The organism is Neisseria sp. S1, assembly GCF_048060015.1.
GTDB lineage: Bacteria > Pseudomonadota > Gammaproteobacteria > Burkholderiales > Neisseriaceae > Neisseria > Neisseria arctica.
The window spans coordinates 1-57,496 of the sequence record NZ_JBLUPI010000013.1; the positions used below are offsets into that span (position 1 = coordinate 1).

The 57,496-nt window shown below is 46.7% G+C and carries 52 protein-coding genes, 3 tRNA genes and 1 other RNA gene; 25 read left to right on the plus strand and 31 right to left on the minus strand.

The genetic code is table 11. The features are described 5' to 3' along the window. Positions 1-121: 121 nt before the first annotated feature. Positions 122-206, minus strand: a tRNA-Leu gene (locus ACEPPX_RS09645). Between the two features lie 204 nt (positions 207-410). Between ACEPPX_RS09645 and ACEPPX_RS09650 the strand changes: the two genes are divergently transcribed. The 4 genes from ACEPPX_RS09650 to ACEPPX_RS09665 all read left to right on the plus strand — a co-directional run bounded on the left by ACEPPX_RS09650 (position 411) and on the right by ACEPPX_RS09665 (position 1,982). Beyond that, positions 411-1,082 carry a hypothetical protein gene (locus ACEPPX_RS09650; RefSeq protein ID WP_416623843.1) on the plus strand — a complete coding sequence of 224 codons (672 nt, stop codon included), beginning with the start codon at positions 411-413 and terminating at the stop codon, positions 1,080-1,082. Further along, positions 1,075-1,671 (plus strand): GTP cyclohydrolase II, encoded by a 597-nt coding sequence (gene ribA / locus ACEPPX_RS09655; protein WP_416623844.1) that lies wholly within the window; start codon positions 1,075-1,077, stop codon positions 1,669-1,671. The genes ACEPPX_RS09650 and ribA overlap by 8 nt, the downstream gene beginning before the upstream one ends. A gap of 145 nt (positions 1,672-1,816) precedes the next feature. Beyond that, positions 1,817-1,892 (plus strand) — tRNA-Val (locus ACEPPX_RS09660). 13 nt (positions 1,893-1,905) lie between these two features. After that, positions 1,906-1,982, plus strand: a tRNA-Asp gene (locus ACEPPX_RS09665). Between the two features lie 495 nt (positions 1,983-2,477). Here ACEPPX_RS09665 and ACEPPX_RS09670 read toward each other — a convergent pair. From ACEPPX_RS09670 to ACEPPX_RS09685, 4 genes are all read right to left on the minus strand, one after another. Continuing rightward, complete coding sequence (locus ACEPPX_RS09670; protein WP_416623845.1) at positions 2,478-4,241, minus strand: L-lactate permease; 1,764 nt, start codon at positions 4,239-4,241, stop codon at positions 2,478-2,480. A gap of 247 nt (positions 4,242-4,488) precedes the next feature. Then, entirely contained in the window at positions 4,489-5,934 is a 1,446-nt protein-coding gene (locus ACEPPX_RS09675; protein WP_416623846.1) for a LutB/LldF family L-lactate oxidation iron-sulfur protein, read from the minus strand. Further along, a complete protein-coding gene (locus tag ACEPPX_RS09680; RefSeq protein ID WP_047760611.1) occupies positions 5,931-6,635 on the minus strand; it encodes a LutC/YkgG family protein in 705 nt (234 codons plus the stop codon). Before ACEPPX_RS09680 ends, ACEPPX_RS09675 begins: the two co-directional genes overlap by 4 nt. Next, positions 6,632-7,396, minus strand: coding sequence for a (Fe-S)-binding protein (locus ACEPPX_RS09685; protein WP_416623847.1), 765 nt, complete (start codon positions 7,394-7,396; stop codon positions 6,632-6,634). The genes ACEPPX_RS09680 and ACEPPX_RS09685 overlap by 4 nt, the downstream gene beginning before the upstream one ends. A gap of 227 nt (positions 7,397-7,623) precedes the next feature. Here ACEPPX_RS09685 and ACEPPX_RS09690 point away from each other — a divergent pair, with 227 nt between their 5' ends. Together ACEPPX_RS09690 and ACEPPX_RS09695 are read left to right on the plus strand one after the other, a co-directional pair. Further along, positions 7,624-8,433 carry a FadR/GntR family transcriptional regulator gene (locus tag ACEPPX_RS09690; RefSeq protein WP_047760643.1) on the plus strand — a complete coding sequence of 270 codons (810 nt, stop codon included), beginning with the start codon at positions 7,624-7,626 and terminating at the stop codon, positions 8,431-8,433. 399 nt (positions 8,434-8,832) lie between these two features. Beyond that, positions 8,833-10,236, plus strand: coding sequence for a DEAD/DEAH box helicase (locus tag ACEPPX_RS09695; RefSeq protein ID WP_416623848.1), 1,404 nt, complete (start codon positions 8,833-8,835; stop codon positions 10,234-10,236). A gap of 203 nt (positions 10,237-10,439) precedes the next feature. Here the strand turns inward: ACEPPX_RS09695 and leuB are convergent, their stop codons facing one another. The 9 genes from leuB to ACEPPX_RS09740 all read right to left on the minus strand — a co-directional run bounded on the left by leuB (position 10,440) and on the right by ACEPPX_RS09740 (position 19,050). Further along, positions 10,440-11,510 carry a 3-isopropylmalate dehydrogenase gene (gene leuB / locus ACEPPX_RS09700; RefSeq protein ID WP_416623849.1) on the minus strand — a complete coding sequence of 357 codons (1,071 nt, stop codon included), beginning with the start codon at positions 11,508-11,510 and terminating at the stop codon, positions 10,440-10,442. 58 nt (positions 11,511-11,568) lie between these two features. Further along, positions 11,569-12,030, minus strand: coding sequence for a YhcH/YjgK/YiaL family protein (locus ACEPPX_RS09705; RefSeq protein WP_416623889.1), 462 nt, complete (start codon positions 12,028-12,030; stop codon positions 11,569-11,571). Between the two features lie 53 nt (positions 12,031-12,083). Then, a complete protein-coding gene (gene leuD, locus ACEPPX_RS09710) occupies positions 12,084-12,725 on the minus strand; it encodes a 3-isopropylmalate dehydratase small subunit (protein WP_416623890.1) in 642 nt (213 codons plus the stop codon). Between the two features lie 55 nt (positions 12,726-12,780). Next, on the minus strand, positions 12,781-12,921 hold the full coding sequence (locus tag ACEPPX_RS09715) for an entericidin A/B family lipoprotein (RefSeq protein WP_416623850.1): 141 nt from the start codon (positions 12,919-12,921) through the stop codon (positions 12,781-12,783). A 30-nt stretch (positions 12,922-12,951) separates the two neighbouring features. Next, a complete protein-coding gene (locus tag ACEPPX_RS09720) occupies positions 12,952-13,074 on the minus strand; it encodes an entericidin A/B family lipoprotein (protein WP_416623851.1) in 123 nt (40 codons plus the stop codon). Between the two features lie 124 nt (positions 13,075-13,198). Beyond that, positions 13,199-14,605, minus strand: a complete 1,407-nt coding sequence (gene leuC, locus ACEPPX_RS09725) for a 3-isopropylmalate dehydratase large subunit (RefSeq protein WP_416623852.1) — start codon at positions 14,603-14,605, stop codon at positions 13,199-13,201. A 171-nt stretch (positions 14,606-14,776) separates the two neighbouring features. After that, the gene (locus tag ACEPPX_RS09730; protein WP_416623853.1) at positions 14,777-16,450 is read right to left on the minus strand and encodes an AMP-binding protein; all 1,674 of its coding nucleotides are present in this window, start codon (positions 16,448-16,450) and stop codon (positions 14,777-14,779) included. Positions 16,451-16,793: 343 nt separating this feature from the next. Beyond that, complete coding sequence (locus tag ACEPPX_RS09735) at positions 16,794-17,003, minus strand: (2Fe-2S)-binding protein (RefSeq protein WP_416623854.1); 210 nt, start codon at positions 17,001-17,003, stop codon at positions 16,794-16,796. A gap of 262 nt (positions 17,004-17,265) precedes the next feature. After that, a complete protein-coding gene (locus ACEPPX_RS09740; RefSeq protein ID WP_416623855.1) occupies positions 17,266-19,050 on the minus strand; it encodes an assimilatory sulfite reductase (NADPH) flavoprotein subunit in 1,785 nt (594 codons plus the stop codon). A gap of 466 nt (positions 19,051-19,516) precedes the next feature. On the opposite strand from ACEPPX_RS09740, the gene putP reads away from it, so the two are divergent. Further along, the gene (gene putP / locus ACEPPX_RS09745; protein ID WP_416623856.1) at positions 19,517-21,010 is read left to right on the plus strand and encodes a sodium/proline symporter PutP; all 1,494 of its coding nucleotides are present in this window, start codon (positions 19,517-19,519) and stop codon (positions 21,008-21,010) included. Between the two features lie 160 nt (positions 21,011-21,170). Here the strand turns inward: putP and ACEPPX_RS09750 are convergent, their stop codons facing one another. Then, positions 21,171-22,190: a hypothetical protein gene (locus ACEPPX_RS09750; RefSeq protein ID WP_416623857.1), complete on the minus strand. Its 1,020-nt coding sequence runs from the start codon at positions 22,188-22,190 to the stop codon at positions 21,171-21,173. Positions 22,191-22,442: 252 nt separating this feature from the next. Here ACEPPX_RS09750 and ahr point away from each other — a divergent pair, with 252 nt between their 5' ends. Beyond that, positions 22,443-23,474, plus strand: coding sequence for an NADPH-dependent aldehyde reductase Ahr (gene ahr, locus ACEPPX_RS09755; protein ID WP_416623858.1), 1,032 nt, complete (start codon positions 22,443-22,445; stop codon positions 23,472-23,474). 40 nt (positions 23,475-23,514) lie between these two features. Here ahr and ACEPPX_RS09760 read toward each other — a convergent pair whose 3' ends face one another. From ACEPPX_RS09760 to ACEPPX_RS09775, 4 genes are all read right to left on the minus strand, one after another. After that, complete coding sequence (locus ACEPPX_RS09760) at positions 23,515-24,027, minus strand: acyltransferase (protein ID WP_416623859.1); 513 nt, start codon at positions 24,025-24,027, stop codon at positions 23,515-23,517. Between the two features lie 374 nt (positions 24,028-24,401). After that, positions 24,402-25,388: a lipoyl synthase gene (gene lipA, locus ACEPPX_RS09765; RefSeq protein ID WP_047760598.1), complete on the minus strand. Its 987-nt coding sequence runs from the start codon at positions 25,386-25,388 to the stop codon at positions 24,402-24,404. Between the two features lie 16 nt (positions 25,389-25,404). After that, positions 25,405-26,007 carry a lipoyl(octanoyl) transferase LipB gene (lipB, locus tag ACEPPX_RS09770; protein WP_416623860.1) on the minus strand — a complete coding sequence of 201 codons (603 nt, stop codon included), beginning with the start codon at positions 26,005-26,007 and terminating at the stop codon, positions 25,405-25,407. 1 nt (position 26,008) lies between these two features. After that, complete coding sequence (locus ACEPPX_RS09775) at positions 26,009-26,278, minus strand: YbeD family protein (RefSeq protein WP_047760596.1); 270 nt, start codon at positions 26,276-26,278, stop codon at positions 26,009-26,011. A gap of 277 nt (positions 26,279-26,555) precedes the next feature. Between ACEPPX_RS09775 and lon the strand changes: the two genes are divergently transcribed. Further along, positions 26,556-29,015: an endopeptidase La gene (lon, locus tag ACEPPX_RS09780; protein ID WP_416623861.1), complete on the plus strand. Its 2,460-nt coding sequence runs from the start codon at positions 26,556-26,558 to the stop codon at positions 29,013-29,015. 191 nt (positions 29,016-29,206) lie between these two features. After that, positions 29,207-29,476 carry an HU family DNA-binding protein gene (locus tag ACEPPX_RS09785; RefSeq protein WP_047760594.1) on the plus strand — a complete coding sequence of 90 codons (270 nt, stop codon included), beginning with the start codon at positions 29,207-29,209 and terminating at the stop codon, positions 29,474-29,476. Between the two features lie 299 nt (positions 29,477-29,775). Here the strand turns inward: ACEPPX_RS09785 and ACEPPX_RS09790 are convergent, their stop codons facing one another. Next, entirely contained in the window at positions 29,776-30,357 is a 582-nt protein-coding gene (locus tag ACEPPX_RS09790; RefSeq protein WP_047760593.1) for a superoxide dismutase, read from the minus strand. Positions 30,358-30,540: 183 nt separating this feature from the next. On the opposite strand from ACEPPX_RS09790, the gene dnaB reads away from it, so the two are divergent. The 7 genes from dnaB (at position 30,541) to radA (ending at position 36,866) form a co-directional block, all read left to right on the plus strand. Further along, complete coding sequence (gene dnaB / locus ACEPPX_RS09795; RefSeq protein WP_416623862.1) at positions 30,541-31,950, plus strand: replicative DNA helicase; 1,410 nt, start codon at positions 30,541-30,543, stop codon at positions 31,948-31,950. A 157-nt stretch (positions 31,951-32,107) separates the two neighbouring features. Beyond that, entirely contained in the window at positions 32,108-32,734 is a 627-nt protein-coding gene (locus ACEPPX_RS09800) for a GspH/FimT family pseudopilin (RefSeq protein ID WP_416623864.1), read from the plus strand. Beyond that, positions 32,731-33,273 carry a type IV pilus modification protein PilV gene (gene pilV / locus ACEPPX_RS09805; protein WP_416623865.1) on the plus strand — a complete coding sequence of 181 codons (543 nt, stop codon included), beginning with the start codon at positions 32,731-32,733 and terminating at the stop codon, positions 33,271-33,273. Before ACEPPX_RS09800 ends, pilV begins: the two co-directional genes overlap by 4 nt. Before the next feature lie 2 nt (positions 33,274-33,275). Beyond that, a complete protein-coding gene (locus tag ACEPPX_RS09810) occupies positions 33,276-34,301 on the plus strand; it encodes a PilW family protein (protein ID WP_416623891.1) in 1,026 nt (341 codons plus the stop codon). Then, a complete protein-coding gene (locus ACEPPX_RS09815) occupies positions 34,283-34,849 on the plus strand; it encodes a pilus assembly PilX family protein (protein ID WP_416623866.1) in 567 nt (188 codons plus the stop codon). Before ACEPPX_RS09810 ends, ACEPPX_RS09815 begins: the two co-directional genes overlap by 19 nt. 14 nt (positions 34,850-34,863) lie before the next feature. Further along, positions 34,864-35,301, plus strand: a complete 438-nt coding sequence (locus tag ACEPPX_RS09820; RefSeq protein ID WP_416623867.1) for a type IV pilin protein — start codon at positions 34,864-34,866, stop codon at positions 35,299-35,301. A 182-nt stretch (positions 35,302-35,483) separates the two neighbouring features. Next, positions 35,484-36,866 (plus strand): DNA repair protein RadA, encoded by a 1,383-nt coding sequence (gene radA, locus ACEPPX_RS09825; protein ID WP_416623892.1) that lies wholly within the window; start codon positions 35,484-35,486, stop codon positions 36,864-36,866. A 444-nt stretch (positions 36,867-37,310) separates the two neighbouring features. Here the strand turns inward: radA and ACEPPX_RS09830 are convergent, their stop codons facing one another. After that, on the minus strand, positions 37,311-38,663 hold the full coding sequence (locus ACEPPX_RS09830) for a DEAD/DEAH box helicase (protein WP_047760588.1): 1,353 nt from the start codon (positions 38,661-38,663) through the stop codon (positions 37,311-37,313). A gap of 59 nt (positions 38,664-38,722) precedes the next feature. On the opposite strand from ACEPPX_RS09830, the gene ACEPPX_RS09835 reads away from it, so the two are divergent. The 3 genes from ACEPPX_RS09835 (at position 38,723) to ACEPPX_RS09845 (ending at position 40,161) form a co-directional block, all read left to right on the plus strand. After that, on the plus strand, positions 38,723-38,887 hold the full coding sequence (locus tag ACEPPX_RS09835; RefSeq protein WP_161796048.1) for a hypothetical protein: 165 nt from the start codon (positions 38,723-38,725) through the stop codon (positions 38,885-38,887). Between the two features lie 86 nt (positions 38,888-38,973). Further along, positions 38,974-39,918, plus strand: coding sequence for a class I SAM-dependent methyltransferase (locus ACEPPX_RS09840; RefSeq protein WP_416623868.1), 945 nt, complete (start codon positions 38,974-38,976; stop codon positions 39,916-39,918). A 24-nt stretch (positions 39,919-39,942) separates the two neighbouring features. After that, positions 39,943-40,161, plus strand: coding sequence for a methionine-binding protein (locus ACEPPX_RS09845; RefSeq protein WP_416623869.1), 219 nt, complete (start codon positions 39,943-39,945; stop codon positions 40,159-40,161). 65 nt (positions 40,162-40,226) lie between these two features. Here the strand turns inward: ACEPPX_RS09845 and clpB are convergent, their stop codons facing one another. The 3 genes from clpB to ACEPPX_RS09860 form a co-directional block, all read right to left on the minus strand. Beyond that, a complete protein-coding gene (gene clpB / locus ACEPPX_RS09850; RefSeq protein WP_416623870.1) occupies positions 40,227-42,809 on the minus strand; it encodes an ATP-dependent chaperone ClpB in 2,583 nt (860 codons plus the stop codon). A 203-nt stretch (positions 42,810-43,012) separates the two neighbouring features. Beyond that, positions 43,013-43,534 carry a cytochrome b/b6 domain-containing protein gene (locus ACEPPX_RS09855; protein WP_047760584.1) on the minus strand — a complete coding sequence of 174 codons (522 nt, stop codon included), beginning with the start codon at positions 43,532-43,534 and terminating at the stop codon, positions 43,013-43,015. A 238-nt stretch (positions 43,535-43,772) separates the two neighbouring features. Next, a complete protein-coding gene (locus ACEPPX_RS09860; protein ID WP_416623871.1) occupies positions 43,773-44,039 on the minus strand; it encodes a PepSY domain-containing protein in 267 nt (88 codons plus the stop codon). Positions 44,040-44,295: 256 nt separating this feature from the next. Here ACEPPX_RS09860 and ACEPPX_RS09865 point away from each other — a divergent pair, with 256 nt between their 5' ends. The 4 genes from ACEPPX_RS09865 to ttcA all read left to right on the plus strand — a co-directional run bounded on the left by ACEPPX_RS09865 (position 44,296) and on the right by ttcA (position 48,126). Then, positions 44,296-45,906 carry a phosphoethanolamine transferase gene (locus ACEPPX_RS09865; RefSeq protein WP_416623872.1) on the plus strand — a complete coding sequence of 537 codons (1,611 nt, stop codon included), beginning with the start codon at positions 44,296-44,298 and terminating at the stop codon, positions 45,904-45,906. Positions 45,907-46,071: 165 nt separating this feature from the next. Further along, entirely contained in the window at positions 46,072-46,566 is a 495-nt protein-coding gene (locus ACEPPX_RS09870) for a YbhB/YbcL family Raf kinase inhibitor-like protein (RefSeq protein WP_416623873.1), read from the plus strand. A gap of 189 nt (positions 46,567-46,755) precedes the next feature. Beyond that, complete coding sequence (locus ACEPPX_RS09875; protein ID WP_416623893.1) at positions 46,756-47,007, plus strand: glutaredoxin family protein; 252 nt, start codon at positions 46,756-46,758, stop codon at positions 47,005-47,007. A gap of 177 nt (positions 47,008-47,184) precedes the next feature. Further along, the gene (ttcA, locus tag ACEPPX_RS09880; protein ID WP_416623874.1) at positions 47,185-48,126 is read left to right on the plus strand and encodes a tRNA 2-thiocytidine(32) synthetase TtcA; all 942 of its coding nucleotides are present in this window, start codon (positions 47,185-47,187) and stop codon (positions 48,124-48,126) included. 218 nt (positions 48,127-48,344) lie between these two features. On the opposite strand, the gene ACEPPX_RS09885 is transcribed toward ttcA, so the two are convergent. From ACEPPX_RS09885 to ACEPPX_RS09915, 7 genes are all read right to left on the minus strand, one after another. Beyond that, positions 48,345-49,004, minus strand: coding sequence for a YczE/YyaS/YitT family protein (locus tag ACEPPX_RS09885; RefSeq protein WP_416623875.1), 660 nt, complete (start codon positions 49,002-49,004; stop codon positions 48,345-48,347). Between the two features lie 211 nt (positions 49,005-49,215). Beyond that, the gene (locus ACEPPX_RS09890) at positions 49,216-49,908 is read right to left on the minus strand and encodes a hypothetical protein (protein ID WP_416623876.1); all 693 of its coding nucleotides are present in this window, start codon (positions 49,906-49,908) and stop codon (positions 49,216-49,218) included. Beyond that, a complete protein-coding gene (locus ACEPPX_RS09895; protein ID WP_416623877.1) occupies positions 49,905-50,867 on the minus strand; it encodes an FAD:protein FMN transferase in 963 nt (320 codons plus the stop codon). The genes ACEPPX_RS09890 and ACEPPX_RS09895 overlap by 4 nt, the downstream gene beginning before the upstream one ends. Before the next feature lie 22 nt (positions 50,868-50,889). Continuing rightward, positions 50,890-51,144, minus strand: coding sequence for a hypothetical protein (locus ACEPPX_RS09900; protein ID WP_416623878.1), 255 nt, complete (start codon positions 51,142-51,144; stop codon positions 50,890-50,892). Then, the gene (locus ACEPPX_RS09905; RefSeq protein ID WP_416623879.1) at positions 51,137-51,559 is read right to left on the minus strand and encodes a PepSY domain-containing protein; all 423 of its coding nucleotides are present in this window, start codon (positions 51,557-51,559) and stop codon (positions 51,137-51,139) included. Before ACEPPX_RS09905 ends, ACEPPX_RS09900 begins: the two co-directional genes overlap by 8 nt. A 205-nt stretch (positions 51,560-51,764) precedes the next feature. Beyond that, positions 51,765-52,820: an NADP(H)-dependent aldo-keto reductase gene (locus ACEPPX_RS09910; RefSeq protein WP_416623880.1), complete on the minus strand. Its 1,056-nt coding sequence runs from the start codon at positions 52,818-52,820 to the stop codon at positions 51,765-51,767. Between the two features lie 213 nt (positions 52,821-53,033). Next, positions 53,034-56,858, minus strand: coding sequence for a DUF3683 domain-containing protein (locus tag ACEPPX_RS09915; protein ID WP_416623881.1), 3,825 nt, complete (start codon positions 56,856-56,858; stop codon positions 53,034-53,036). Positions 56,859-57,124: 266 nt separating this feature from the next. Here ACEPPX_RS09915 and ffs point away from each other — a divergent pair. After that, positions 57,125-57,221: signal recognition particle sRNA small type (gene ffs, locus ACEPPX_RS09920), an RNA gene on the plus strand. The last annotated feature ends 275 nt before the right edge of the window (positions 57,222-57,496 follow it).

Sequence of the window (57,496 nt, forward strand, 5' to 3'; positions counted from 1 at the left end):
AATCGGTGACGAGGGAATGGGTAAACCGGCTGAAAGCCTTGCCCTGATTAAATCTTGTGGACGTTATTGGATAATATAAGACGTAAAAAAAGCAACCTAAAAGGCTGCTGTTTTTTCAGTGTGGTGCGGACGGAGAGACTCGAACTCTCACACCTCTCGGCGCCAGAACCTAAATCTGGTGCGTCTACCAATTTCGCCACGTCCGCAAAGAAAGTAATAATATCAAAAATTTTTAAAGATGCAAAGGGGGGAACTTGAAAAGGTGGAAAAAATGCCCATGTAACGGGGTATTCATTTATATAATGCATACAATGGCTGTTTGATATGCCGCTTCAAATTTTGGAAACGCCTGATTGAATGAGGGCGGATTTTTAGTTAATTGGTTGTTTTAATTAAATAGAAGGATAAATATGTCGGCTTTATTAGTTCAGGATTATTTGCAAACCCAAGGTTTGCGGTTGCCGACAGATGAAGTGCGGGTAGCACTGATGACGTTGCAGGCAGTTATAAATATGGGTGAGGTTTCGGTAGACCGTAATATTTTATGGTACTGCCGAGATAATGTGGTTTTATCGGATTACGTAGCTGAAAATTCCGATAATGAAAAGCTGCTTAAACAAATTTTCATGACCCTTGATTCTGTAGGTAGCCGTTGCGAAGGTTGGCAAAGTATAGCGGTATATGCATTGATGCCGTCTGAAAACGGGCAGCCTTTTTTATTGCGCTTAGCGCAACAGGGATCGGTATTGGAACAAAAAATCGAGGTAAATGAGGAGAGCGGAAGGCGTTATTTATCTTGCCGAACGGCAGCTACCGGTTGGCTGAATGTTGTTAATGATATGCAAAAATGGCTTGAGTTGGGTGAGGTAGAAGGAGATCATCATCGTTGCTTGAGCCAGATGGTGTTGCCGGTATGTGCCGAAAGCGGCAAAGTATTGGGTGTGGTACAAGTAGATTATGCACAAAAAAATGCTTTTGATAATGCGGCGCAAACTGATTGGGTAGCATTGGCAGTTGCATTGGCCGAACCAATGCAAGCTTTGTTGGGGGAAGGTTCGGAAGGGGAGTGCGAGAATGAATAAGCCGCTTAAATTTGTCGCATCTTGCCGCCTGCCGACCGAATGGGGTGTTTTTACCATGCATGGCTTTGAAGAGAGCCCGGGCGGGCAGGAGCATGTTGCGCTGACAATGGGTGATTTTTCTGACGGAAAGCCTGTTTTGGCTCGAGTGCATTCGGAATGTTTGACTGGGGATGCTTTATTTTCGCAAAAATGCGATTGTGGTCCTCAATTACAGGCTGCAATGCAGGCAATACAAAAAGAAGGGCGGGGAGTAATAGTATATTTACGCCAAGAAGGACGGGGCATCGGTTTGATTAATAAGATCCGAGCTTATCAACTGCAAGATCAGGGCTTGGATACGGTAGAGGCAAATGTGGCGTTGGGGTTGCCTGTGGATGCACGCGATTTTACATTGGCAAAACATATGTTTGAATATTTGGGTATCAGTGAGATACGGTTGTTGACGAATAATCCCCGGAAAGTAGAAGTTTTGCAAAATGCCGGAATTCATGTGAGCGAGCATGTGCCTTTGCAAGTGGGGTTGAATTCTGAAAATCAATCTTATTTACATACTAAGGCAGAGAAGTTCGGACATTGGCTGGATGTTTAAAATAAAAGTAATATTTGCATGAAATTAATTTTTATTAATTTCAGATATTTATTTTATTTTTAATAGAAAGATAAATAAAGTGCTTGCGCGCATGTAAGAAATTTGGTTTAATTACGTTCTCGCAACGTTAAGCGAGAATAAAAAAGGGTGATTAGCTCAGTTGGTAGAGCGTCTGCCTTACAAGCAGAATGTCGGCGGTTCGACTCCGTCATCACCCACCAAGTTTTTTTATGCGGAGTGGTAGTTCAGTTGGTTAGAATACCGGCCTGTCACGCCGGGGGTCGCGGGTTCGAGCCCCGTCCACTCCGCCAATATTCGAAAAAGAGCCTGATAATATCATCAGGCTCTCTTCTCTTTATTTAGAAGAATATTTTTATAATATTAAAAGCCGTCTGAAATATATTTCAGACGGCTTTTTGTGATTTGAAGAAATGTAAATATTTTATATCTTATTTGGTTGAACTTAAATTTATTGTGCTTACTCTTTTCTTTATATCAGAAAAATCAATAATATTAAAATGCGATAAAATGAATTTCTTTATAAAATATCAGCATATTAATATCTTATGTGATGGTGCGATACGGCAAAATCGTAAGACCCTTTATAAAATAAAAAAATAACTGCCTAAAGAATATTTGTTTGATATAAAAGTGCTAAATAATCTTTATATTAAAGTAATATCAGGCCGTATCTGAATTACAGATAACCCACGACTTGGTAAGGGGGTGTTTTGAATAAGTTTGTATCAGCCTATTAAAAAAGGCCGTCTGAAATTTCAGACGGCCTTTTTGATATATAGCCTAAATTATGAAGAGGCTTTGCCTTTATTCATGCTCATAACGGTCAGGAAAAGTGCTGCAAAGACTACCGCGGCAATTGTCCAGCCCAAGCTGCCTGTTATCAGGGCTTGGCCAATCAGGCCGCCTTGAATAACGTAGTAGCACATCGGAATCAGAGTTTTACGGATGATATCACCTTCACGGTTAATCAAACCGACTACCGCAGCCGCAGCTACCACATTGTGTACGGCGATCATATTACCTGCTGCTCCACCAATCGCTTGCAATGCAACTACCAGTGCGGAAGCGTCAATGTTGGAATAAACTTCTTGGGCGGTTGAAAATTGGAAGTAGGAGAACATCATGTTGCTGACTGTATTTGAGCCTGCAATAAATGCACCCAAAGCACCAATCCAAGGAGAAACATTCGGCCATGCGTTGCTGAACCAATCTGCCGCACTTTGTGCCAACACCATCGGCATGGCGGGTAGAGCTCCGGCTGCAGTCATATCACCTGAAGCGGAGTTGATGAACACTTGTACCATCGGAACAGACAACAGCAGTGCAGGTGCTGCGGATATCATAGTTTTGCCTGAATTGCCCCAACCGCGCATGAAGTTTTTCATGCTCATACTAAAGAGAGGGATGCACAACAGAGACACTAAGATTAATACTGTACCCGGAGAGTAACCGAACTGTACTTTAGAGGTGATGGAGGTACCAAACAGATTGCTAAGAGTAATAGTGGTAAGCTCCCCGGTTAAGAATGCTTTTAACGGAGCAACTACACGGGTCAGAATCAGCACGCCGATTACGATTACATAAGGAGCAAAGGCGCGGAATACAGAGAAAGTCGGTTTATTGTCGTCTTGGCTATCTTCCAAATTGCCTACCCAGGTGCTCTCCCATTTGTTGCGTTCAGGAAATTCGAATACTTCTTTGGGTACGAACCAACCGCGCTTGGCTGCGGGTACGACAATCATCAGGCCGACAAAACCGCCTACCAATGAAGGAAACTCCGGGCCTAAGAAATGGGCAACCAAGTAGTAGGGGAAAGTAAAGGCGATACCGGCAAACAAGGCAAATTTCCAGGCAGCTAAACCTTCGCGGAAAGAGCGTTTTTCACCGAAGAATCGGGTTAACATGCTGACCAAAATCAGCGGAATGAGGAAACCCACCAAAGCATGTAGTAGGCCGACATTGGCGGTAATCTGCATCAGGTATTGTTCTACGGTAGCGGGAGCAACTGCGGCTGCAACATCTTCTTTATTGTTGATGCCGGTCCATACGCCCAGAAGCAGAGGTGTGCCTACTGCGCCGAAAGATACGGGAGTAGATTGGATAATCAATACCGACATAACGGCAGCCATTGCCGGGAAGCCCAAAGCCAGTAGCAAAGGAGCGCCTACGGCAGACGGTGTACCAAAGCCGGAAGAACCTTCTACCAGAGAACCAAATAACCAGGCAACGATGATTACCTGAACACGGCGGTCGGGTGAGATATCCATAAAGCCTTGGCGGATAGATTTGATGGCACCGCTTTCTTTAAGAGTATTCAACAGCAAAATTGCTCCGAATACGATATACAGTACGGTTAGGGCGACAATGACGCCATTTACGGTAGCCGCTGCAACGACGGCCGAATTTGTTTGCCAGACAAACAAAGCCAAAAGGGCGGTCACCAAATAGGCCGTCCCCATGGAAATTTTGACTGACAGACGCATTACCACCAATAAAACGAATACGGTGATAATGGGGAGCAATGCTAAAAATGTATGCAAAATGCTCATGGTTTTCTCCAAAATGATGATGGATTGCTTGTTAAGCCAGGTATTTTTGTTTTGTACCGCACAGTTTCCCCAAATAAGGTATTTCTAGGATATGGCGGTTATGGTTATTGTGTTATTTGGCCGGGTTGGTATTCTCCTTCTTCCAATTGTTTTCAGACGGCCTGTTTGGTTATGTAGAGGCCGTCTGAAAAACCTCTTAACTGTGTATTTTGATGACTCGCAGGTATTGCGGGTAATCATCATGTGTTTAGGTATTTTTTTGTTTTTCCGCAACCATCTGATGTAGTGTTTTGGCTGCAGGTTTGAGTGGTACGTGGTTGAGAGTCCAGCCCATTTGCTGGCTAGGAGCCAAGGCGCGGAAGGTGGTTGCCGCCCAACCAAAGGCTCGGTAGGCTTTTTTGCCGCCGAAAATACCGTTAAAGGTACGCCAGGCAATTTGTTCACCTAGGTTGTGAGAAGCGCCTTGGCCTTTAATCGGATATGTAACTTGCTCGTTAGGGGAGCGCTGCGCTTCTTCGCGCAGACGTGCCATTTGTTCTGTAATCGGAATTTTTACCGGGCAAACCTCTACACAGGCGCCGCACATCGAGCAGGCTGTCGGCAAATCGCGGGTTTTATCCAAGCCCAGTAAGTGTGGTGAAATGATTTCGCCGATAGGGCCAGGGTAGGTAGTGCCATAGGCGGCACCGCCGATGCGGCTGTATACCGGGCAATGGTTCATGCACGCGCCGCAACGGATACATTGCAAGGTTCGGCGCATTTGTTCTTCGCCGTAAGCTTGCGTACGGCCGTTATCCAGCAGTACCAGATGCATTTCCTGCGGACCGTCCAGTTCGTTGATGCGGCGGGGGCCGGTGATCATATTGAAATAGGTAGTGATAGGTTGTCCGATGGCACTGCGCGGTAATAGGCTGTATAGAGGAGGAATGTCGGACAGTTTTGCCACAACTTTCTCAATGCCGGTAATGGCAATGTGTACCGGTGGTACGGTTGTGGTTAAGCGGCCGTTACCTTCGTTCTCTACCAAACACAAAGTACCGGTTTCGGCAACGGCGAAGTTTACGCCGCTGAGGCCGACATCTGCGGTTCGGTAGATATCGCGCAAGGCTTTACGGGCAATACCGGTGAGTTCGTCTACGTCGTCGGTCAGTGCGGTAGAGAGGTGGTCGCGGAATAGCTCGCTTACTTGTTGTTTGGTTTTGTGAATGGCGGGCATCACGATGTGGGTTGGTTTTTCACCGGCCATCTGAACAATGTATTCGCCCAAATCACTTTCAATCGCACTGATGCCGTGGTCTTCCAAATAATGGTTCAGCTCGATTTCCTCGCTCACCATAGATTTGCCCTTAACCATCAGCTTACCGTTATGTTGTGTAACGATATTGTGGATGATTTGGCAGGCTTCTTCAGGCGTTTCCGCCCAATGAACCTTCACGCCCAAGCGGGTGAGGTTACTTTCCAGTTGCTCCAAAAGCTCCGGCAGACGTGAGAGTGAGCGTTGGCGGATATGCTCGCACAGACTGCGTAAGCCTTGCAGTTCGACTTCATCCGACAGAGAAGCCTTGCGACGGGTCATCAACATATCCATGGCCGTACGCAGGCTTTTGCGTAAGGGCTTGTCGGCCAGCGCGACTTGTGAATTTTGCTTGAATGTTTCCGGTTGGGGATGAATGGTGATTACAGGCTTGCTCATGCGGTTTCCTCCAGGTCCGCCGGATTAATGTGATCGGGCAGAACAGCCAAGACGACCATATCGCGCGGACCGTGCGCACCATATGCCAAAGTCAGCTGGATATCGGCGGTTTTGGAAGGGCCTGACACCAATACAACGTTGGTCGGCATGTCGCCGGCCATCTGTTCGCCTTCTACGGCTTGGTGAAAGTTGTTATACATACGGGTAGTATCGAACAAGCAAATATGTACCGGTGGTACCAAGCTTTGGCTGCGGGGTTCTTCAGGTGTGGGCCAAAGCATCAGTGTGCCGGTGTGGGCGATACCGCAACGCGAAGAGGTAAAGCCGGCATCAACACCGTTGAAAAATTCGTCTTTCCAATCTTCGATTAGTCGGTCGAATACTTTGATTTCTACTTCAGGAGCATTGCTTTGCAAGGCTTGGGCGGCGAGCTTGCCATGCTCTGTCTGCATCGGCATCAGGATATTTTTCAAACCCTTTTCTTGCGTTACTTGGCAGAAAACCTGAGTCCAATTGTTTGAGTTTACCCAGTAAATTTCGGTTTTGACTGCACGCATGGCTTTGGCCCAATGTTTGAGACGATCGGTTTCATTTGGCCATTGAGGTGTCATTTCGGCGTAATAATCGAAGGTATCAGGTTCGCGCATCGGGTAGGCATCGGCTTTGCGCAGTTTAGCTAAAATATTTTCACGTGCACTCATGATTTCCCTCCCGTACGTTCTAATAAGAAGGTTGCAATGTGCTTGGGTTTGGGCATACCGGGTTCGTCTTTGGCGATTTTTCCGCCGATATTCAACATGCAGCCGGCATCGGCGCTGATGATTTCTACTGCACCTGTTTTCTTTAAGGCGCAAACCTTATCGGCAACCATCGCACCGGAAATATCCGGATGTTTGACTGAGAAGGTACCGCCGAAGCCGCAGCACTCACTTTCGTGGTCGTGTACGACACGTTCTACGTTGGCAAGGCTGTCGACAAGCTGCCAGCCGGTGAGGTGCACGCCCATTTCGCGGCGGGCAGAACAAGAAGTGTGTACAGCCACCTTGGCAGGCTGACCTTTATCTTGCGGTTGGTAACCGATACCAACCAAAAAATTGGTGAATTCGACTACACGCGCGGCAATATCTGTAGCTTTTGCTTCGTAGGGCGTATCTTTGAACAGACCGGGCCAATGATGTTTCATCATGCCGCCGCAAGAGCCTGAAGGCACGACAATCGGCCAGTTTTCGGGAAAAAGATCAAGCTGTGATTTGGCTACATCGAACGAATCTTTAGGATGGCCTGAAGTAAAGGCCGGTTGGCCGCAGCAGGTTTGTTCCATAGGAAAATGTACACGTATACCCTGCTGTTCGAGCAGGGTAATGGCATCCATACCCGCTTCGGGCATGAAAATATCAAGCAGGCAGGTGCCGAAAAAATAAACGTCGCTCGGCATTGTGGCGGTGGGTGCCGGTGAAGCCATTTTGTGTTATCCTTCTTTGGTTAATTGGTATGACCAATTTTTTTAAGCTTTTCGACACTTTACAAAAGCTTGCAGGTTCGGTCAATTCATTTGCCATCAATTAAAATGTAAAAAATGTAATAAGATGTAGTTTATTTTGGTATTAAAAAAGCTTTATTTAGAAAAAAATTGCTGATTAAGTAAGTCGTTACCAGATTTTATTGTAGGTGGTGACAATCGTTGAGATGATGTTAATAAAAAGGAGCTATATAGTGGGAAATTCGCAAATTCGCCCGCTGTCGGTTACCGAGCAGGTAGTTGCTGTATTGGAACAGAATATTTTGGATGGTGTGTACAGCAGTGGTGCCAAGCTGCCTCCGGAGCGGAAATTGGCCGAAGAGTTTGGTGTTTCCAGGCCATCCGTACGTGCCGCATTACAAATGTTGGTCGCTCGCGGTATGGTCGTGTCGCGGCATGGGGACGGACATTATGTATCCGTACGTTTGGAAGAGGGATTGCTCAACGGCTGGCAGGAATTATTGGAACGGCATGAATATCTGCAAAATGACGTATTGGATTTCCGCCGCTCTTTAGAAGGTGTTATCGCGGGTTTGGCGGCAGAGAGGCGTACGGATACCGATTTGAACCGCTTGCAGTTTTGGTTGGATGAGCTGGAAAGTGCGTATCAAAGCGGTAATATCGAAAGACAATCGGAAGCAGACGTAAACTTTCATCAAGCCGTGGCGGAGGCCGCGCACAATATATTGTTCGCACATATTTCGGGCAGCCTGTTACATATGTTACACCGCCATACACAGCAGAATTTAGCCAATATGTTCGGTGTGGCTGATGTAAAGCCTCAGTTGATGTCGCAGCACCGTGCTATTTTTGAAGCCATTCGTGCCCAGTTGCCTCATGCGGCTGCTGCTGCTGCCCAAGGCCACTTGGATTTTGTCGGAAGCTGTCTGACACAGGAAAGAGAACAAAGCCATTGGCGGCAGCGGGCGGAAGCTTTGGCTGCGAAAGATTTGAGGGAATATAAGGGCAACGGTAAATAGTAAAGTTTTGCTATATTTGCCGGCAACAACCAGAAGATAATTTTGTTATGATATAAATTTTGCCAGGTTGTTTGGCAGATAGTAATTAAGAATGTGGGAGCAGAAAAATCATTATGTTGTTTCAGAGGGAGTACGGGAGCTTTTTATTCTTTAGTGAAAGGCTGATTTGTGGCAAGATAATGGTTTGCCGTATCAATAACGATAAAATAACAAATACGGTAAATCTTTCAGACGGCCTGCTGCTTTCATGGCGTTAAATATCCTATTCCAATCATTAGCTTGCAGTAGTGAAACGATAAATTATGCCGTCTGAAAATTTTTCTACACTTATATATTTGCCTACCGGTAAGCGTATTAAATTTATCGGCGTTGGCGTAATAAAATTAAACGGAGCAGATTTTGAACCACTTTACTACGTTGGGATTGTCCCGCGAAATTACCGACGCACTGGCCGAACAGGGCTATGAAACACCCACTCCTATTCAGGCCGCAGCCATTCCCAAAGCCTTGGCCGGACATGATTTGCTGGCTGCCGCACAAACCGGCACGGGTAAAACCGCTGCCTTTATGCTGCCGAGTTTGGAGCGTTTGAAACGCTATGCGACGGCAAGCACTTCTCCTGCGATGCATCCTGTCCGTATGCTGGTGTTGACGCCCACACGCGAGCTTGCCGACCAAATCGATCAAAATACTTCGGCTTATATTAAGAATCTGCCGTTACGCCATACTGTGTTGTTCGGCGGCGTAAATATGGATACGCAGGTAAAAGATTTACGATCCGGTTGTGAAATCGTGGTCGCTACCGTAGGCCGCCTGCTCGACCATGTTAAACAAAAGAACATCAATTTATCCAAAGTCGAAATCGTAGTGTTGGATGAAGCCGACCGTATGTTGGATATGGGCTTTATCGATGATATCCGCAGCATTATGCAAATGTTGCCCAAACAACGGCAAACCCTGCTGTTTTCGGCAACTTTTGCACCGCCTATCCGTAAGTTGGCCCAAGATTTTATGAAAAATCCGGAGCAGATCGAAGTTGCCGCGCAAAACACTACTAATGCCAATGTTGAACAGCATGTGATTGCCGTTGATACGGCCCGCAAGCGTAATTTATTGGAACGTTTGATCGTTGATTTGAACATGAATCAAGTGATCGTGTTTTGCAAAACCAAGCAAAGCGTTGATCAAGTCACACGCGATTTGGTTCGTCGGGAGTTAGCCGCCCAAGCGATTCATGGTGATAAGTCGCAGCAAACCCGTTTGGAAACGCTCAGTGCCTTTAAAGAAGGACGCTTGCGTGTGTTGGTAGCAACCGACGTTGCTGCCCGCGGTTTGGATATCGCCGAATTACCCTTTGTAATTAACTATGAGCTGCCGACACAGCCTGAAGATTATGTTCACCGTATTGGTCGTACCGGTCGGGCAGGGGCGGATGGCGTCGCTATTTCCCTGATGGATGAAAACGAGCAGAAAATGTTTGAGTCGATTAAAGAATTAATCGGTCTTGATATTGCTGTGGAGCGTATTGAGGGCTTTGAACCGCGCTGGTGGGATAATCAGGAAAACAGCAATACTGCAACGGATAGCCGCCACGAGCGGCCAGCCCGTAACCAGCCATCCGAACGTCAGTACAATCGGGAGTCGCGCCAAGCAGGGCGTGAAGAGCGCGATAATAAGCGTGAGGGCCGCAGCAGTGAGCGTGATGCGGGTGCCGCTTGCGGAAAAATTGCAGGCCGTAGCCGCCGTAGCCGCCGCGAGCAACCCAAGTGTGCTTTGCTGCAACCGAATTTCGGCATACGCTGATATTGTGTAAATATTGAATGATTTTAGGCCGTCTGAAATATGATTCAGACGGCTTTTTAACTTTTAATAATAGTATGTTTAGAAGGGATTTACTTTCTATAAAGTATGTAGCTTGCTTGCTATCAGTAAATACCTGCCAATAAAAAATGCCGTCTGAAACATATATTTTCAGATGGCATTTTTTATTATTTATTAATAGAGAATTATAAGGCGGCTAATACGGCATCACCCATTTCGGAACACGAAACCTGTTTGGTGCCGGCTTCGAAAATATCGGCGGTACGGTAGCCTTGTTCCAATACTTTTTGTACGGCTTTTTCGATTTGTTGCGCACGCGCTTCGTCATTGAGGCTGTAACGAAGCAGCATAGCCAGTGACAAAATGGTTGCCAGCGGATTGGCTTTATCTTGACCCGCGATATCGGGCGCCGAACCGTGAGAAGGTTCGTATAAACCTTTGCCGTTTTCATCCAATGAAGCAGAAGGCAGCATGCCGATAGAGCCGGTAAGCATCGAAGCTTGGTCGCTGAGGATGTCGCCGAAAATATTGCCGGTAGCGATGACATCGAATTGTTTGGGTGCGCGCACAAGTTGCATGGCAGCATTATCGACATACATATGGCTTAGGCTGACTTCCGGGTAGTCTTTGGCGACTTCTTCAAAAATTTCTTTCCACAGCTCGGTAGTTTCCAATACATTGGCTTTATCTACCGAGCAGAGTTTTTTACCCCGTTTTTGGGCTGCTTCGAAAGAAACTTTGGCAATACGGCGGATTTCGCTTTCACTGTATTTCATAGTGTTGAAACCTTCGCGTTCACCGTTTTCCAAAGTACGGATACCGCGCGGTTCGCCGAAATAAATATCACCGGTCAGTTCGCGCACAATCAAGATATCCAAACCGGCGACGACTTCTGGTTTTAGCGTAGAGGCGTTGGCCAATTCTTTATAAAGGATGGCAGGGCGGAGGTTGGCAAACAGGTTCAGATCTTTGCGGATTGCCAACAAGCCGCGCTCAGGGCGCAGCGGGCGTTCGAGTTTATCGTATTGGGGTCCCCCGACCGCGCCGAGTAATACGGCATCGGCGTGGCGGCACAGATTTTGGGTAAATTCGGGGTAGGGGTGGCCGTATTCGTCGTAAGCCGCGCCGCCGAGCGGAGCATAGCTATAAGCGGCATCCAAGCCTTGGGCGATTAATTTGTCGAGCACGCGCACGGCTTGGGCAATGATTTCAGGGCCGATACCGTCACCGGGGAGAATAGCGATTTGTTTGGTCATAAAAATTTATCCTTAATTTATATGGAGAGAATAAAAATTTTTGGAGTGCTTCGGTAATTTATTTACCAATACTTTCCGTACGAATTTTAAATACCGCCTTGCGGATATAAGGTTGGTTTCCTACTAAGGGCGCATGTGCGTCTGTCGGGAAAAACAGGGCAAATTGGCCGGGCGCGACTTCAAACCATGTATCGGGCGCATCTGTAAAAAATTCGATATCGCGCTGCTCGTTGTAACCCAAACCGTTTTTTAGACGGCTTTTGTCAATCCGGCCGTAACCTTCGCTACTACTGATGGGTATTTGGATATCGATATGATATTGATGTACCTCGGGATATGCAGCCTCTCTGCTACGCATGGGTTCGCTGCCGATAAAGATACGGATATTGGGGTTGGTGCATGGTATTTGCCCGTCGGGCAGAGAATGAAAGTTAAGAGACCGCATCAGCTCGAAAGCTTCTGCAAAATCAGGATGCAGAGAGCTATAAAATGCAGCGTTTGCAATGGTATCTAAAATCATAGTATTTGAAGAAAGGCCGTCTGAAACTGTTTTCAGACGGCCTGTAATATCAATCAAGAATGAAACAGCCAAGGTTGGGCGGCTTTGCGTTTGGCTTCGAATGCTTTGATTTCATCGGCATGTTGCAAAGTCAGGCCGATTTCGTCCAAACCGTTGAGCAGGCAGTGTTTACGGTGTTCGGTAATATCAAATGCAAATGACTCTCCGCTCGGTGTGGTAACGGTTTGTTTTTCCAAATCGATATCCAGTGCATAGCCCTCGGTGGTTTCGGTTTCCCGGAACAGTTGTTCGACAACGGCTTCATCAAGCACGATGGGCAGCAAGCCGTTTTTGTAGCAGTTGTTGAAGAAAATATCGGCAAACGAGGGAGCGATAACGGCGCGGAAGCCGTAGTCGTCCAAAGCCCAGGGGGCATGTTCGCGTGAGGAACCGCAGCCGAAATTTTTGCGGGTCAGCAATACTTGCGCGCCTTGGTAGCGTGCTTGGTTGAGAGGGAAGTCGGGGTTTAGCGGGCGCTTGCTGTTGTCCATGCCTGGCTCGCCGTGATCTAAATAACGCCATTCGTCGAATGCATTGGGACCGAAGCCGGAGCGTTTGATGGATTTTAAAAATTGTTTGGGGATGATTGCGTCTGTATCGACGTTGGCACGGTCCAGTGGGGCAACCAGTGCGGTTATGCGGGTAAATGCTTTCATGGGTGTACTTTCGGTTGGCAGCCGGGATTCGCAAGCGAATCCCGGAGGAGTGGGCTTATTGCGCGCTGTGGCGTTCGGCAGACTGCTCAAGTTCGCTGCCTGCTTTTTGCACATCAGCTCCGAAGCCGGCTACGGTATTGCAGGCACTGAGTAATACGGCTGCACCTAGGGCAAGCCAAAAAGTTTTTTTCATCATGGTGCTTTCCTTTCGGGTAGCGGTGGTCATTTAGTTAGCTACGCGTTCGATAGTGTTGCCGGCTTTTTGTACGTCTTTGCCGAAACCGGATACGGTGTTGCAGGCAGATAGCATAGCGGTGGCGGATAGGGCGATAAGAATTAGTTTTTTCATCTTTGAAACTCCTTATTAGATATCAAGTACAGCCTGAAAAGCATAGCTGTATCGGTATCATAACCGAGCGGCTACGGTGTGACAATCTTGCGGTTGCCGCTGAGGCGGGTTTGTAAATTTTGCTTTATAAACTGCGTACATCGGTAAAGTAGCCGGTAACGGCGGCGGCGGCGGCCATTGAAGGGCTGACTAAATGGGTGCGCCCGCCGTTGCCTTGGCGGCCTTCGAAGTTTCGGTTGGAGGTGGAGGCACAGCGTTCTTGCGGTTCGAGACGATCCGCATTCATAGCCAGGCACATGGAGCAACCGGGTTCGCGCCATTCGAAGCCGGCTTCGATAAAGATTTTGTCTAAGCCTTCTTTTTCGGCTTGTTCTTTAACCAAACCCGAGCCGGGTACGACCAATACGCGTTTGACGTTATCGGCTTTCAGACGGCCTTTGGCTACGGCGGCGGCTTCGCGCAAATCTTCGATACGGCTGTTGGTACATGATCCGATGAAAACAACATCAACCGGTATTTGGTTTAACGGAGTATCGGCGGTTAGTCCCATATATTGCAATGCGCGCTCCATACCGCTGCGTTTGACCGGGTCGTTTTCATCAGCAGGGTTAGGGACTTTGCCGTTGATATCCAATACCATCTCGGGAGAGGTTCCCCAGGTAACTTGTGGCTCGATATAGGCAGCATTAAATTCAAATACTTTATCGAATTGAGCGTTTTCATCTGAAACGAGGGTACGCCAATAGTCTACGGCTTGGTTCCAATCTTCACCCTTGGGTGCAAACGGTTTGCCTTCGATATAGTCGATTGTGGTTTGGTCGACTGCTATCAAGCCGGAGCGGGCTCCGGCTTCTATGGCCATATTGCACAAAGTCATACGGCCTTCCATAGAAAGATTACGGATGGCTTCTCCGCCAAATTCTATGGCATAGCCTGTACCTCCGGCCGTGCCGATTTGTCCGATGATATAAAGTGCGAGGTCTTTTGCGGTAACACCGGCTTTCAGACGGCCGTTTACTTTAATCAACATGGATTTAGATTTTTTTGCGGTAATACATTGGGTGGCCATGGTGTGTTCCACTTCCGATGTGCCGATACCGTGTGCCAATGCACCGAATGCGCCGTGGGTAGAGGTGTGGGAGTCGCCGCATACGACAGTCATGCCCGGCAGTGTTGCGCCTTGCTCGGGACCCATAACATGAACAATACCTTGGCCTTTGTCTTTAAAAGGAAAATAGGCAAGCGCACCGAATTCTTTAATGTTGTCGTCAAGCGTATCAACCTGTAGTTTGGAAATTGGATCTTTGATGCCTTCGTCCCAATGATCGGTTGGGGTATTGTGGTCGGCGGTAGAAACCACGCTGTCGACACGCCATAATTTCCGGCCTGCCATTTTCAAGCCTTCAAAGGCTTGGGGGCTGGTGACTTCGTGTACCAAGTGGCGGTCAATATATAGTAAAACGGTACCGTCTTCTTCTTCGCGGACGATATGGCTGTTCCAAAGTTTGTCGTAAAGGGTTTGTGCGCTCATGGTTTTCTTTTACCGTTGTCGTGGATATGTGGTCATGTTAGACTTTTTGGACTGAATATGCAATAGATTGCAATAGAAATTAAAAAATAAAGATATTTTTGGACATTTTGTCTTTTTTGTGTATGAAATAGCGGGCATTAAGCCCGCTGGGTTATTTGAGTATTGGTTATTTTAAGATTTAGGGGTGCTGTCCCGCAGTTCCCGCCGCAGTATCTTGCCTACGTTTGATTTGGGGAGATCATCACGGAATTCTATATCTTTCGGTACCTTATAGCCGGTTAGTTCGTGCCGTGCGTACTCTATCAGCTCTGCTTCGGTAAGCGAGGGATCTTTCTTAACGACGAAAAGTTTTAACGCTTCGCCGGTTTTCTCACTGCTGACACCGATGCAGGCAACTTCCAATACTTTGGGATGTTGGGCGATAACATCTTCGATTTCATTTGGATAGACATTAAATCCGGATACCACAATCATATCTTTTTTGCGGTCGACCAGTTTGATCCAGCCTTTTTCGTCTACCACGGCAATATCGCCCGTAGCCAAGTAGCCACGGCTGTCTAATACTTTGGCGGTTTCGTCGGGGCGGTTCCAGTAACCGTTCATGACTTGCGGGCCGCGAATCCACAATTCTCCCGCTTCCCCAATACCCAGAGCTTGGCCGTTATCATCACGGATTTCAATTTCCGTATTGGAAATGGGTAAGCCGATATTGCCGGTATGAGCAGTAATGTTCAGCGGATTAATGGCCACACCGGGGCTGGCTTCCGTGAGCCCGTAAGCTTCTACAATGGGAACGCCTGTAATGGCCTGCCATTTGTCTGCAACGGCTTTTTGCACCGCCATGCCGCCGCCTAATGCTAATTTCCAATGTGAAAAATCGAGTGATTTGAAGGCTTCTTGGTTAATCAAGGCATTGAAAAGCGTATTGACGCCGATAAATACGGTTATTTTATGTTTGTCGATTTCTTTAATTAATGCAGGTAAATCGCGCGGATTGGTAATCAATAGGTTGGCGGCGCCCATTTGCATGAAAATCATTACATTCACGGTAAGGGCGAAAATGTGGTACAGGGGAAGGGCGCTGAGTGCTACCTCTTTATCACCGTTCAAACTTTGGCTGATCCATTCTTTTGCTTGTGCCATATTGGCGCAAATATTGCCGTGTGTTAATACGGCGCCTTTGGCTACGCCGGTCGTGCCGCCCGTATATTGTAAAAAGGCGGTATCCTCAAGCGTGATATCGACCGGAATAAAAGGGTGGGCACGTCCGAGATTAATGGCTTGTTTGAAGGTAACGGAACCGGGCAGGTTGTAGTTCGGCACCATTTTTTTTACTTTGCGTACTACAAAGTTGGTCAGCCAGCCTTTAAAGCTGCCGAGCAAATCGCCGATGCTGGCGACAATAACGTTTTTTACTTGCGTACGCGGTAGAACCATTTCCAGCGTATCTGCAAAATTTTCCAATACGACAATGGTTTGGGCTCCGCTGTCGTTAAGTTGGTGTTCCAACTCGCGGGGTGTATAGAGGGGGTTGACGTTAACGACAATCATACCGGCCTGTAGTGCTCCGAATAATGCAACCGGATATTGCAATAAATTGGGCATCATAATGGCGACGCGGTCGCCTTTAGTCAGTTTGAGATGATCTTGAAGATAGGAAGCAAAATGTCCTGAAAGTTCGGCCAACTCGCCGTAAGTCAGGCTTTTTCCCATATTGATAAAAGCAGGACGGTTGGCATATTTGGTACTGCTTTTTTGAAAAGCATCAACTATCGAAGTAAATTGGCGGATATCCACTTCTTCTTTCACACCTGCTTGATAGCTTTGTAACCAGACTTTTTCCATGATGTTTTCTCCTGATGGTTATTGTTATTGGCCGGGGAGGCTTCTTATCTGCATACGCAATCCAAGCAGATAACGTTCAATATATCCGAAATCGATGATAATCGCTGAACTTATTTTGAGTAAGTGCTTTATATCATAAAAATGCCGTCTGAAAAGCAATTTTTATCTTCTCGTATTGATAAGTAATGATATTTTATTGTGTAGATATCGATTTGGCTGAATGCTTTATGCGTAAAGAGGCTAAGGTAATGGTGAAAGAAATAATATTCAAATGTGAAAAAGCATCCGTTTGATAACGGATGCTTTGAAATTTTGAAACCATATTTGATTTGTCGGCGGAGGATTAACTTTGTACGTTAATACCCGCGGTAACTGTTGTATTTTGAGCTTGGCTATTTGCCGTGTTTAAAAAAGATGAGGCCAAATCGCTGCAACATCCGCAGCAGGTAGCTACGCCAAGTTGTGCCTGCAGATCGCTGAGCGTACTTGCGCCGGCAGCAACGGTTTCTTGAATTTGGCGGTCGGTAATGGCATTGCAGATACATACGAACATGATGTGCTCCTGTTTCTGTTTTCTCTCAAATAATGATGAGAGTCAGTTTTATTTGTTTATGCAAATATAAATAAAAACTGTTCGCATTGCAAGTATTGAAAATGTAAATTATGGTGATAAAAGCAGAAAATAGGATAGTTGGATATTGTGCTTATTATTTGATTACGGATAGGTAAGAAACAATGATGATACCCTCACGCGGATTTTGATATGAGGGTATCGTATAGAGTTTAAACAGTGTGTTTATGATTGAGAATAAGATTTAATAGACATCACGCTGGTATCTTTTCTCTTCTCTCAGATTGTTCAGATACTCTTCGGCGTCATCCTGATCCATGTTCCCTTGTGTGGCGATGATATCAAGCAGGGTATTTTCTACATCGCGCGCCATATGGGAGGCATCGCCACACACATAAATGTGTGCGCCTTCTTGCAACCAACTCCATATTTCTTCGGCGGCGGTAGCTAATTTGTGCTGGACATAAACTTTTTCTGAGCCTTGCCGGCTCCATGCCAAGTCGGCGCGTGAGAGCAAACCGTTTTTTCTATACTGTAGCCATTCGCTTTGGTACAGGAAATCATCGGTAAATTTTTGATTACCGAATATCAACCAGTTTTTGCCGGTATCACCGTTTGCTTCACGTTGTTGCATAAAAGCGCGGAAAGGAGCCACTCCGGTGCCTGCGCCTATCATAATAATAGGTGTACTACCGTTTTCAGGCAGACGGAAATGTGGGTTGGGTTCCACAAAAACCCGTACAGTGTCTCCCTCTTCAAGCGTGTTACCTAGAAATCCTGATGCCGCTCCCGTATAGCTGTGTCCGTGGTGTTCGAATCGGACAACGCCGACGGTAAGATGAACTTCTTCGCCAACCTCTTCTTGGCAAGACGCAATAGAGTAGAGCCGGGGAGTTTGAGGGCGGAATAGATTGAATAGGGTTGCTGCATCCAGAGGATTGGGGTGGTCGGAAAAAACACCTACGGGTGGGGTTGCCGCCAGATAAACATCTAATGCTTCCGCATTTTCTACCGTCTGTTTTAGCACTTCATCATTGCTGAGTAAGGCATATTGGGTGACTAATGCGGGGGTGTTTTGGGTAATGTCCGCATGATGGGTGAGTGCATTGCGGATATCGGTTTCGCTACCGCTTGGAAGTTTGACGGTTTCGCTACCGTTGAGTTGATGCAATGACAATATTTCATCAACCAGCGCGCTATTATTTACCGGCCAAACACCCAAGGCATCTCCGGCTTGGTAGCGGATACCCGAGCCTGATAAGTCGATTTCGATATGTTCGACATCTTTTTCCGCTGTGCGTGCGGTAATTTTTTGACGCACCGAAAGGCTAGCGGTAAAGGGTTGTTCTTTCGTATATAACTGCGCGGGTGGGGAGGGAGTTTGTGAAGTCGAGCTTTGGGGAGCATTATTTGCGGTATTTTGCCGGCACAATTCACTTATGGTTGTACTGATTTGTTCTATCCAAGCATTGGCTTGGGTGTCATAGTCTAAATCACAGTCAACGCGTTCGGCCAAACGTTTGGCACCTAGCTTAGACAGCTGGTTGTCAAAATCCTTACCCGCTTGGCAGAAATTTGGATAGCTGGTGTCGCCCAAACCCAATACCGCAAAACTAAGTTTGCTTAAATCCGGTGCTTTTTTGCCGAAAAGGAATTTATACAGAGGTACGGCTTCTTCGGGTGGTTCGCCTTCGCCCTGGGTAGAGGTAACCAATAATAAGATATCTTCTTCAGGCAGGTTTTTGCTTTTGAAGTCGGCCGCTCCGATTAAGCGCACATCAAGCCCTGAGGTTTCGAGTTTTATCAGTAAGTCGGAGGCAACGCGGCGGGCATTGCCGGTTTGCGAGGCCGATAATATGGTGATACGGCGGGCTGGCGCCGCATCGGCAGAAAAATTTTCCGAGAAGGCTACGGTTTGCGCCACGCCTTGGCTTTGTGCCCAGCAGTAACCGGAAAGCCAAGCCAACTGAGTAGGGGAAAGGGCGGCAAGTTGCGTTGCTATTTCAGGCGGTAGAGGTAGGCTGGTCATTTATATGATTCCTTTTTATTTGTTTGTTCATACTTTAAACAGGCCGTCTGAAAAAGGGAAAGAATGGTTGGTTGTAATAAAATGCTATTTTGTTATAAGCGTGGAAAGTATATTGGCTTAGGCCGTCTGAAAAATGCGCGTAAGATGGGTAATGTGGCGTAGTTTATTGTGTCTGGAAGCTTAAAGTTAGTAACAAATATTAACGATTCTTGACTTATATGTAAGCTTAATGTTAAATAAGCAAGATTATTGCACAAAAATTACGGTCTTAAAGCAGTCGGTTGTCGGAAAATAAAAAGATATACGGATTGCAATACTGCTGCCGTTACTAAAACGGAAATGTTGCAATCCGGCATATGTTCGCTTTTTCGGTACGATACTGTATCTAAATCCGTTCTCATCGTCTGGCTTGCTATAAAAGGGCTGGTTCGATATTCAAAAAAACATATCAATATGAGGTTTACAAATGGGTAACTTTAATCCGATGTATGTCACTTTTGGCATCTATCTGATTGCTGTGTTGCTGATAGGCTTCGCTGCTTATTTCTCCACCCGCAATTTTGACGACTATATTCTCGGAGGCCGCAGTTTGGGCAGTTTCGTAACTGCGATGTCTGCCGGTGCATCCGATATGTCAGGTTGGCTTTTGATGGGCTTGCCGGGCGCGATTTATGCAACCGGTATGAGTGAGGCTTGGATTGCCATTGGTTTGACGGTTGGCGCATATTTCAACTGGCGCTTGGTAGCCGGCCGCTTGCGGGTGCATACCGAATATAATAACAATGCGTTGACGCTGCCTGATTATTTCTTTCACCGCTTCGGTGCGGAAGGCAAACTGATGAAAGTGATTTCTGCTGCCATCATTTTGTTTTTCTTTACTATTTACTGTGCTTCGGGCATTGTGGCGGGCGCTCGTTTGTTCCAAAGCCTTTTTGATATTTCATATACTCAAGCTATGTGGTTGGGCGCGGGTGCGACTATTGCTTATACATTTATCGGCGGTTTCTTGGCCGTTAGCTGGACGGATACCGTTCAAGCCACTTTGATGATTTTTGCTTTGATCTTGACGCCTATCATGGTGTATTTGGCTGTCGGCGGTGCTGCCGAAATGAGTGCGGCTATTGCTCAGGTGGCGGCGACTACCGGTAAAGAGTACGGCAGCTTGCTGGCAGGCACGACCTTGATCGGTATTATTTCAACTGCCGCTTGGGGCTTGGGTTATTTCGGCCAACCACATATCTTGGCACGTTTTATGGCGGCAGAGAATGTGAAATCATTGGTGAAAGCCCGTCGTATCGGTATGACTTGGATGATTCTGTGTTTGGCCGGCGCAGTAGCCGTGGGCTATTTCGGTATTGCTTATTTCGGCGCGCATCCGGAGCAAGTGTCAAGTATGGCCGGTAATGATGAACGTGTATTTATCGCATTGACTACCTTGCTGTTTAATCCATGGGTGGCAGGTGTGATTTTGAGCGCGATCCTGGCAGCCGTCATGTCTACTTTATCGTGCCAGTTGCTGGTGTGTTCAAGTGCCATTACCGAAGACTTTTACAAAGGCTTTTTACGCCCGAATGCTGCCCAGCAAGAATTGGTGTGGATCGGACGTCTGATGGTTTTGGCCGTAGCGGTTATTGCGATTGTGATTGCTTCGGATCCGGAAAGCCGCGTATTGGGCTTGGTAGCTTATGCTTGGGCAGGTTTTGGTGCGGCTTTTGGCCCTGTGGTGATTTTATCGGTATTCTGGAAACGGATGACGGCCAACGGTGCTTTGGCAGGTATGTTGGTAGGTGCGTTGACAGTGGTATCTTGGAAAGCTACCGGCAGCAGCCTGTATGAAATTGTTCCGGGTTTTATCGCCTGTGCGATTACCGTTGTTGTCGTATCCTTGATGGGTAAAGTACCTGCTTCGGTAGAAACTAAGTTTGAAGAGGCCGATAAGGCTTTCAAAGAAGCTAACTAGTTGAAAATGTATCATTTGAAAATGCCGTCTGAAGCTTTCAGACGGCATTTTTATTTGTGGTTTAAAAATAAAATGACTTATTCGATATTGTGATGCCGTCTGAAATGTTTCAGACGGCATATTGGAAGGTAAGATATTGCTTGAGTAGTTTGTATATATTTCAAAAATAATCTTGCCGCCGGTTGCTTTTGCCGTATGCCGCATATCGGGCACGGGCGGCTGTAAGGCGGTTGTAGGTAAGGCGTTGGGTATTTTCGTTATCGTATACAACCATTTCTCCTTGCGGTGGCGGTGGCAGCGCATCAAACCATTTCGGTAGCGTTTCCCAATAGCTGCGCGGAATATGAATAATGGAAAACATGTCCGAAGCCAGCCCTATCCCGATACTTATTTGTGTTGATGATGCCTGCAGACAATAACCCCGATCATTGAATAAGCAACAGTCTGAATCATAATGATAACGGTATAAGCCGATTTTAACGGCTTGGGGATCGGTGAATAAGGCGGCAAACATTCGTTCGAATAAGGAGGGACGATATAAGCCTTCGCTCAGCATTCCGTAAAGATTGGCCAGCCAGCGGGTGTATTCATCCATGGTAAAGCCAAACGTATGCAAAATCTTTTCTACGCGTTGGTGCGGCCTTTGTGCAATGAGTTCGACAAACTCGGCACTTATTTGAGGAAGGCGGTGTTGCAGGGCTTGGTGCCAGAGGTAAACGAAATGGTCTTCACGGTTATGAGGGTTTCGTAAAATACTCAATAGCTTTAACTTTAGTACCTGCCATAATGAAGATGGAATTTTCAGATGGCCAGAAGGGGATTGGCGTAAGTTTTGGCAAGCTTCTTCGAAGCCGCTTTCGTATCGGCTGAACCAGCTTTCCAAATTATATTGCTTTCCCCCGTTGCCATTGTCAAAGGTCAGCGTATATAAATTATTTACTTCAAGATTGGATGCGATATTCACGCTTTGTGCTTCGCCTCGGTAAGGGGAATGAAGCAGATTAACCGGCCAGCGGTAGACATTTTGGTTTTGCGGATTTACACGAGTGTTAAATGCAAACTGCCGCTGTTCGGTTTGAGCGATGAAATGATGGCCTTTAGTCAAATTAGCCACTAAAAGAGCATATGACTTTTCCGAACACTCGGAGTTTTCACAATCGCTAAGGATAAATGCCCGCATATGAAACCGTGATAAGGAAATATGAAAAGTTCATCATAAGTGCTTTGAAAGAGCAGGTAAAGAATCAGCTAGGTAAAATCCGAGTTTGTTATTATATGAATTAATTGTTTTTGTTTGATGGCAACGGATAGATATGTTCGGCGGCATTTTAATATTTTTCAGACGGCAGGGAGGACAGTTTGATTGATTTTACTTGTGATGCAGACGTAAGCATGTGAAGATCTGCATAGCTATATTATTTTGGAGAGTGAAATGATGGGTAATGAAAATATTATTCGTGCTTGGGCGGTAAAGCAGCCCGGAGCAGAACTTGAGCGTTATGATTTTGACGCAGGCCAGCTGAAAAACGACGAAGTAGAAATTAAGGTTGAATATTGCGGTATTTGTCATTCTGATTTGTCGATGATGGCTAACGATTGGGGGTTCAGCCACTATCCTTTGGTACCCGGTCATGAGGTGGTTGGAGAAATAGTGAGAATGGGAAACGCGGTAAAGGGTTTGAAAGTGGGGCAAAAAGTCGGTTTGGGGTGGACAGCAGAATCATGCCAGCACTGTGATCCCTGTATCGGTGGCCATGCTAATTTATGTTCCCATGCTGTGCCTACGGTCCTTGGCGGAATACATCAGGGCGGTTTTGCCGATAAAGTGCGTGCCCAATGGCAATGGGTGATTCCTCTGCCTGAAAATATGGATATGAGTAAGGCTGGCCCTTTACTATGCGGGGGAATTACCGTATTTGAGCCACTGTTGCAGCATGGAATCAATGCCAGTCATAAAGTTGGCGTAATCGGCGTTGGCGGTCTCGGTCATATGGCGTTAGGTTTTTTCAATGCTTGGGGCTGCGAGGTAACCGCATTTAGTTCGAATCCTGATAAATATGATGCGATTTACCGCATGGGAGCACATAAAATTCTGGACTCTCGCGATACGGAAGCATTTACCCAGGCAGCAGGCAGCTTGGATCTGATCGTTTCAACGGTTAACGTGAAATTAGACTGGAATGCTTACATGACCTTGCTGAAACCGCATGGAAAACTGCATATTGTCGGTGCTACGTTGGAGCCACTTGATATTGCCGCATTTTCATTGATCAGCGGGCAAAAAGCCGTAGCGGGGTCTCCTACCGGTTCGCCGGCACAATTGCGTACAATGATAGAGTTTGCCGCCCGTAAACAGGTAGAGCCGATTGTTGAAGAGTATCTGATGTCTCGGGTAAATGAAGCTGTTCAACATCTTGAAGCAGGCAAAGCACGTTATCGGATTGTATTAAAAAGTGATTGGTAACAATAAAGGCCGTCTGAAAAGTTTCAGACGGCCTTTATTGTTAGTCTAATAATGATTTTTTTATTATCGCAGGATTACCTGCAGCCAAAGTATAAGGAGGAACATCTTTGGTAACAACGGAGCCAGCCCCGATGACTGCTCCCTCGCCGATGGTAACTCCCCCCATAATGATGGCACGCCGGCCTATCCAGGCATTGTCTCCGATAGTGATCGGATTGGTTTCCGTGTAGCCGTCAAATATACGCCGTTCTTTATCAAACTTATGGGCATTTGAGTAAAATATGCACTCAGGCCCCATGAGGACATTTTTACCGATGGTTAATCCCCGGCAAATTTCACTGTTTACACCAATTCCCGAGTTATCACCTATCACAGTATCGGGAAATACATACGCACCTTTTTCAATATTGACATTTTTCCCCATATTCGGACAAACTTGTTTTCCTAATAGAAAGCGGATTTTTTTAGCTGTTTTCCCAAATGGTTTGCTGTAAGAGGGAGGTAACCAACTGCCTAATACCATCAATATTTTTAAACTGATTCTTCGTTTCATTAATTATTTCTCCCGAATTGATGATTTATATCATCTAAAATAAAGGTATATTGCATAATCTATCTTTAATTATTTGGATATAAATAATTATGAATATGCCAAATGTATTATAGCAAATCTGATTGCATTTTAAATACTCAGTATTTTCAAGAAAGTATGCCTATACTTGAATTGGATTCAATACCTGTTTATGTGGAAATCAGTTGATATAATATAAATATTCGGTTGTTTCCGAAAAAATTGCTGTATAGCCGTCTGAATCGGATAAGGATAAGCCTAATGAGGTATAGCCGGTGTGGGCGGTTTTTAATATTTATTAGGGGGAATAAAAAACAAGTGGTTATTTAACCACTTGTTTTTTTATTGGTGATAGGTTAATTAATGGTGGTTGTCTGCTCTTGGCTTTCTTTTAGTGCGATTTCGGCTTGTTCATCGGCATGATAGCTGGAGCGCACCATCGCACCGATAGCGGCATTCGTAAAGCCCATGGCATAAGCTTCTTGTTCAAACTCTTTGAATTGAGCAGGCGTTACATAACGTAAGACAGGCAAGTGGCCGTCTGAAGGTTGTAGATATTGCCCTACCGTAATCATTTCGATGTTGTGGGCACGCATATCACGCATAATTTCCCGTACTTCGTCATCCGTTTCACCAAGGCCGACCATAATGCCCGATTTGGTAGGAATATGTGGCATCATTTCTTTATAACGGCGTAATAATTCGAGAGAATGCTTATAATCTGAACCCGGGCGAGCCTGTTTGTATAGGCGCGGGTGAGTTTCCAAATTATGGTTTAATACATCAGGCGGAGTTTGAGCAAGAATCTCTAAGGCGATATCTAAACGCCCACGGAAATCGGGTACGAGAATTTCGATTTTGGTTTGCGGGCTCTTTTCGCGGATGGCATTGATACAATCGGCAAAATGTTGGGCGCCGCCATCACGCAGATCGTCTCGGTCAACAGAGGTAATCACGACATAGCGCAGATTCATCGCCGCAACCGATTCTGCCAAATTTTTCGGTTCGTCCGGATCTAGCGGGTTGGGGCGGCCGTGTCCTACGTCGCAAAATGGGCAGCGGCGGGTACAGATATCGCCCATAATCATAAATGTTGCGGTTCCTTTGCTGAAGCATTCGCCGATGTTAGGGCATGAGGCTTCTTCACATACGGTATGCATTTTTTGATCGCGCAGTATGTTTTTAATTTCGAAAAATTTTTTTCCGCTTGGTAATTTGGCGCGAATCCACTCGGGTTTTTTTAGTTTTTCTTCAAGAGGAACAACTTTAATCGGAATGCGCGCGGTTTTGTCGGCACCTTTCAGTTTGATGCCTTGTTTGGGATCTGTTTTGATTTCGCTCATGATGTGTCTTTCGAGATTAGGCAAGATTGGCGCTAAGGTGTTCGGTGAGTTTTGCGGCAACTTCGCTTAGAGGCGGACAGGGTGTGATGAAGTCGGCAATCTGTACCATTTCCATTCCGGCATAGCCGCAGGGATTGATGTGTGTGAAGGGGGTTAAATCCATATCTACGTTTAATGCCAAGCCGTGGTAAACCGAACCGTTTTTAATACGCAAACCTAGTGAAGCGATTTTTCTTCCATCAACATATACGCCGGGGCGGGCCGGATCGGCAGCCGCTTCGATACCGTAATCGGATAAAGTGGCGATAATACTGTTTTCTAAAGCCGAAACAATATGGCGAACACTGGTTTTGCGGCGTTTAAAATCAATCAAAGTGTAAATGACCAGTTGGCCGGGGCCGTGGTAGGTAATTTGTCCGCCTCGATCAATTTGTACAACGGGAATGTCGTCATGTATTAACAAATGCTCCGGCTTACCCGCCAAACCTTGGGTAAAAACCGGAGGGTGTTCGACTATCCACAGTTCATCCTCGGTAGCATCGGTGCGCTCCGCATTAAATGCTTTCATAGCTTCGAAGACGGGTGCGTATTCAGCTTGGCCCAGCTCTACAACTTTCATTTTATAAAACCATTTTGATCATCGGATGGCTTGTGAGGGCACGATAAATATTATCCAGCTGCTCCTGGCTAGATACATTTACTTTAGCTGTGGCACCTAAATAATTGCCTTTACTGCTTGGACGGATACTGATTTGCCCGGCTTCGGTATCCGGGGCGTGTTGACGGATGATTTCCAATACTGTTGATTCGAATTCAGGATGTTGCGCACCCATGATTTTCAAAGGGAACTGACAGGGAAATTCGATCAGTGAGGTTTGTTCTTCAGACATTGCAACTCCTTAAAAAGCGGCATACCGGTTATCTGAAACATTTTCAGACGGCATAGGCAACAAAATTTTTTTTATTCTATCGCAAAGTGCCGTCTGAATCTATGTTGCAGGGAAATCGTTAATCAAAACATTTTTACACATTTGCTACCGGTATGGGGATGATTTGTGTAAAGGTTGAACATAGATGCCGGCCATCTTCTTTTCAAGGCTTGAAAAAAGTAGTGCTGCCCCAACTTCGCAGTTAACCTAATTTGCAATGAAGCAAGAGATACCAGCAATGACAGACAAAAAATTCGAGGAATACAGTGCATTGGCAACATTGCCCTTGCGTGACGTGGTGGTTTATCCGCATATGGTGTTGCCGCTTTTCGTAGGTCGGCCAAAATCAATTGCCGCGCTGGATTTGGCGATGGCAAATGATGAGCCGGTATTTTTATTGGCGCAGCGCAACCCCAATGATGAAGAACCCAATGCTAAAGATCTGCATGAGATGGGTACGGTTGCACACGTCTTACAAGTATTAAAATTGCCTGATGGAACAGTAAAAGTATTAGTAGAAGGTATCCGACGTGCCCGTGCGCTAACCGTAGAAGATAACGGGGATCTGTTTCTGGCGCATGTGGAGGCTGTTTATGACACCGAAACGGATAATGCCGATATGGAGGCATTGCGTCGAACCTTATTAGCCCAATTTGATCAGTTTGCCAAACTGAATAAAAAAATACCTGCCGAAGTTTTGGGTACCATTCACGGCATAGAGGATAATAGCCGCTTGGTAGATACTGTGGCCGCCCACTTGCAATTGAAGCTTGACCAGCGCCAAGAAATTTTGAATACCGTAGGTGTTTCGGCGCGGATGGAATATTTGCTGGCGCAAATCGAGTCTGAGCTGGATATTATGCAGGTGGAAAAGCGTATCCGCGGGCGTGTAAAACGCCAAATGGAGAAATCGCAGCGCGAGTATTACCTTAATGAGCAAGTCAAGGCAATTCAGAAAGAGTTGGGTGAGGAAGACGAGCGTGGCGAGCTGGATGCGTTAGAGGCAAAAATTAAAGCTGCCGGTATGAGTAAAGAGGCTGAAGAGAAATGTCTGTCTGAACTCAAAAAGCTGAAAATGATGCCGCCTATGTCGGCGGAATCAACAGTTGTCCGCAACTATATTGATACTTTACTTGAGTTGCCGTGGAAGAAAAAATCACGCGTTATCAAAGATATTGCAAAAGCAGACCTGGTGCTTGACGCAGACCATTACGGTTTGGAAAAAGTAAAGGAGCGTATTCTGGAATATTTAGCAGTTCAGAAACGTGTTGATAAAATCAAAGGCCCGATTTTGTGTTTGGTAGGTCCACCGGGGGTAGGTAAAACTTCTTTGGGTGAATCTATTGCCAAAGCAACGGGACGCCAGTATGTGCGTATGGCTTTGGGTGGCGTTCGGGATGAAAGCGAAATAAGAGGTCACCGCCGCACCTATATCGGTTCGATGCCGGGTAAAATTTTACAGAACATGGCTAAAGCCGGTGTAAAAAACCCATTATTTTTATTAGATGAAATCGATAAGATGGGGAATGATTTCCGCGGTGATCCTGCTAGTGCCTTATTGGAAGTGCTTGACCCTGAGCAAAACAGTAAGTTTGCCGACCATTATGCGGAAGTTGATTACGATTTGAGCGATGTAATGTTTATTGCTACATCCAATAGCTTGAATATCCCTCCGGCATTGCTTGATAGAATGGAGATTATCCGTCTTTCAGGATATACCGAAGATGAGAAAATAAACATTGCTATGAAATATCTGGTACCTAAGCAGATGAAGCGCAATGGTGTTAAAGAGGGTGAGGCAGTCATTGATGAAACCGCTGTGCGCGATATCATCCGCTACTATACCCGCGAGGCCGGGGTGCGCTCGCTTGACCGCGAAATTGCTAAAATCTGCCGTAAAGTCGTGATGTCGGTTGCTTTGGCAGAAGATAAAAAAGCGGCAAGTAAGCCTAAGGGTAAAGGCCGAACCGGTAAAGCAGCTGTTGTAAGTGTGAATGCCGAAAACTTGCATGAATACTTGGGTGTTCGCCGTTTTGATTACGGTGTGGCCGAATCGGAAAACCGTATCGGGCAAGTAACAGGTTTGGCCTGGACGGAGGTTGGCGGAGAATTGCTGACTATCGAAGCCGTTGCTTTGCGTGGCAAGGGTAATATAGTGCGTACCGGTAAGCTCGGAGATGTGATGCAAGAGTCTATTTCCGCTGCTTGGAGCGTAGTACGCTCTCGTGCCGAAGGTTTGGGTATTGCACCTGACTTCTACGAGAAAAAAGATATGCATGTGCATGTGCCGGAAGGAGCTACTCCGAAAGACGGCCCGAGCGCGGGTATTGCGATGACATTGGCCATGGTTTCGGCTTTAACCGGCATTCCGGTTCGTGCTGATGTGGCGATGACTGGGGAAATTACCTTGCGTGGCGAAGTATTGCCCATCGGCGGCTTAAAGGAAAAACTCTTGGCTGCATTACGTGGCGGTATCAAACATGTTTTGATACCGAAAGATAATGTGAAAGATTTAGAGGAAATTCCTCAAAATGTGAAAGACGGCTTGGAAATTCATCCTGTCAAATGGATTGATGAAGTATTGGCTTTGGGCTTGGAGCGCCAACCGGCGCCTTGGAAAGATCTTGAAGATACTGTTGGTCCCGCATCGGGTACTACAGTAACGGGCAAGTCAAGTACAAAAGCCACCAAGCATTAGAATTGTAGCTGATGTGTTGTAAAAGGTATGGAGTATAGTGGATAAACGTCAATAAACCGCCATATTCCGTACCTTTGTGCTTGACACGGTGTTTTTAGGCTTGTTATAAAGTCGCCAGATGTGTAAGTTTTAACCAAATGCCCGTTATACGTGGCTTTCATTATTCTCTAAACAATAGAAAGGGACTTATCGTGAACAAGTCTGAATTAATCGAAGCGATTGCTCAAGAAGCTGATATTTCTAAAGCTGCTGCCTCTAAAGCATTGGACGGTATGATTAATGCCGTAACCGGCGCCTTGAAAAAAGGCGATACCGTAACTCTGGTCGGTTTCGGTACTTTCTATGTTGGTGAGCGTGCAGAGCGCCAAGGCCGTAACCCTAAAACCGGTGAGCCCCTGACTATTGCAGCAGCCAAAACACCTAAATTCCGTGCAGGTAAAGCATTGAAGGATGCTCTGTAATAAATATTTGTTTTAAAAGCATCCAAAGAGCAGGCTTTCGGCCTGCTTTTTTTATGGTTGTAGTTTTTCTTTTACGCAAGTCGGAGTCAGTAATTATTGTTCTGCGCGATTTGTACGGGTTACATTTGGAGTATTTGAAAGACCGAATTTTCAGGCGGCTTGAGATTGCCCGATTTGAAAAGAGGCCATTTCCCAGCCGACCTTTATAATTAATCATAAAGATTTTTTGAGATATGAGATGTACGAATATGAAAAATGCCGCCCATAATTTTAGTGGGCGGCATTGGTATTTCAATTAGTTATGAAGCAAAGCGTTTTGCTACTTCATCCCAATTTACGATTTCCCAAAAGCCTTTGAGGTAGTTCGGGCGGCTATTGCGGTAGTCGATATAATAGGCGTGTTCCCATACGTCACAAGTCAACAATGGAGTGGCATCTCCGGTTAACGGAGTGGCGGCATTGCTGGTGGAAACCAAGTCTAAAGAACCATCGGTTTTTTTGACCAACCAAGCCCAGCCGGAGCCGAAAGTACCTGCAGCACAGGCATTGAATGCTTCTTGGAAGGCTTCAAAGCTGCCCCATTTGGCATCAATTGCGGTAGCTAAGTCACCGCTAGGTTTGCCTTGGCCTTTGGGTGTAAAGCCCAGCCAGTAGAAAGTGTGGTTCCAAGTTTGGGCCGCATTGTTAAAGATGCCACCTGAAGATTTTTTAACGATTTCTTCCAAAGACAGATTTTCAAATTCGGTGCCTTTGATTTGATTGTTCAGGTTGGTGATATATGTTTGATGGTGTTTGCCGTAGTGGTATTCTAAAGTTTCTTTGGACAAGTGCGGTTCGAGAGCGTCTAAAGCGTAGGGTAGTTCGGGCAATTTGTGTTCCATGATTCACTCCTGTGGTTTGGTGTTTGTGTGTTTGCATACTTGGAAAAGCTGCCTGTTGTTAAGTGGCGGCTACCAAGTTTAGCTTGATTGATTTTACCTGCTTCGGCTTGAAAAAACCAATAAAACTTATCGTAGCTCTCTTCCAACCGTTATAATGATAAGTTGATCGATAAGGAATGCAGTATGAATGATTTAACCGATATGATGCCGTCTGATGATAGGGAAGTGAGTGTGCTTTCGTTGCCGCCGCATTCAATGGAGGCTGAACAGTCGGTATTGGGCGGTCTGTTGTTGGAAAATTCGGCATGGGATCGCATTGCTGATGTGGTCATGGGAGAAGACTTTTACCGCCACGAACACAGAGTAATTTTCCGTGCTATTGCCAATTTGATTAATGAAAGCCGTCCTGCTGATGTGATTACGGTTCAGGAGGCTTTAGAGCGTAACGATGAGTTAGAGGCGGCTGGGGGCTTTAATTATCTGATTACATTAGCTCAGAATACGCCGTCTGCAGCTAATATCCGCCGTTATGCTGAGATCGTTCGCGAGCGTTCGATTATGCGGCAATTGGCAGAGGTCGGAACGGATATTGCCCGCAGTGCTTATAACCCTCAGGGGAGGGATGCGGGGCAATTATTGGATGAAGCGGAAAATAAAGTATTCCAAATTGCGGAAAGTACAGCAAAATCCAAACAGGGTTTTTTGGATATGCCCGGGCTGCTGAAAGAGGTGGTTGAGCGCATTGATATGCTTTATTCGCGCGATAATCCTAATGAAGTAACTGGCATAGCAACGGGTTTTATCGATTTAGATAAAAAAACATCGGGTTTGCAGCCGGGGGATCTGATTATCGTTGCCGGTCGGCCCTCTATGGGTAAAACGGCTTTTTCAATCAATATCGCCGAATATGTAGCAGTGGAATTAAAGTTGCCGGTTGCCGTATTTTCCATGGAAATGGGGGGGGCACAGCTTGTAATGCGTATGTTGGGTTCGGTTGGGAGAATTGACCAGCATGTATTGAAAACCGGAGCGTTGCAAGATGAACACTGGGGGCGCTTGAACGATGCGGTCGTGAAGTTATCTGATGCTCCGATGTTTATTGATGAAACACCGGGTCTGACTGCACTTGAATTGCGTGCCCGGGCCCGCCGTTTGGCCCGTCAGTTTGGGGGTAAGCTTGGTTTGATTGTGATCGATTATCTGCAATTAATGCAAGGTTCGGGCCGCTCAGATAACCGAACTGCGGAGTTGGGAGAGATTTCACGTTCTTTGAAGGCATTAGCCAAAGAGTTGCAAGTGCCGGTGATTGCTTTGTCGCAGTTAAGTCGTGCAGTAGAGCAAAGAACCGATAAGCGTCCGATGATGTCGGATTTACGCGAATCCGGTGCGATTGAGCAAGATGCTGATTTAATTATGTTTATGTATCGTGATGAATACTATAATGCTGAAAGTCAGTTGAAAGGTTTGGCTGAGTGTATCGTCGGTAAACATCGTAACGGCCCAACGGGTAAGGTTTTTCTCACCTTTATGGGGCAGTTTACAAAATTTGATAATGCGGCTTATATTCCTGAGTCGGCAATGATGGAAGATTGATACATAAGTATAGCGAAATACCATATTTTATTAGGTGCTCTCACACTTATCGTTTAAAATGCCATCATAAAAAATTCACAAAATACTACACATTACGTAAGCCCATGCAGTTTGAAACTAACTTGGTCTTACCGAATTACGTCTATCAGGCAAATTTATGCATTTGAAACAAAAAGGTTTTACACTAATCGAATTGATGGTGGTGATTGCCGTGATGGCTATCATGGCAACCATCGCCCTTCCAAATATGAGCCAATGGCTTGCCAGCCGGAAAGTGGCATCGCAAGCCGAAAAAGTGGCTAATCTTCTCCGTTTTGCGCGTGCGGAAGCCGTGCGTTTGAACGCTCCCGTTTATATTTGCCCTGTGCAGGTAAAATCTGACGGTAATGTCGACAGTTATTGTGATGCTAATTATGCCCAGCAGGGTATTGCGGCATATGCCGAGCGTGATGGTGTTGTGGGTTATAAACGTAACTCTACTGATATTGCTCTACGTGCAGTACCATTGAATACGAGCGGTAGCTCGGCAATTTCTTTTAGTGCCGAATCTGTACCAGTTTCGGGCAATGGTGCAGCTGTTAAAATGATGGGATTTTTACCTAACGGCAACTTCGGCTATAACACCCAAAATACGAGTCCCGCCAGCTTAAGCTGGTCGGCGGGTGCCGTAGTTTTGGCTTTGAGCGATACTGCCAATGATTCGGGTTATCAATCCAAGCTGTTAGTTGATAACAGTGGACGTGTAAGTTTTTGCGAACCTGCTGGATGTAAGGAAAAGCCATGAAAGTAATGAAGGTGAAGTCATATGATATTCAACAATCCAGCCGTGGCCGTCTGAAAAATCAGCAGAGCGGTATGACGTTAATCGAAGTATTGGTGGCTATGGTCGTGCTGGCTTTAGGTATTTTGGCATTGTTGGCTACCCAGCTACGTACGGTTTCCGGCGTGGCTGAAGCTCAAAGTCAAACAGTTGCGGCACAAGCAGTGCAGAATCTGATTGAAGGTATGTTGGCTAATCCAACAGCTACGGCAGTAACAAAAAATGGCAATGAAACAGGTTGGAAAAGTTATTCTTATGCTGCTTATCATAAAACCGGTACCGCAAAGCAAACTTCAATAACAAATAAAAACGAATTTACTAAAAGCGAGTTGGCGGCAAGTCAATTGGCTGAGTTTGAGAATGCATTACTCAATGTTTCCGAGACTCCTGCACGATATACAATTGCGGCAAATGCAACCGGTGATACGGTAATTACCGTAACATGGGGTGGAGATGACCAAATAACTGAAAGCTATACTTATTCGGCACGGGTATCACAATAATGATGATAAATATAAAAAAAACAAGACACATAACGGCGGCAAGAGCACGGCAAAAAGGCTTCAGCCTGATTGAATTTTTGGTGGCCAGTATATTGAGTATGATTGTGTTAATCGCAGTCGGCTCGGGTTATTTTGCTTCACGGAAAATCAATGATGTTGCGCTTGCCAGACTTTCCGTACAGCAGGATTTGCGTAATGCTGCCAATCTAATTGTGCGGGATGCGCGTATGGCAGGTGGTTTCGGTTGCTTCAATATGTTAAATCATAAAGCAGATGCGATTAAAAACGATGGCGCTACCGATGGAAACGTAATATTTAAGTTGCAACCTACAGATGCCAGTCAAACTGCATTGATTCCGATTAAACAGGCATCTTTGGGTATTCCGGGTTTAACCGGCGATGCTTTAATTTTCCAGTATGGCATAGGTTCTGCTTCTGTTTCTGAGAATGCAGCAGGCGGCTTGCGTTTGAATATACCTGCAAATGATCCTTTACAAGGCTTAAGTAATAATACCTCAATGCCTTTGGTAGTTAGTAGTTGTAATGTACTAGATCGTCCTACAACGGTAACATTTTCCCAGAATCAATTAACTACAGATCCGGCAATATCTCCAAACCATGTGCCGGCGGAAATGGCGGTACAGCGCTATATGGTAAATGCTTATGCTATAGGTGCTATAGATACGATTGGGGAGGTGCAGCAAGGGCTTTTCCGCTATGAGTTAAATAATAGAGGAGAATGGGGTAATCCACAATTTTTAATGTCCGGTATAAGAAGTATGGCCATACGTTATGGTTATCTAGTATGCCCGAATAATGCTGCAGGTGCTGCAGCAGGCACAGCAGCAAGTGAAACCTATCAATTTTCTACCCAGCTCCGTACTGATATGGCACCTGCTTTAATCCGTATTACGTTGAATGGCGGCAGTATAGCAGCGGGTAGTGGTAATGTTGATGGAGGTAATGTAGATATTTATACAATTGATGCTGCTGTAAGGGGAGGTATGACATGCGAAGACAATATTTAAGCAATATGCCGCCGGTTAAGCAGCAGGGCTTTGCTTTGTTTATCGTTCTGATTATGATGATTGTGGTGGCCGTATTGGTCGTGGCTGCAGCCCAATCCTACAATACGGAAATGCGGATCAGTTCAAATGATGCCGATCGCAAGTTGGCGATGTCGGTTGCAGAAGCTGCCCTACGGCAAGGGGAGAGTGAAATTGCAGATTTGGAGGATCCTAGTTTTACTGCTGATTGCACAGATGGCTTATGCTCTCCTGCAAATGCGCAAGCTGCAACAGTTAGCGGTACCCGCCAAGGTACTATAACTTTGGCAGCCGGCGGTAGTGTTCCTGTTTGGAAGGCTGCATCATGTGATAAGGATACTTGCTTGGAAAGCAAAGGTAAAACGTATGGGGCAACCGGTAGCGGTGTCAGTAAGGCGGCACGTTATGTGATTGAGTTTATCAGTCATCAAAATAATGTTACGGTTTACCGTGTAACAGCCAGGGCTTGGGGTAAAAATGCCAATACGATGGTAACGGTACAATCTTATGTTGAATCATCGGGTAATTGATACGGGCAAAGATTATGAATCAAAAATTGAATACTGCCGGTATGACATTATTGGAAATTATGATTGTTATCGCTATTTTAGGTATATTGGCAACTATCGCGTATCCTTCCTATATCCGTTATGTAGAGCGTGGCGATTTGGTTAGTGCACAAGCGGATATGATGAAAATTAATGCTTTGCTAAAAACCGAGCAGGTTAAAAATCCGAAAGTAGATTTGCAAAATGTGATTACTATCAGCAATGAGTTGGATAAGAGGGTCAATGAAAAATATACGGTGGCCTTGAAATTGAAAGAAGCCGGTTGCCCGACTACTTATTGTTTGGTAAGTACGCCTAAGGACAGTAATTATACGCTTGCCGCATGGATGGACAGTTTCGGCAATAACTACAGTTGTACAACAGCTGCTGCAGCCAATGGTTTCAATACCAGTGGCGCATGTGAAAAGCGGTAGTAAAGCGATAGTAAAGCGGTAGTAAAGCGGTAGTTCGGCATCAATTATCTCCTTATAGCAAAATTAGGTGCATAAAAGCATCAAATCTATATTTGTTGATTTTCTGAATATATAAGGCCGTCTGAAAACACGGATTGCAGCACATGCTACAATCTTGCTTTTCAGACGGCCTTTTTACAATTATGGCAAAAGCACCGAAAACAATTTATCAATGCAGCGAATGTGGCGGTACAACTCCAAAGTGGCAAGGAAAATGCCCGCATTGCGGTGAGTGGAATACGTTACAGGAAAGTTTGGCAGCGCCTGAGCCGAAAAATGCCCGTTTTCAGTCTTGGGCGGCAGATGTATCTCAAGTACAGGAGCTGTCGAAAGTAACGGCAACAGAAGTGCCCCGTTGCGCAACAGGTATGGGCGAGTTGGACCGTGTATTGGGAGGAGGTTTAGTTGAAGGTGCGGTGATTTTATTGGGAGGTGATCCGGGTATCGGTAAATCAACCTTGTTATTGCAAACAGTTGCTCTGATGGCCAAAAACCGAAAAGTTTTGTATGTGTCCGGCGAGGAATCGGCACAACAAGTGGCTTTGCGCTCCCAACGTTTGGGTTTGCAGAGTGATGGTGTAAACCTTTTGGCTGAAATCCGTATGGAAGCGATTCAGGCGGCTTTGAAGCAGCATGAACCTGCGGTTGTGGTGATTGATTCGATCCAAACCATGTATTCCGATCAGATTACTTCTGCACCTGGCTCGGTTTCCCAAGTACGTGAGTGTGCGGCACAGCTGACGCGTATGGCGAAACAAATGGGGATCAGTATGATTTTGGTCGGCCATGTAACCAAAGATGGAGCAATCGCAGGCCCGCGTGTGTTGGAGCATATGGTCGATACCGTGTTGTATTTTGAAGGGGATCAGCATTCCAATTACCGCATGATACGTGCGATTAAAAACCGTTTTGGCGCGGCCAATGAATTGGGTGTATTTGCGATGACTGAAACAGGCTTAAAAGGCGTTTCCAATCCATCGGCGATTTTTTTGGCGAGCTATCGTGACGATGTGCCCGGTTCATGCGTATTGGTTACTCAAGAGGGTAGTCGTCCGTTGTTGGTAGAAATTCAGGCATTGGTAGATGATGCGCACGGTTTTACTCCCAAGCGCTTGACGGTTGGATTAGAGCAAAACCGTTTGGCGATGTTATTGGCGGTATTAAATCGCCATGCAGGGATTGCATGCTTTGATCAAGACGTATTTTTAAATGCGGTAGGTGGTGTCAAGATTAACGAACCTGCTGCGGATTTGGCGATTATTTTGGCTATGCTTTCCAGCTTTCGAAACCGTCCTCTGCCTGAGAAAATGGTGGCTTTCGGTGAAATCGGTTTGAGCGGCGAGGTGCGTCCGGTCGCACGTGGGCAAGAGCGTTTGAAAGAGGTGGAAAAATTGGGTTTTAAAAAGGCTATTGTGCCTAAGGCTAATTTACCGCGTGATATGCGGGAGTTTCCGAATTTACAGATTTTTGGTGTGAGCAGTTTACAAGAAGCGGTAGAAATTTGCCGCCATGCCGCAGATTCATAAAACATCAGTGAATATATTTGACGATATATTTCCTGCTTATTTGAAACCAGATTGATAAAAATCGGGATGATTGTTAGAGGTAGCGGTTATTCAATCAGCTTTATCCATGCCGTCTGAACATTTTCAGACGGCATTTGTTATTTTGCAGTTATTCGGAGATTTTAAAATACTCGTATAAGAGATATTGCTTGATTACATCAGGTTTGTGTTGGGCAAGGTTTGGATAAATGTTATTAGGGTTAATAGGGTTTGAATAAGTATTCTTCATTGTGGGAAGAGGGGGTTCTTTAAAAAAATGAGCTGCAATGGTAAGTTGCCGTGTTGGGTGAATGAAATTTTCTTATTAGGCAACCGTTTGGCTTGATAATTTCTCCAATAATGAAAGCCGGATAATCTTTGGGGATTATCCGGCTTTATTATATCTCGAACTTTATATTTTATGGTCTAGCCGCGTTTGGCCGGAGTACTTTTTTTAAAGCTGCCAGCAGATTTTGGCTTGCCTTTGAAGCCTTCGCTTTTTGGTTTACCTTTGAAACCCTCGGTTTTCGGTTTGCCGCCGAATTTTTTATCACCGATTTTTTTCTCCCCCCAAGAGCCGCCTTTGCCTCCCCAGCTTTTGCCTTTGGGTTTGCCGGCGCCGCCTTTGCCGCGCTTGCGGGTGGGTTCCATGCCTTCGATAGTCATTTCTGGCAGTTTTCGGTTAATGTATTTTTCGATTTTGTGCACTTTTACATATTCGTTTACTTCTGCAAAGGTAATCGCTAGGCCGGTTCGGCCTGCACGACCAGTTCGTCCGATACGGTGCACATAATCTTCGGCTTGTTTGGGTAAGTCGTAATTGATAACGTGAGTGATGGTGGGGACGTCAATTCCGCGTGCCGCAACATCAGTAGCAACTAAAATTTTAATACGACCTTTACGCAAATCCATCAGGGTACGGTTACGCCAGCCTTGCGGCATATCGCCGTGCAGGCAGTTGGCAGAAAACCCTTTTTCGTAAAGTTCGTCGGCCAATTGTTCACTCATGGCTTTGGTGGAAGTAAAAATAACGGCTTGATCGATATTGGCGTCTCGTAGAATATGGTCGAGCATGCGGTTTTTATGGTTTTTATCATCACAGTATAAAAGTTGCTCTTCGATTCTGCCTTGTTCGTCGACACGTTCGATTTCGATAACTTCAGGATTTTTAGTCAGTTTGCGCGCCAGTTTGCCAACAGCACCATCCCATGTCGCTGAGAAGAGCAGGGTTTGGCGTGATTCGGGAGTGGCTGCAACGATGGTTTCGATATCGTCGATAAAGCCCATGTCAAGCATGCGATCGGCTTCGTCAAGAATCAGCACCTCAAGGCGGTCGAAGTCGATGCGCCCGCTGCGCATATGATCCATCAGGCGACCAGGGGTAGCGACGATGATGTCGACGGGGCGGCTGAGGGCATGAATCTGTTGGCCGAACGATGAGCCGCCGACCAAAGTGACGGTTCGTAGCCATTTCATATTTTTTGCGTAAGTTTGGGCGCTTTTTTCAACTTGTGCTGCTAATTCGCGGGTAGGAGTCAGAATCAGGGCGCGCGGGCCTTTTCCGGGTTTTTCGCTGCGGCGGGTAACGCATTGCAGGGTAGGTAGCAGGAAGGCGGCGGTTTTTCCCGAGCCGGTTTGCGCCGATGCCATGATGTCTTTTTTGTTGAGAGCGGCTGGAATGGCTTGGGTTTGGATCGGAGTGGGGATGTCGTAACCGGCTGCGGTCAACGATGAAAGGATGTCTTTATTTAGAAGTAGGTCGGCAAATTTTACGGACATGATGTTCCTAAAACGGACAACAACACATTCTGCCGTTTATCAAATCGGCAGCCTGAAGCATGGGAACGGGTAACGAAAAAGGTTACTGCAAGGTTGTCGCAAGCTTTTATGCTTGTGGGTTAAACATCGGCGACAACCTGCAAATCAGAGATACGCTCAAAGGCGTGCAAGCAACTGGGCTTGGGTTGGCTGAAGACGATGGCTTCAAAGGTAATGAGGGGTGAATCATAAAGAGATATGCTATTGCGGTCAAGCACAATCGGGTTAAGTAGGGTAAAATCGCTTTTTTATCCAACTGGCCGTCTGAAAAATGAGTGACATTACCGCGTTTGTTAACCGTTTGGGCAAAAATGCCAAGCATCAGTTGAAATGGGCACGGCGCAACGATATCGAGGCTTGGCGTTTGTATGACCGTGATATTCCCCAATATCCTTTCGCCGTTGATGTTTATGGCGAGCATATACATTTGCAGGAGTATGATACGGGCTGGCTGATGCAGCCGGAGGAATATGAAGCGTGGCTGGCCGAAGTGGTGGAAGCAGTTGCCTTTGTAACCGGCTTCAGTGCTGAAAATATCCATTTGAAACGCCGTGCGAGGCAGAAAGGTACGCAGCAGTATGAGAAAACGGGCTTGGCGGGTGAGGATTTTACTGTTACCGAAAACGGACGCCGTTTTTGGGTGAATTTGGAAAAATATTTGGATACCGGCCTGTTTCTGGATCACCGTAATACACGCAGGCGGGTAGGTGAAATGGCTGCGGGCAAGCGGTTTTTAAATTTGTTTTCCTATACCGGCAGTTTTACCGTATATGCCGCTACGGGCGGTGCGGTTTCAAGTGAAACGGTTGATTTGTCGAATACTTACTTGGATTGGGCGCGGCGTAATTTCGAACTGAACGGTATGGATTTGCAAGCACATCAAATCGTGCGTGCGGATGTGTTCCAATATCTGCAGATGGCTTCTCAGGAAGGGAAACGATTCGATTTGATTGTGATGGATCCTCCCAGTTTTTCCAACAGTAAAAAGATGCTGGATATTTTGGATATCCAAAGAGACCATGGGCGTTTGATTGACGGGGCTGTTGCTTTGTTGGCTGAGGACGGCGTTTTGTTTTTCTCTAATAATCTGCGCAGTTTCGAACTGGATGCTGCGGTATCGGAAAAATATAGGGTGAAAGATATTTCGAAACAGTCTGTTCCGGAAGATTTCCGTAATAAGAAAATCCACCAATGTTGGGAAATCCGCCGCCGCTAAAAAAGGCCGTCTGAAAGGAACGATATGAAATTATGGGTATGGGCTGTATCGGCGGTAGTCTGTTTGGGCGGTTGTATGTATGCGGAAACGCCCTATGGCAGAGTGGCGGCGGTAGATTTGCCGGTACACAACCAAACCACAGTCAATAAAACCGTCACTATTAATGCGCCGCCGGGTACGACGGTGATTTATCAGGATTCCGAACCGGTAGGATATCCGATTCGTCCCCGCTACCGTTATTGATAGAGCAAATAAAAAAATGCCGTCTGAAACTTTGCAGGTTTCAGACGGCATTTTTGTAGCCAGATTTAAATCATACGGTTGAATACTAAATGACCGTTTTCGGCTTGGACACTGATGGTGCTTTCAGGCGCATAACGGCCTTCGAGCAGAGCTTTAGCCAGCGGGTTCTCAATTTCGGCCTGAATCGCGCGTTTGAGCGGACGTGCTCCGTAAACGGGATCGAAACCGGCTTCGGCAATCAGATCCAATGCGGCATCATCCACATGCAGGCTCAGATTCATGGCTGCCAAGCGTTTTTCCAAGCTGCGCAATTGGATTTTGGCAATACTGCGGATATTGGCCTGATCCAAACCGTGGAAAACGACTACTTCATCAATACGGTTGATCATTTCGGGGCGGAAATGCTCTTTCACATCTTCCATCACCGCTTCTTTTACCGCCTCATAGTCGGCGACGCCCATTTGCTGGATGTGTTGGCTGCCGATGTTGGAGGTCATCACAATCACCGTATTTTTGAAATCTACAGTACGGCCTTGTCCGTCGGTAAGCCGGCCATCGTCTAATACCTGAAGCAGGATGTTGAAGACGTCGGGATGGGCTTTTTCCACTTCGTCCAGCAAAATCACGCTGTAAGGTTTGCGGCGCACTTGTTCGGTAAGGTAGCCGCCTTCTTCGTAACCGACATAACCCGGAGGCGCACCGATTAAGCGGGCAACGGCATGTTTTTCCATATATTCCGACATATCAATGCGGATCAGATGGTCTTCACTGTCGAACAAGAAGCTTGCCAAGGTTTTGCACAGCTCGGTTTTGCCGACACCGGTCGGGCCGAGGAACAAGAAGCTGCCGTAAGGTTTATTGGGGTCGGCCAGGCCGGAACGCGAACGGCGGATGGCGTCGGAAACCGCACGCACCGCTTCGTCTTGGCCAACTACGCGGGCATGTAATACGTCTTCCATTTTCAGTAGTTTTTCACGTTCGCCTTCCATCATTTTGCTCACTGGGATACCGGTAATGCGCGAAACGATTTCGGCTACTTCGTCTGCACCGACTTTAGTGCGAAACAGCTTGTTGGCCTGTACTTTGTCGGCGCTTTGTTCGGCTGCCTCAAGTTGTTTACCTAATTTGGGCAGTTCGCCGTATTCGAGTTCGGAAGCGCGGGCAAAATCGCCTTGGCGTTTGGCCTGCTCGATTTTTACTTTGACATCGTCAATTTGTTTTTTGATGTCGGTAGTGCTGTATGAAGAGGCTTTTTCGGCTTTCCAGATTTCGTCCAAATCGGCGTATTCTTTTTGCAGTTGGGCGATTTCCTCTCCGATTAATTCCAAGCGTTTTTTACTGGCATCGTCGCTTTCTTTCTCAACGTGCATTTTTTCCATGCGGAGCTGAATGATGCGGCGGTCAAGCTTGTCCATTTGCTCGGGTTTGCTGTCGAGTTCCATCTTGATTCGGCTGGCCGCTTCATCGATAAGATCGATGGCTTTATCGGGCAAAAAGCGGTCGGTAATGTAGCGGTCGCTCAATTCGGCAGCGGCGACAATCGCCGGGTCGGTAATATCAATACCATGATGGATCTCGTAACGCTCTTGTAAGCCGCGCAGAATGGCGATGGTATCCTCAACACTCGGTTCGCTTACCAATACTTTTTGGAAGCGGCGCTCCAAGGCGGCGTCTTTTTCTATGTATTGGCGGTATTCGTCGAGGGTGGTGGCACCAATACAGTGCAGCTCGCCGCGTGCCAATGCCGGTTTGAGCATGTTGCCCGCATCCATTGCACCGTCGGTTTTGCCTGCGCCCACAAGGGTATGGATTTCATCGATAAAGATCAGGGTGTTGCCGTCGTCTTTAGACAGATCATTCAAAACGGCTTTCAAGCGTTCTTCGAATTCGCCGCGATATTTCGCACCGGCAATCAGGGCTGCCAAGTCGAGTACCAGCAGGCGTTTGTTGCGGAGGCTTTCAGGTACTTCGCCGTCAACGATGCGCTGGGCCAAACCTTCGACTATGGCGGTTTTACCGACACCGGGTTCACCGATCAATACAGGGTTGTTTTTGGTGCGGCGTTGCAATACTTGGATGGCACGGCGGATTTCGTCGTCCCGGCCGATAACGGGATCAAGCTTGCCTTCGCGGGCGCGTTCGGTTAAGTCGAGCGTGTATTTGGACAATGCTTCGCGTTGGTCTTCGGCGTTGGGATTATTAATGCTTTCTCCGCCGCGAACGTTGTCGATGGCCGCATCCAGTTGTTTTTCAGTAATGCCGGCATTTTTAAGAATTTTGCCGGTATTGCCGTTTTCTTGCAGTAGGGCGAGCAAAAACAGCTCGCTGGCGATGTAAGCGTCGCCGCGTTTGGTGGCGGCTTTATCCATCAGATTCAGTGTGTTTTGTAATTCGCGGCTGGGCAGGATTTCACCGCCTTGGCCGGAAACTTTGGGCAGACTGTCCAGTTGTTGTTGCAGTTCGCGTTTGATTTGGGCAACGTTACCGCCTGCCTTGACGAGTAAAGCGGCCATGCCGTTGTTTTGATCGTCAAGCAGTGCTTTTAAAATATGGCCGGCTTCGAGGTAGCCGTTATCTTGCGCCAATGCCAGGCTTTGGCCTTCTTGTAGGGCTTGCTGGAATTTGGCGGTTAATTTGTCAAATCGCATAAATACTTCCTCCTCGGGAAATAGTGTTGTGGTATGCGCTGTATATTGGGCTTCCTGTGGATAAGTCAATTATTGGAAATGTTAAATTTTGTATTTCTGTGGATAATTTTATTTGTACGTTGATGCGTCCGAATAAGATAATAATGCCGTCTGAAAAGGTTTTCAGACGGCATACATATATGAAGCAAAGAAAAAAGTTTAATTTAATCGGGAAGGTTTTTATTACCCGTAATCATGGCTCGAACCAAATTTATTTTACCGATGTATGACATCAGAAGGGCGGCGGCAACGTGTAAGACAATTAATGGAATCAGGCTATTTGCCAAGGTTTCGTGCAGTTCTTCTATCATTTCGTCACCCCAAAACATATCGGTTCCCATCATATATCCCGTAATGCCCAAGCCGATAATAATGCCCCACAAGGCCAACATCATTAATGCGCCGAAAGGGTTATGGCCGGGATGAGGATCGGGTTGGCGGTTTTTTAATATTTGCCAGTGAGCACGCAGGCGGGAGGGGGTGGGCCAAAAGTCGCTGAAGCGTGCATGCCGGCTGCCGATAAAACCCCAAATAACACGGAAGCTGACAATGCCTACCGCGGTATAACCGATAATTTGGTGGATATCGCTGCCGCTTTCGGTAACGGCAAGGTTGGCTAATATGCAGGCGGCAAGTGCCCAGTGGCAGATACGGACGGGAAGATCCCAAACTTTAACGGTACTCATGGTTGGCTCCTATTTGAAAACCTTTTATATGTAATAGCTTGCGAAAGAAATTTGTTATATGGGCAAGCGGTAAAGCGTAAATATTTGATTTTTATTTGCAATCAATCAAGATAAAAATACTTTCGGATATTGTATTTTTATTTTGAGAAACTGGATTTTGGTCGGTTGTAAAAGTATGGGCTGGGGGGCTAATAAGGCCGTCTGAAATTTCAGGCGGCCTTTTGACTAATTGGCGGTATTAATCAATTTCGCTTTTTACGGCTTTGCCGGTTTTGGTATCGAAATAAATTTCTACTTTTTGGCCTTGTTTGTTTTTGCCGTAGATTTCATAGCAATTGTCGCTGGTTTTGAATTTTTTAATGGTATAGCCTTGATCTTTCAATTGCTGTTGGAATTTAGCCGGCGGAATTTGTTCGCTTTGGGGGTGGGCTGTGCATTTTGCAGAGGCGAACGCAGAAACTGAGGCGGCTACGGCCACCAGGCCGAATAAGGTTTGCTTAAACATGGTACTTCTCCTTGATGGGGTTGGAATCAGCGTTTTGCTGTGAGGCTATTTAAACAAAGGCTTCTTAAGACAAACTTAAAATCAGACTATTTTTGAAAGACAAAATATTTTTATACTTAATATATTGTAAATAAATGGATTTTATTTTATTTGGGTATTTTGGAAAGAAAGGTTTTTTTGTTAAGGATTGCTTAATTTTACTTTGATATAATTAAAACCATTTGACATAACAACTACAAAAAGATAAGGAAATTTTATGCAGATGCGTTTGACCGCAAACCGTGCCGTATTTTTATTTTGCTTGTATTGTATGCTGGTATTCAATATAGGTTTTTGGCAGGGAGTATGGGTAAAAAGCGAATCCACGGCAGGGCATGATTGGCTTTTACTGGCTACAATGCCACTATTTATTTTGGCGGCCATGAATTTTTTAATACAGCTTTTGTTTTGGCCGAAGGTGCACCGCTTTTTGATACCGCTTTTGTTAGTGCTTGGTGCGGGTGCATCTTACGCCATTATGGTACAGGGTATTTATTTCAATTCGGATATGATTCAAAACCTGCTGCAAACCACGCGTTCCGAAGCTACTGCATGGCTTTCGGTTAAGTTTTTCGGCTGGGTATTGCTGACAGGGGTTCTGCCTGCTGCTTTGTATGCGCGCTATGGCAAAATCAAATCCGATTTGAAGTGGCATAAAAAGCTGATGTGGCGTTTGGTCAGTATGGTTGTTTCCATATTGGTTGTAGCGGCGATCGCGGCAGTGGCATATCAAAACTATGCTTCGTTTTTCCGTAACAACAAAGGCATTAACCATCAAATCGTGCCGACTAATTTTATCGGTGCCAGTTTTAAAACGGTTTATAACATTTATGATTCGCACCGTCCGTTTGAGCAAATTGGTACGGATGCTACGCGCGAGCGTACACCGGGCGAGCGCAAACGCCTGCTTGTACTGGTAGTGGGCGAAACCACTCGCGCGCAAAACTGGGGATTGAATCCCGGCGCTCCGGACACCACGCCCCAGCTGAAGCAAATGGCCGATGTAGTGAACTATACCGAGGTTTCTTCGTGCGGTACGTCTACCGCCATTTCCGTACCGTGTATGTTCTCGCGCATGAACCGTAGCGATTACAACGGTAATAAAGCCAAGCATCAAGAAGGGTTGATGGATATCTTGCAGCGTGCCGGCCTTTATACCAGCTGGCGGGAAAATGACGGCGGCTGCAAGGGCGTCTGCGACCGTATCAAGCATATGGATATCCGTGAGTTGGCCGATAAAAGCCAGTGTGGTAGCGAAGGTTGTTTGGATATGTCGCTGTTGAACGGTTTGGAAAAAGAAATTCAGGAGATGCCGGGCGATGGTGTCATCGTGCTGCATACGATGGGCAGCCACGGGCCGGCTTATTATCAGCGTTATACTGATGAGTTCCGTAAATTTTCACCGACTTGCGATACCAACCAAATCCAAGACTGCAACAATACCGCTTTGCAAAATACATATAACAACACTATTGTTTACATCGACCATATGTTGGCTTCGAGCATAAATATGTTGCGCAAACAGCAAGATAAATCGGTAGCATTGTTGTATTTGTCTGACCATGGCGAGTCTTTGGGGGAAAAAGGCATGTACCTTCATGCGGCTCCGTATGCGGTTGCACCACCGGAACAAACCCAAATTCCGATGATTTTTTGGGCAAATGAAAATTGGTACGGCGATATGAAGGTTTCAGCCGCCTGTATGCGTGAAAATGCCGGCAAACCCTATTCGCACGATAACTTGTTCCACTCCGTACTCGGGATTACCGATGTGAAAACCGAAGAGTATAAGCGTGATTTGGATATGTTTGCCCAGTGCCGTTCATAATTAAGCAGGAGCGAGGCCGTCTGAAAATTCAGGCGGCTTTTTATATTGAAAGATAGGGTAGTAGTTGAAAATTATCATATTTGCCAATAAGCTTACGCAAAGGCGGAGTCGGCGGTATTCCGCATTGAACAACAGCCCGTCAGGGCATATAGCAAGGAGATGCATATGAGCCAGGTGTTTACACTTTCCAGCCCCGAATTTACCGAAGGCGCACTGTTAGACAGCAGTTATCAGGCAGATCGGGACAATCAGTCGCCTGAACTGCACTGGCAGGGTACTCCCGAAGGTACGAAAAGTTTTGCCGTTGCTATGCACGACCCTGATGCGCCTACAGGCGGTGCGGGTTGGTGGCATTGGATGCTGGTTAACCTGCCTGCCGATATAGTCGCGTTGCCGCGCAACTCGGGCTCTGCCGATGGAAAAAACTTGCCCGAAAACGTCCGCCAGTTGCGTAACGACGGCGGCAATCCGGGCTATATGGGTTGCTACCCTCCGGTGGGAGATCCCGCACACCGTTATATTTTTACCGTATATGCTTTAAACGTAGAGCACTTGGATTTGCCTGAAGATGCTACTACCAGTTTGGCCGGTTTTATGGTTAATGCGCATACCATCGGTAAAGCAAGCCTCAGCGCACGTTATGCGCGCGAGAGCGAATAAAGCCTGATCCAAATTGCCGTGCCGCTCCGAATCGGAGCGGCTTTTTTACATTTTGGGGCGTAATATGGGCGGCCGTTTTGGCGAATACCGTAATATAAATTGTTATATGGGGCATAGTGTTTTGTCTGCGATATAATGTCTGCTTTCAGACGGCCTTATCTTTAAGCATAGAAAATGACAAACCAATCTTTGAATTTAACATTAATGTTTCGTGAATATTGCAGCCTATGCCACAAAATGAAGGATGCTTTGGAAACTTACCGGCTGCAATACGGCTTCGAATTGGAAATTATCGATGTCGACGAAAATGCCGAACTGGAAGAAAAATACAACGAATTGGTACCGGTTTTGCTGTACGGCGATCGGGAAATCTGCCATTGGTTTTTAGACGAAAACGCCTTACGGGATTTTTTGGATAATTATAGAAAAGGCAATATTTAAAATGAAATGCCGTCTGAAAATTTTCAGACGGCATTTCATTCTTTCAAAGAGTTTTTTAAAGGCCGGATAGCAGTTGGGAATAATAAGGTTTTTCTAAGCGGTATTTTCAGACGGCCTTAAAACATCTTCACGCCGTTTCGGGTATAATCCGCCCTTACTCTCGAAAGCTTGTGAATTATGTCTAAAAAACCGAAACACGAACTGGAAAACAATAAATTAAACAAACGCCTGCGTCATGCCGTAGGGGATGCCATCAACGATTTTAATATGATCGAAGAGGGCGATAAGATTATGGTGTGTTTGTCGGGTGGAAAAGACAGCTACGCCTTATTGGATATCCTTCGCCAGTTGCAAGCCAGCGCGCCGATTAATTTTGAATTGGTAGCGGTGAATCTCGATCAAAAACAACCTGGTTTTCCCGAGCATGTGCTGCCTGAATATCTCAGCTCTATCGGCGTACCTTTCCGTATTGTCGAAGAAGACACTTACTCCGTGGTAAAGAGGGTGATTGAAGAGGGAAAAACCACTTGCTCTTTATGCAGCCGTTTGCGTCGGGGCGTGCTTTACCGTGTAGCTAAAGAATTGGGCGCGACTAAAATCGCACTAGGCCACCACCGCGACGATATCCTGCAAACAATGTTCCTAAATATGTTTTACGGTGGCAAGCTTAAGGCCATGCCGCCCAAGCTGGTGTCGGATAATGGCGAACATATCGTAATCCGCCCGTTGGCGTATGTAAAAGAAAAAGATTTGGAGCGTTACGCGGAATTAAAACAGTTTCCGATTATTCCGTGTAATTTGTGCGGTTCCCAACCCAATTTGCAACGGCAAGTGATTAAAGAAATGTTGAACGAATGGGACAAAAAATTTCCCGGCCGTATCGAAAGTATGTTTTCAGCTTTACAAAATGTCGTTCCTTCGCATTTGGCAGATACCGAACTTTTTGATTTCAAATCGTTGGAGCGCGGCCAAGCTTTAAAACATGGCGGTGATTTGGCTTTTGACCGGGAAAGCGTGCCACAGCGTTTTTCCACTGCGGAAGATGAGGATACTATCCGGGTAGATGGCGTTCCGGCGAAAAAAGTTATTAATATTTTGGCCAGTAAGCCGAAAGAGTAAAAGCCCAGCCGATAGGCGGAAGCCGTTACAGCATTAAATTTTCTATTGATTAAAAATGCCGTCTGAAATATTCAGCCGGCATTTTTTGCAAAAGGAAAACAAATACATTCGAAAAAATTTGTTTGCCAAACAGATAGGGTGATTTTTATGGTTTGGCAGCGGGCGTTTCCCAATATATCCCGTATGTGTATACGCCGTTTGGCCAGAAGATCGTATGCCTATTCCGAATGGCACCCGGTGTTGTAATGTCGTGCTAAAAACTGTAGGGCTGCTTGTACCACCCAGCCGACGCCAAAGGCAAACAACAGCGTACCCAAGCCTACCGCTCCGCCCAGCAACCAACCGACCAAGCACACGCCGCCTTCGATCAAAGTGCGTACCAAACCCACGCGCCAGCCGCTGACTCTGCACAAACCAACCATCAAGCCGTCTCTCGGGCCAGCTCCTAAATAGCAGGTGAGGTAGAGTGCCGAGGCAATGCCAACGATGGTTACCCCCGCCACACAGACTGCCAGCTGCTGCCAAAAACCGTGAACAGGTTGAATATATTGGACAAAAATACCAAGCGTTGCCGCAATCACCAATATGTTCATTATCGTACCCAAGCCGGGGCGTTGGTGTAGCGGAATCCAGGCCAGTAGCACCGCCACACTAATCCAAAAAGTTGTCCAGCCTAAATGGATGCCGGATGAGGCAGAAATGCCTTGTGCAAGTACCGTCCACGGTGTAGAACCGAGTTGGGCAGTAACAAGTAGCCCTTCTCCGATACCGAAAAGAGCCAGCGAGAGCAGTAAAACAGTGAATGGCTTAGCTGAAAATTCCCAAAGATGGTTTGCCGACCATGGTGTGCGCGGCAAAACTCTGCCGTTGTTTTTCATTGCGTGTATTTCCCTTTTTTCTTAGTTTTTTGATTATATATAATATTTTATGTTGATGGAAATTTATTGCATACTGAATATTAAGAAAACCAAAGGGCTCTTAAAGATTATTTTAAAAATGCCGTCTGAAAACTTTCAGACGGCATTTTTGCTGCGAATCACGGCTTTAAAATGGAATATTTCTAGCACTGGGGATTGTTTTCGGCAGTGATTATCCGGCAGATACTTTGGCAGACTTGGGTGTCTTGCGGTTGTCTGCAAACATGGTCAGCAGCCGGTAAGTGGAAAAGATACCGATTATTAAATTAGGAACGATATAAACTGCCATAACCCAAGTTTTGTGGCTGTCTGTGCCTGAAAGAAGACCGTGGGCCGTAATCAAAACATAGGATAGAAATGCCAAGGGATGAATCCATCGCCACAAAGAGCCATGCAGGTGACGGCGCAGGTAATGGGCGGTCATAATCAGGAGGCCGATGTAAAAGCCGCACTGCCCCAAACCTATCCATATTCTTAATTCGTGCGGCAGGGCAAAAGGCAATAGTAAGTCGTAGATGCCGGGACGGACATAGTTGTCTCCCAAGAGAACCAGTGCGTGAAAAAGTGCCAGTGCCAGCCCCAGCAGTGCGGTGAAATCATGCAATGCCATTGCAGTTGGCGCGAAATTGGCAGCTTTGGCGGCACGGCTCGACAGCAGCAGGCCGAATAACACGCTCAAACTCATGGAAAAATAAGCGGCTAGCCCTGATGAACGTGAGAGTAGCCAATAGCCCGGGGCATCGGAAGAGAGGGATTGGGCGAGGGGGAGGGCCCACTGGGCGGAAACCGCTATCGCTGCGGCAGTGCCGATAAGGGCGGCAGATATGATGGTAAACCAAGGTATGGGTTGTTGCGTGGTATTCATAGTGTTGTTTCCAAATGGCGATCAGGCAGGGCAGTGTGCGGTGTGTGCAGCCAATCGAAATTTCCGCTTGTTTGCCAACCTTGCGTTTCGCTGTACCAGCAGGCGGATAGATTGTTTTTGTCTGCCAACCAATGTTGCGCATCAATACTGCCAAGTATGACGAGTGTTTTGGCTGCGGTTTCTGCTTCAATGATATTGGGTGCGGTTACAGTGGCGCAGGCAATATCGCTTTGTGCGGGTAATCCGTTGGCGGGGTTGATAATATGATGCTGTATTTGGCCTTGCCGCTGCCAGCGGCGATAGTCCCGTCCGGAGGTAGCGACGCAGCCCTGCTGCAAATAGAAAGAAGCTGCGGTTTTTTCTTGATTTATCGCATCGATAATGGCAATCGGCCAGCCCGGCTGTGTTTCAGGTGTGCCGGATATGGCAATATCTCCTCCGGCGTTTACCAATACCGCACCATATCCGGCCAAACGGTTGGCGGCTTGTTGCGCGCTCCACCCTTTTGCTGTACCGCCTAAATCAATTTTTGCGCCATGTAATCGGATACTACGGGTATCAGAGCAGCATTCGATATTTTGCCAATCGGAGCAGGGGCGGGATTGCGGCCATGTAAATACGGCATCGGGGCAGTTGTATCGGGCGGCTATTTTTTCGAATGAAATATCATATCCGGCATGCAACAAGGCAGGTAGTACGGTGGGCGTAACCAAGCCGTTGCTGTATCGCGCCGCGTAAAGCGCCGCTTGTAAGGCCGCCCATAAATCCTCGCTTGCATAGCCGCCACCGTTTCGGTTGAGGCAGTTCAGCTCACTGTCGGGTATGAAACGGCTCAGGCGGTTTTCCCATTCGGCAAACCACCGGGGTGCTTTTCTCAAAGCCGCTTGTGCGCCGGTATCGGCAGATTCCAGCAGTATTTGCACGGTACTGCCCATCGCACGAAATTCTATTTCCAACATGGCTTTGTCCTGTTTTCATAGATTAGCGTGAAGAAGAGGTATAAGCGACCGGCACGGTTTCATATGTCCGTACGATAGGGGTTTGGTTATCGGGTAATTGGGCAGATGAAACTTCTCGCAAGGATGCTGCTGCGGTAGTTTGTGGCGGGGCTGTGTTTACGGTAGTTCCACTATCGGTTGCTTGTTCTGCCAACAACATCCCCCATGCACCCAATACGCCTGATACCGAGGCGGCAATCAAGCCGGTTTTAAACCAAAGTATGCGGTTATCAGCCATCGTCTCTCTCTCCGTGTTCGCCTTCGTCATCGTCATCATGATCGCGCTCGTATTTTCGTGCGTATTGTTGGGGTGGCGGCGCGGTATTAAGGGCGGCGGGAACGGATAAAATTTGTTTGGTTGCAGCATCAACATATACCAAACCTTGCTCGGTGCTAACTTCGTATGCCGCACGTCCGTCGAATCGGACTGCTTGCGGTTGCCCGCTGATACGGCTCGCAGGGTAGGTTTGCTGTACGATTTGCAGGGCGGCCGAGGCATCATTGGGGATGGCGGCAGTTTGTACGGGTGCGGTTGGAGTTGTTGTATCAGCTTTTGCCGTAGCGGGCGATTGCATGGCAGTGCCGATTCCGGCCAGCAATACTGTTACGAATACACCCAGCAGGATGCTGGTAAATAAGGCTTTTCGGTTCATAATTAGGGTTTCCTTTGTACCGGGCGGCAGGCAGTATTTTGCCGCGTTATGGAAGCCAGCATAAACGGATTGGATTAAGGGTAGCTTAAATCTTGGAAAATAAAGAAAATCTATAATTGAGAGCCATATGGCAGGGTATGAAAAATGCCGTCTGAAAAGGTTTCAGACGGCATTGTCATATTATTTTAAAGAGAGGCTGATTTGATTACGGGCAGGGATTGCTTATCTCTGCATGTACTTTATCAATTTCCGCTAAAACATCATCACTCAAGATGACATTAACGCTGTCGATATTTTCCCGCAATTGTTCCAATGAAGTGGCTCCGATAATGTTGGCGGCAACAAAGGGGCGGCTGTTGACGAAAGCAAGGGCAAGTATGGCCGGAGTGAGCCCGGCGGCCTCGGCAATTTGGGCATAGCGTTCGGCAGCGGCAATGCCTTGGAGGTTGTTGTAACGTTGGAAGCGTTCGAACAGTGTGAGGCGTGCGCCGTCGGGGCGATTGCCGTGACGGTATTTACCGGTCAACCTGCCGAAAGCTAATGGCGAATAGGCTAATAGGGGAATATGTTCCCTTAGGGAAATTTCTGCCATACCGACCTCATAGCTGCGGTTTAGTAAGTTGTAGGGGTTTTGTACCGATGCAACTCGCGGAGAGCCGGGTAAAGATTCATGTGTACTGAGATGTCGCATCACGCCCCATGGTGTTTCGTTTGATAAGCCGTAGGCACGGATTTTGCCTTCCCGAACTAGTCCTTGCATGGTTTCGACAATAAGGGTGAAGGATTCGAACCGCTCGTTTTCATCCGGCTTGGCAAAACCCAGTTTGCCGAAGAAATTAGCTTGCCTGTCGGGCCAGTGAAGCTGGTAAAGGTCGATATAGTCGGTGTTTAGCCTTTGCAAACTGGCATGACAGGCCTCGATAATTTGCTGCGGGGAAAAGTCATTACTGCCGCCGCGGATATGGCCGCCGACATTGTTTAGCCCGACCGGCCCCGCTATCTTGGTTGCCAATACAAAATCATCGCGTTTGCCGCGGGCTTGAATCCACGAACCGATGTATTGTTCGGTGGTAGCGTAGGTTTCTGCTTTGGGTGGTACGGGATAGAGTTCGGCAGTATCGATAAAATTTACGCCTTGCGAAAGCGCATAATCGAGTTGCTCATGCGCTTGGGCTTCGGTATTTTGCTCGCCCCAAGTCATAGTGCCGAGACAGATTTTGCTGACTTGGATGCCGGTTTTGCCGAGCTCATTGTATTGCATGGTGTTCTCCGGGTTATTTAGCGGCGGCGTTGTTGCACTTTACGGCTGATGTGGCTTACGGCTTTTTGAACCAGATAGGCAACAACAATTTGTTTGATTCTTCGCATTAACATAGCGGTATCCTTAAGAAAAGATAGGAAGAAAAGCCGTTTTTATTTGCTTGCCGACAAATAGGTAGGCCGTCTGAAACTTTCAGACGGCCTTTACATTGTGTTAGAGCAATACTTTTTCAATACCTCCGTTGGTTGCCCGTTCTATAAAATCCTGTTGCCAGTTGTCTCCAAGTATATGTTTGGCCATTTCGATCACAATATAATCGGCTTCGATATTGTTATCATCACTATAACGGCTCAAACCTTGCAGACAAGCAGGGCAGGAAGTGAGGATTTTCACTTCTTCGGCAGCAGGCAGTGCCGCCAGATTTTTGGTAATTTCTTCTTGTTTGCGGAATTTCACCTGTGTGGCGATATCCGGTCTTTTCACCGCAAACATGCCGCTTTCGCCGCAGCAACGGTCGCTGAGTAAAACTTCCTGTCCCATCAGTTTGCTGGTGAGCTGGGTGGGGTTGGTTGTTTTGATCGGCGTGTGGCAGGGATCGTGGTAAAGATATTGTTTGCCGGCGACACCGTCGAGTTTGATGCCTTTTTCAAGCAGAAACTCGTGGATGTCGATAATACGGCAGCCGGGAAAAATTTCTTCAAATCGGTATTTTTCCAATTGGTCGTAACAAGTGCCGCAGCTGACCACCACGGTTTTAATGTCGAGGTAGTTGAGGGTATTGGCGACACGGTGGAACAATACGCGGTTTTCGGTAGTGATTTTTTCGGCTTTGTCTGCCATGCCGCCGGCATCTTGCGGATAGCCGCAGCACAGATAACCCGGGGGCAGTACGGTTTGTACCCCGGCATGCCACAACATGGCTTGAGTTGCCAAACCCACTTGACTGAACAGGCGCTCAGAACCGCATCCCGGAAAATAAAATACGGCTTCACTATCTTCGGATAAGGTAGGATTACGAATAATCGGTACGGTTTTGTTGTCTTCCACACCCAATAGCGCGCGAGCTGTTTTCAGTGGTACGTTGCGCGGCAGGGGGCGGTTGATAAAATGAACGACTTGTTCTTTGATCGGCGTGCTGCCCAAAGTGGCTTTGGGGGCTTCTTTTTGTTTGTTCAAGCCCAAATGAAACTTTTGTCCCATCTTATAGCCCCAGTTTTGCAGGCGGAAACCGGCATCTACTACGCTTTTACGCAATACGTTTACGGTACGCGGATCTGTGGCGTTGAGAAAAGCCATGCCGGCGGCAACGGCGGGATTGAATTTGCGTTTGCCCGATTTGCGCAAATAATTGCGAATGGCAACTGTTACATCACCGAAATCAATATTGACCGGGCAAGGTTTGACGCAGCGGTGGCATACGGTGCAATGGTCGCCTACGTCGCTGAGTTCGTCGAAGTGGCGCAAAGACACACCGCGGCGCGTTTGCTCCTCATATAAGAAAGCTTCGGTGAGGAGGCCGACGCCAAGGATTTTATTGCGCGGGCTGTAAAGGAGATTGGCACGCGGTACATGGGTCGAACAGACGGGTTTGCACTTGCCGCAGCGCAGGCAGTCTTTCACCGATTCGGCAATGGTGCCGAGATCGGATTTTTCCATAATCAGAGATTCTACGCCCAGCAGTTCGAACGAAGGTGTATAGGCGTGGCGCAAATCGGCACCGCGCATCAATTTGCCGCGGTTGAAATGGCCTTTGGGGTCGATTTTGGCTTTGTAATCCCAAAACGGTTGCATTTCTTCGTCGGTGAGGTATTCCAGTTTGGTGATACCGATACCGTGTTCGCCTGAAATGACGCCGTTGAGGCTGCGGGCGATGCCCATGATACGGTCAACAGCTCTATGGGCTGTTTGCAGCATTTCGTAATCATCTGAATTGACCGGAATATTGGTGTGTACGTTACCATCGCCTGCGTGCATATGCAGGGCGACAAATACCCGGCTGCGGACTACGCGGCTGTGGATTTTTGCCAAGTCGGCTAAAATTTTAGTATCTGTTTTACCGCTGAAAATTTCGGCGAGCGGTTTCATGATGTCGGCTTTAACTGATACGCGCAAACGGAAATCGCGAAAAGCGGTAAAGCAGCTTTCTTCGTTTTTGGCCTCGGCGGCAGCATGTACGGCTTCGCCGTAGCGTTGTTTGTATTGGGCTAAGGGGGTGTCGAGATTATCAAGCAGCCACTGCCAACGTTCTTTGACTTGGTTGACATGGTTAAGGGCATGATGGGCGCGGCTGCCCAAAAGTTCTTCGCTAGGCAGATCGGTTCCCATTTTATCAACGGGCAGTTTGCCTTGCAGATAAGGGATCAGTGCCTCGCATAGAGCGAGTTTGTTTTTAATCGACAATTCGATATTAATGCGCTCGATGCCGTCTGAATATTCTCCCAAGCGCTCAAGCGGAATCACTACGTCTTCATTGATTTTAAAGGCATTGGTGTACTTGGCGATGGCAGCGGTACGGCTTCGGTCTAGCCAGAAGGTTTTGCGGGCTTCTGGGCTGACGGCGATAAAGCCTTCGCCGTCGCGCGCTTGTGCCAGAGAGACAATATGTTCGGCAGCTTCGGTAACGGCTTGTTCGTCATCAGATACTATATCGGCAATCAACACCATTTTGGGGCGGCCTTTGCCGGCCGCTTTGGTCGCATAACCGACGGCTCGGACATATCGCCAGTCGAGGTGTTCCAAACCGGCCAGTTTTACACTTTCGTGCGCCAGCAGATAGTCGCGGATTTCCACGATAGACGGAGTGGCATTTGCCACAGTGCCGAAGAACTCCAAGCATACGGTACGGATATATTTCGGCATGGTGTGCAATACGAAGGCTACGCTGGTAATGATGCCGTCTGTACCTTCTTTTTGCACACCGGGCAGACCGGCCAAGAATTTGTCGGTAACGTCTTTACCAAGGCCGACTTTACGGAATTTGTGGCCGGGGATTTCCAAGCGTTCTGTTTTAGCGATGGTTTGACCGTCCGCTTTTAGGGTATGGACATCAAAAATAGCGGTTTCTTCGTCATGAATTTTGCCGAAATTGTGGCGCACCCGTTCGATTTTCAGCCATTCTCCGGCCGGGTTGACCATTTTCCACCAAGCCAGATTATCTAAGGCCGTGCCCCATAATACGGCTTTTTTACCCCCTGCATTCATGGCGACGTTACCCCCTACGCACGATGCGTCGGCAGAGGTGGGATCGACGGCGAAAACCAGTTTGGCAGCGGTGGCGGTTTCCTCTACGCGGCGGGTAACAACGCCCGCACCGCAGTGGATAACGGGATGTTTTCCTTCCAAACCGGGAAGTTCGACAAATTCTACACCGTTGTGGCGGTCGAGTTTTTCAGTATTGATTACCGCGCTCATGGCATCCAGAGGTACGGCACCGCCGGTGTAGCCGGTGCCGCCGCCGCGCGGAATGATGGTGAGACCTAGTTCGATGAGGGCTTTTACCAATGGGGCAACTTCGGCTTCGGTATCGGGATTGACGACTACGAAAGGATATTCGACACGCCAGTCGGTTGCATCGGTAACATGGACGACCCGCGCCAAACCGTCAAACATGATATTGTGTTTTTTGGTAATACGGCTGAGACGCTTGAAGATTTGGTCGCGTTTTTGGCGGGTGTCTTCAAAGCTGTCGTCAAAACGGGTAACGGCAGCTTCGGCACTACTGATCAGTTCCGCAACAAGCGGGTTGTCATCGCGGCGTTTTTGGATTTCGTTTAGGCGGTGCCGCATCTCTTTGACCAATGCTTGTTGGCGGTCGGTGTGTTCGAGCAGATCATCTACCAAATAGGGATTGCGTACAACTGCCCAAATATCGCCCAATACTTCAAACAGCATACGCGCCGAGCGTCCGGTTACCCGTTGGCCGCGCAAGGTTTGCAGGATGTTCCATGCCGGCTCGCCCAGAAGGCGGATAACGATTTCTCGGTCGGAATACGAAGTGTAGTTATAAGGGATTTCCCGGATGCGTTGCGGTGTGCTCATGGGTAGTGTCCATTTTTATTTTGAGATTTTGCCGTTGGTGTATGGTAAAAAAATTCAACATAAACAGGCCGCGCGTGTTGATTCGAAGCCCGCACAAGCAGTGGTTCTGTTGATAATAAGTTAATTAATGTAATGTAATTTCAACCTTTTTTCAATGGAAAATATCTGTACTGCAATATGTATAAAATTCATCTGCATTGTTTGCCGGTTAAGGTGCAATCAAGGCTTGGCGTTTGAGTTGAAAACGGTTATAATAAATTTCTTACGGCGGGTCTCCCTGCATAGCAAGTTGGAGCAACGGGTCAGGGGCGGAAGCCAGCAGCCCACTCTGAGGCGTTAGTGCCAGGGGTTTGGCTCGCCACCTTATTTAAAAATGCCGATGGTCGTGTACCATCGGCATTTTTTGTTTTTGTAAAAGTGTAATTATAGGAAATAAACGGTTGTTTGATTTTTGATAAGAATAAATATAGAGCTGTAGTCAGTGGTGGCGTAAGTGTGTTATGCAGTTTTAAAACTATATATTTTTGATATTTAATTGAGTTTTTAATTTGTATTTGAAGATATTATATTTTAGAGGCCGTCTGAAAATTTTTTCAGACGGCCTCGCTTTATGAAGGGAAATATTTTCGTTTGTTTGT

Coding starts and splice junctions, on each gene's coding strand:
- ACEPPX_RS09650 (WP_416623843.1), top strand. CDS start 411: ATGTCGGCTTTATTAGTTCAGGATTATTTGCAAACCCAAGGTTTGCGG.
- ribA (WP_416623844.1), top strand. CDS start 1,075: ATGAATAAGCCGCTTAAATTTGTCGCATCTTGCCGCCTGCCGACCGAA.
- ACEPPX_RS09670 (WP_416623845.1), bottom strand. CDS start 4,241: ATGAGCATTTTGCATACATTTTTAGCATTGCTCCCCATTATCACCGTA.
- ACEPPX_RS09675 (WP_416623846.1), bottom strand. CDS start 5,934: ATGAGCAAGCCTGTAATCACCATTCATCCCCAACCGGAAACATTCAAG.
- ACEPPX_RS09680 (WP_047760611.1), bottom strand. CDS start 6,635: ATGAGTGCACGTGAAAATATTTTAGCTAAACTGCGCAAAGCCGATGCC.
- ACEPPX_RS09685 (WP_416623847.1), bottom strand. CDS start 7,396: ATGGCTTCACCGGCACCCACCGCCACAATGCCGAGCGACGTTTATTTT.
- ACEPPX_RS09690 (WP_047760643.1), top strand. CDS start 7,624: ATGTTAATAAAAAGGAGCTATATAGTGGGAAATTCGCAAATTCGCCCG.
- leuB (WP_416623849.1), bottom strand. CDS start 11,510: ATGACCAAACAAATCGCTATTCTCCCCGGTGACGGTATCGGCCCTGAA.
- ACEPPX_RS09705 (WP_416623889.1), bottom strand. CDS start 12,030: ATGATTTTAGATACCATTGCAAACGCTGCATTTTATAGCTCTCTGCAT.
- leuD (WP_416623890.1), bottom strand. CDS start 12,725: ATGAAAGCATTTACCCGCATAACCGCACTGGTTGCCCCACTGGACCGT.
- ACEPPX_RS09715 (WP_416623850.1), bottom strand. CDS start 12,921: ATGATGAAAAAAACTTTTTGGCTTGCCCTAGGTGCAGCCGTATTACTC.
- ACEPPX_RS09720 (WP_416623851.1), bottom strand. CDS start 13,074: ATGAAAAAACTAATTCTTATCGCCCTATCCGCCACCGCTATGCTATCT.
- leuC (WP_416623852.1), bottom strand. CDS start 14,605: ATGAGCGCACAAACCCTTTACGACAAACTTTGGAACAGCCATATCGTC.
- ACEPPX_RS09730 (WP_416623853.1), bottom strand. CDS start 16,450: ATGGAAAAAGTCTGGTTACAAAGCTATCAAGCAGGTGTGAAAGAAGAA.
- ACEPPX_RS09735 (WP_416623854.1), bottom strand. CDS start 17,003: ATGTTCGTATGTATCTGCAATGCCATTACCGACCGCCAAATTCAAGAA.
- ACEPPX_RS09740 (WP_416623855.1), bottom strand. CDS start 19,050: ATGACCAGCCTACCTCTACCGCCTGAAATAGCAACGCAACTTGCCGCC.
- putP (WP_416623856.1), top strand. CDS start 19,517: ATGGGTAACTTTAATCCGATGTATGTCACTTTTGGCATCTATCTGATT.
- ACEPPX_RS09750 (WP_416623857.1), bottom strand. CDS start 22,190: ATGCGGGCATTTATCCTTAGCGATTGTGAAAACTCCGAGTGTTCGGAA.
- ahr (WP_416623858.1), top strand. CDS start 22,443: ATGATGGGTAATGAAAATATTATTCGTGCTTGGGCGGTAAAGCAGCCC.
- ACEPPX_RS09760 (WP_416623859.1), bottom strand. CDS start 24,027: ATGAAACGAAGAATCAGTTTAAAAATATTGATGGTATTAGGCAGTTGG.
- lipA (WP_047760598.1), bottom strand. CDS start 25,388: ATGAGCGAAATCAAAACAGATCCCAAACAAGGCATCAAACTGAAAGGT.
- lipB (WP_416623860.1), bottom strand. CDS start 26,007: ATGAAAGTTGTAGAGCTGGGCCAAGCTGAATACGCACCCGTCTTCGAA.
- ACEPPX_RS09775 (WP_047760596.1), bottom strand. CDS start 26,278: ATGTCTGAAGAACAAACCTCACTGATCGAATTTCCCTGTCAGTTCCCT.
- lon (WP_416623861.1), top strand. CDS start 26,556: ATGACAGACAAAAAATTCGAGGAATACAGTGCATTGGCAACATTGCCC.
- ACEPPX_RS09790 (WP_047760593.1), bottom strand. CDS start 30,357: ATGGAACACAAATTGCCCGAACTACCCTACGCTTTAGACGCTCTCGAA.
- dnaB (WP_416623862.1), top strand. CDS start 30,541: ATGAATGATTTAACCGATATGATGCCGTCTGATGATAGGGAAGTGAGT.
- ACEPPX_RS09800 (WP_416623864.1), top strand. CDS start 32,108: ATGCATTTGAAACAAAAAGGTTTTACACTAATCGAATTGATGGTGGTG.
- pilV (WP_416623865.1), top strand. CDS start 32,731: ATGAAAGTAATGAAGGTGAAGTCATATGATATTCAACAATCCAGCCGT.
- ACEPPX_RS09810 (WP_416623891.1), top strand. CDS start 33,276: ATGATAAATATAAAAAAAACAAGACACATAACGGCGGCAAGAGCACGG.
- ACEPPX_RS09815 (WP_416623866.1), top strand. CDS start 34,283: ATGCGAAGACAATATTTAAGCAATATGCCGCCGGTTAAGCAGCAGGGC.
- ACEPPX_RS09820 (WP_416623867.1), top strand. CDS start 34,864: ATGAATCAAAAATTGAATACTGCCGGTATGACATTATTGGAAATTATG.
- radA (WP_416623892.1), top strand. CDS start 35,484: ATGGCAAAAGCACCGAAAACAATTTATCAATGCAGCGAATGTGGCGGT.
- ACEPPX_RS09830 (WP_047760588.1), bottom strand. CDS start 38,663: ATGTCCGTAAAATTTGCCGACCTACTTCTAAATAAAGACATCCTTTCA.
- ACEPPX_RS09835 (WP_161796048.1), top strand. CDS start 38,723: ATGGGAACGGGTAACGAAAAAGGTTACTGCAAGGTTGTCGCAAGCTTT.
- ACEPPX_RS09840 (WP_416623868.1), top strand. CDS start 38,974: ATGAGTGACATTACCGCGTTTGTTAACCGTTTGGGCAAAAATGCCAAG.
- ACEPPX_RS09845 (WP_416623869.1), top strand. CDS start 39,943: ATGAAATTATGGGTATGGGCTGTATCGGCGGTAGTCTGTTTGGGCGGT.
- clpB (WP_416623870.1), bottom strand. CDS start 42,809: ATGCGATTTGACAAATTAACCGCCAAATTCCAGCAAGCCCTACAAGAA.
- ACEPPX_RS09855 (WP_047760584.1), bottom strand. CDS start 43,534: ATGAGTACCGTTAAAGTTTGGGATCTTCCCGTCCGTATCTGCCACTGG.
- ACEPPX_RS09860 (WP_416623871.1), bottom strand. CDS start 44,039: ATGTTTAAGCAAACCTTATTCGGCCTGGTGGCCGTAGCCGCCTCAGTT.
- ACEPPX_RS09865 (WP_416623872.1), top strand. CDS start 44,296: ATGCAGATGCGTTTGACCGCAAACCGTGCCGTATTTTTATTTTGCTTG.
- ACEPPX_RS09870 (WP_416623873.1), top strand. CDS start 46,072: ATGAGCCAGGTGTTTACACTTTCCAGCCCCGAATTTACCGAAGGCGCA.
- ttcA (WP_416623874.1), top strand. CDS start 47,185: ATGTCTAAAAAACCGAAACACGAACTGGAAAACAATAAATTAAACAAA.
- ACEPPX_RS09885 (WP_416623875.1), bottom strand. CDS start 49,004: ATGAAAAACAACGGCAGAGTTTTGCCGCGCACACCATGGTCGGCAAAC.
- ACEPPX_RS09890 (WP_416623876.1), bottom strand. CDS start 49,908: ATGAATACCACGCAACAACCCATACCTTGGTTTACCATCATATCTGCC.
- ACEPPX_RS09895 (WP_416623877.1), bottom strand. CDS start 50,867: ATGTTGGAAATAGAATTTCGTGCGATGGGCAGTACCGTGCAAATACTG.
- ACEPPX_RS09900 (WP_416623878.1), bottom strand. CDS start 51,144: ATGGCTGATAACCGCATACTTTGGTTTAAAACCGGCTTGATTGCCGCC.
- ACEPPX_RS09905 (WP_416623879.1), bottom strand. CDS start 51,559: ATGAACCGAAAAGCCTTATTTACCAGCATCCTGCTGGGTGTATTCGTA.
- ACEPPX_RS09910 (WP_416623880.1), bottom strand. CDS start 52,820: ATGCAATACAATGAGCTCGGCAAAACCGGCATCCAAGTCAGCAAAATC.
- ACEPPX_RS09915 (WP_416623881.1), bottom strand. CDS start 56,858: ATGAGCACACCGCAACGCATCCGGGAAATCCCTTATAACTACACTTCG.